Genomic DNA, 57,671 nt, shown 5'->3' with positions numbered 1-57,671 from the left:
CTCTCCAGGTGCGGCACCCGCGGGGCGGGGACCAGCTCGGCCAGCAGTTCGCAGGAGCGGGCCCAGTTCTCCACGGACTCGGCGAGGGGGGTGCGCCCGTAGGGCAGGCAGTAGGAGACCGGGCCGCCCTCGGTGGCGTCCAGTCCGGCGGCGGCCAGGGCCCGGACGATGGCTTCGGGACGTGAGGAGCCGTGCCGGACCTGGACGGGGAACGCCGGGCCGCGTACGCCCTCCAGCAGGGCCCGCGTGAGGCCGCTGGAGTGGGTGGTGATGGGGTAGCCGTTGAGCGGGGTGCCCTCGGCGAGTGCGGCGCGGGCGGCGTCCTGATCGCCGACCCGGGTGTAGCTGTCGATGGTGAGGGTGCCGACGGTGGTGGCGACGGCGTCCTTGGTGCGCTCCAGGCCGTCCCGCATCCGGCGCGGGTCGCCGAAGCCCATGCGGGGCTGGACGACGAGCTGTCCGGAGGCGGCCGCGCGGGCGACGAATCCGCCGAAGGAGGCGTCGGGCGCGGCCGGTTCCCGGGCCGCCGAGGGGGCCAGGAGGGTGGCGCCGCCGCTCATGCCACGGCCTGCCGGGCGGCCCGGCCGCCGCCCGCGAGGAGGTCGAGGAAGTCCCGCAGGGCGCCGGTGTCCCCGTCGTCGAAGACGGCGTCGCAGCCCGCGTCGAGGAGCCGCCGGCGCAGGCGGGGGTCCGGGACCCCGGCGACTCCCAGCTTCCCGCCGATGACGACGGGCAGGGTCACACCCGCCCGGCGCAGCGCCAGGACGGCGCCGAGCCCGTCCCGGTAGCCGTGTCCGTTCACGCTGCTGACGACCACCAGGTCGGGCCGGCCGGGCCCGTCGGCGGCGCAGGCGCCGGCCAGCAGGCCGTCCGGGACGCAGGGGCCCAGGTTGTGGACCCGGTGTCCCAGCTCCTCCAGGAAGAGCTGGAGGTAGACGAGGTTCCAGGTGTGGGAATCCGATGCCGTACCGCTCAGCAGGATGTGCATATTACGTCGTCGCATACGAGCAATATAGGAAGCGGGGGATCCGTCGAGGGGAAGTTGCTGCGGCAGTATCGGGGAATTGCCGGGCGGCTCGGCGGGGAATTGTCGGGCGGTTTCGGCGGGGAATGCGTAAAGCCGTGTCCCACGGTGCGGGACACGGCTTTCCTGCAAGGGGCGCCGGGTGTCAGCCGGCGTACCGGGCGATCAGGGTCCTGGGGCGGATGTCCGTCCAGTTCGCCTCGACGTACGCGAGGGCGTCCGCCCGCGTCCCCTCGCCCCACACCACCTCCCAGCCGCCCGGGACCTCGGCGAACACGGGCCACAGGGCGTGCTGGCCCTCGGCGTTGACCACGACGCGGAAGGTGCCCTCGGTGTCGTCGAAAGGATTAGTCATGACAGGCTCCTCAATTTCTCGGAAAGGATACGGCCGATCAGTGCGAGAGGTTCCGGTTCGCCCATTCTGGTGTGCGGGACGCCGATGACGTGATTTTCCACGCTGCCGTCCACGTAGGGAATCCAGTTCTGGGCGAGGTTGTTTTCCGTTTCCCCGTCCTCGATGGCCGCCAGGAAGAGGAGATCGGTGGCGACCGGGCGCGGGGCGTACAGGTTCATGATTTCGGCGTGGTCGATGGAGGCGCCGATGACCGAGCGGATCTCCGCGTCGGAGAAGGCGCCGAGGACCGGGTCCTTCAGCCGGACCAGACCGATCAGCGCGTCCACGTCGAACGGGGCGTCCTCGGGTTCGTCGGTGGCGTCGCCGACGAGCATGTCCCGCTTCTGCGCCGGGGTCATCCGCCGCCGCTCGGGCTCGGTCGGCAGCAGGTGCACGTCCATCATCGCGAGGAGGTCGGTGCGTTCGCCCAGAGCGGCGAGGCGGACGGCGAGCGCGTGGGCGACCGTACCGCCGAACGACCAGCCCAGGAAGCGGTACGGGCCGTGCGGCTGGACCTCCCGGATCAGCGGGAGGTAGTCCTCCACCATCTCCTCCACGGACGCGGGGGAGTGGCCCAGCTCGCTCAGGGCCCGCGCCTGGATCGCGTACAGCGGCTGGTCCGGCCCCAGGTGCCGGGCCAGGCCCGCGTACGGCCAGCCGACGCCCGTCCCCGGGTGGATGCAGAACAGCGGTGGCCGCGAACCCCCCGGCTGGAGCGGCAGCACCACCCCCATCGGGTCGAAGCCGCTCGGTTCGTCGCCCAGCAGCCCGGCCACCGTCGGCGTGCGGAACAGGTCGCGCACGCCGCGCTCCAGCCCGAGGACCGTCCGCATCCGGCTCACCAGCCGCACCCCGAGCAGCGAATGCCCGCCCAGCGCGAAGAAGTTGTCGTCGATGCCGACCCGCTCCACCCCCAGGATCTCGGCGAACAGCCCGCACAGCACCTCCTCGCGCGGGGTGCGCGCCGCACGCCCGGTGCCGCGCGGTGCGGCGGCGGGCGCCGGCAGGGCCCCCCGGTCGGGCTTGCCGTTGACCGTGAGCGGGATGGCGTCCAGGAGCACCGCCGCCGACGGGACCATGTGCTCGGGCAGTTCGTCCGCCGCCCAGCGCAGCAGCCCGGCGTCCGTCAGGGTGTGCCCGGCGCGCGGGACGGCGTAGGCGACCAGGCGCTTGCCGCCCGGTCCGTCCTCGAACACCACCACGGCGACCTGCCCGACCCCGGGATGGCGGGCCAGGGTCTCCTCGATCTCACCGGGCTCGATGCGGAAGCCGCGCAGCTTGATCTGGCCGTCGGCCCGCCCGATGAACCGCAGCTCGCCCCCGGCCGTCCAGTGCACCAGGTCGCCCGTGCGGTACATCCGGCCGCCGTCCGCGGCGAAGGGGTCCGCGACGAACCGCTCGGCCGTCAGGCCGGGCCGGCCGACGTAGCCGCGTGCCACCTGCGTGCCGGCGATGTACATCTCGCCGGGGACGCCCACCGGGACGGGGCGCAGCCGCTCGTCCAGGACGTGCACCCGGATGTTGTCCAGGGCCGCGCCCAGGTACACCCCGCGCACCTCCCGCTCGTTGAGCGGGAAGCGCTGGTGGTGAGAGGCGAAGGTGGTCTCGGTGGGGCCGTACGAGTGGACGAGCACGGTCTCCGGGCAGTGCTCCAGGACCCGCTGGAGCGCGCTCGGGGACGCGACGTCCCCGCCGGTCCACACCTCGTCGAGGAGCTTGAGGGTGTCCAGGCCCTCGTCCGCCATGACGTGGAAGAGCCCCATGGTGAAGTAGGCCGCCGAGACCTGGTGCGTGCGGATCGTGTGGTCCAGTTCGGCGACGTCGGTGCCGTCGCCCGGGGCGATCACCAGCCGGCCCCCGTTCAGCAGCGGGACCCACAGCTCGTAGGTGGAGGCGTCGAAGCCGATCGCCGAATGGACCAGCATCCTGCGGTGGTGGGCCAGGTCCCAGCAGCGGTCGGTGACCAGCTCCACCACGTTGCGGTGGGTGACGCCGACGCCCTTGGGGCGGCCCGTGGACCCGGAGGTGAACATCACGTACATCAGGGCGTCCTCGCCCACCGCGATCCCCGGATCCGTTGCCGGATAGCCCGCCACCGGGGTGTCCACCGACAACACCCGCACTCCGGAGGCGAGTTGGCGGGCGACCTGGGGAAGCTCCGCGTGCTCCTCCCTGACCAGCAGCACCCGCGCGCCCACGTCCTCCATGATCATGTCCACGCGGGCGTCGGGCAGCCGCGGATCCAGCGGTACGTACGCCGCCCCGCACTTGAGCACCGCCAGCGCCGCCACCAGCAGGTACGGGGTGCGCTCCAGCAGCAGTCCCACCGCCGCGTCCCGGCCCACGCCCGCCTCGACCAGCCGGTGCGCCAGCGCGTTGGCCCGCGCGTCCAGCTCGGCGTACGTCAGGGTCTCGTCCCCGTAGGAGACGGCGGTCCTCCCCGGCGTGCGCCGGGCCTGCTCCGCGAACCGTTCGTGCGCCAGGCCGCACGCGGCGCCCGGGACGGCGGTGTCGTTGTAGGCGGCCAGCCGCAGTCCCTCCTCGTGCGACAGCAGCCCCACGTCCCCGATCCGCTGCTCCGGATCCGCGGCCACCTCGCGCAGGGTGCGCGCCACGTGCCCGGCGAACACCGCCGCCGTGCCCGGGTCGTACAGGTCGGTCGCGTACTCCAGTACGCCCTCCAGCCCGCCCGGGGCCCCGTCGGCGTCCCGGGTCTCGCGCAGCGACAGGGTCAGGTCGAACTTGGTGAACCCGGAGTCCGCCCCCAGCGGGGTCCCGGCCAGCGCGCCGCCCGCCGGGGTCCGCGGCTCCGCCGGCTGCACCTGCACGATCACCTGCACCAGCGGGTGACGGGCCGTGGAACGCTGCGGGTTGAGGTGCTCGACGACCAGGTCGAAGGGGAGTTCCTGGTGGGCGTAGGCGGCCAGCCCCGTCTCCCGGACCCGGCCGACCAGCTCGGAGAAGCGCGGGTTCCCGGAGGTGTCGCAGCGCAGCACGAGCGTGTTGACGAAGAAGCCGACCAGGTCGTTCAGGGCCTCGTCGTCACGGCCCGCGACCACCGTGCCCAGCGGCAGGTCGGTGCCCGCGCCGTGCCGGGTCAGGGTCGCTGCCAGGGCCGCCTGCACCACCGTGAACAGGGTGGTCCCGTGCTCCAGGGCCAGGCGCTCCAGCCGGGCGTGCGTGGCGGCGTCCACGCCCAGGGGCGTCGCCGAGCCCCGGTGCGAGGCCCCGGCCGGCCTGGTCCGGGCGGCGGCCAGCTCAAGGACCGGCGGGGCGTCCGCCAGGGTCCGCTCCCAGAAGGCCAGGTGTTCGGCCGCGGCCCCGCCCTCCAGGGCGGCCCGCTCCCACAGGGTGTAGTCCGTGTACTGCACCGGCAGCGGCTCCCAGCCGGGCGCCGACCCGCCGAGCCGGGCCGCGTAGGCCTCGGCCAGGTCGTCGAACAGCGGCCCCGCGGACCAGCCGTCGGCGGCGATGTGGTGGACCACCACCACCAGGACCTGCTCCTCCCCGCAGCCGATCAGCGTGGCCCGCAGCGGAAGGTCGGTCGCCAGCGCGAACACGTGCCCGGCGGCCGCGTCCACCGCCGCCTCCAGACCCCCCTCCGGCGCGGTGACCAGTTCCAGCGGGGGCCTCGCCCCCTCGCACACCCGCTGGTACGGCTGACCGTCGACCGCCGGGTACACGGTGCGCAGCACCTCGTGCCGCTCGGCGACATCGGCCAGCGCGTCCGCCAGCGCCGCCGGGTCCAGGGGCCGTTCCAGGCGCAGCGCGAAGGGGATGTTGTACGACCGGCCCGGCCCCTGGAGCTGGTCCACGAACCACAGCCGGCGCTGCGCGTACGACAGCGGGACCCGCTCCGGCCGGTCCGCCGCCGGGGCCAGCGCGGGCCTCCCGGCCGGCGCGGCCTCCCGGCCCAGCCGCAGCGCCAGCTCGGCGGGGGTCGGCGCGAGGAACAGGTCCCGGATCCGGGCCTCCAGCCCGAGCGCGGCCCGGATCCGGTTCACCAGGCGCACCCCCATCATGGAATGCCCGCCCTCGGAGAAGAAGTTGGCGTCCGGGGCCACCGGCCCGTCGAGGCCGATCACCTCCCCGAACAGCGCGCACAGCACCTGCTCGACGGAGGCGGCGCCGACCCCGGCCGCCGCACCGCCGACTCCGGCGGCCGCACCGCGGACCCCGGCGGCCCTCCCGGAAGCGCGGGCCGCCCGCTCGGCCGCCCTTGCCGCCAGCTCGTCCGCGCGGGCCGCGGCGAGGCGCTCGCGGCGCTCCGCCACCGCCGCGCCCTCCTCGCCGGTCAGCAGCCCCCACCCGGTCACCGGCCCGGTGGGGTCGGCCGCCGCCCGCGCGAGGGCCCGTAGGAACAGGTCCAGCAGCAGCTGCGCCGTACCCGCGTCGAACAGGTCCACCGCGTACTGCCACCACACCTCCAGGCCGTCGCCGCCCGGCAGCTCCACGCAGGAGGCGCTGAGATCGAACTTGGCCACCTCCAGGCCCGGTTCGACGAACCGGCCCGACAGCGGGCCGTCGGTCCCGGTGTCCTCGCCGCCCCGCTCCTGCGCGGTCAGCATCACCTGGAAGAAGGGGTTCACGGCGCCTTCCCGCCGCGGCCGCAGGTGTTCCACCAGCAGGTCGAACGGCAGCTCCTGGTGGGCGTACGCGGCCAGGTCCGCGTCCCGCGCCCGGTCGACGAGCTCCGCGTACGAGGCCTCGCCCGACACGTCGGTGCGCAGCACCAGGGTGTTGACGAAGAAGCCGACCAGCTCCTCCAGGGCCTCGTCGCCGCGCCCCGCGACCGGGGTGCCGATCGCGATGTCCGTCCCGGCGCCGACGGCGGCCAGCGCCAGCGCCAGCGCGGGCTGGAGCACCATGAGCAGGCTCGCGCCCCGCTCCTCGGCCAGCGCGGCCAGCCGCCGGTGCGCCTCCGCGTCGAGGCGGGCGGTGAGGGTGGCGCCCGCCCCGCCGGGCTCGGCGGGCCGGGGCCGGTCGGCGGGCAGGTCCAGCAGGGTCGGCACGCCGTCGAGGGCACCGCGCCAGTGCGCCAGCAACGCGGCCGGGTCCTCCAGGAGTTCGCGCTGCCACAGGGTGTAGTCGGCGTACTGCACGGGCAGCGGCTCCCAGCCGGGCGGCCCCCCGGCCAGCCGGGCGGCGTAGGCCGCGCCGAGGTCGCGCAGCAGGGGGCCCACGGACCAGCCGTCGGTGGCGATGTGGTGGGTCAGCAGCGCGAGGGTGGCGGAGCCGTCGCCGGGCACGAACAGGGCGGCCCGCAGCGGAAGGTGGGCGGCGAGGTCGAAGGCGGCGCCGGTGAAGCCGGCCACCAGCTCCGCGACCTCCCCGGGCGCGCAGGCGCGCACCGCGAGCGGTACCTCGGGGGCCGGGAGCACGTGCTGGTAGGGCTCGGAGTCCACCGCCGGGTACACGGTGCGCAGCACCTCGTGCCGCTCCACGACGTCGGCGAGGGCCGCCCGGAGCGCCGCCCGGTCGGGGACGGCGTCCAGGCGCAGCACGAGAGGCAGGTTGTAGGTGGCGGAGGGGCCTTCCAGGCCGGCCAGGAACCACAGGCGCCGCTGGGCGAAGGACAGCGGCACCCGGTCCTCGGCGGGCAGCACCTCCCCGGCGAAGACCGCGTACGGGTCGGGGTCCGGCTCGGGGTCCGCGGCCGGGGCCGGGGACCGCAGCGCCTTGCGGTCGATCTTCCCGGAGGGCGTCCGGGGCAGCGCGGGCAGGAGGGTCACGGTGCCGGGTACGGCCGCCGCCGGGAGCGCCGCCCGTACCCGCTCCCGCAGCTCCGCGGCGCCCACCCCCTCGTCGGCGACGACGAAGGCGGCCAGCCGCAGGACCCCGTCCGCGCTCCGCGGCGCCACCACGGCCGCCTCCCGGACCCCCGGGTGCGCGGTCAGCACCGACTCCACGGAGGCCGGGTCCACCCGGTGGCCGTTGATCTTCACCTCGTCGTCGGCCCGCCCCCGGAAGCCCAGTTGGCCGTCGGGCCGTACGTGGACCAGGTCGCCGGTCCGGTACGCGCGCTCCCCGTCCAGCGTGGTGAACCGGGTCCCGGTCAGCTCCGGCCGGCCGAGGTAGCCCTCTGCGAGGGCGCCGCCCAGCAGCCACAGTTCGCCGTCGACGACGGCGGCCCGCACCCCGGGGAGGGGGGTGCCGATCGGCACCGGCCCGCCGCGGTGCCGGGAGAGGTCGGCGACGGTGGCCACGACGGTGGCCTCGGTCGGCCCGTAGGTGTTCAGCAGCCGCACCCGGTCCGGGTCCACGGCCGCGCACCACTGCGCGACCCGCTCGGGCAGGGCCGCCTCGCCGCCGATGACCACGGTCCGCAGGGCGGGCGGCAGCCGGTCGACGCCGGAGGAGAGGGCGTGCGTCAGCTCGTGCCAGTACGCCGTCGGCACGTCGAGCACCGTCACCCCGTGCGCGGCGCAGCCCGCCAGCAGCCCGGGGACGTCGAGCATCTCCTCGTCCCGCAGGACCAGGGCGGCGCCCGCGCCGAGGGTCAGGAAGACCTCCTCCACGCTCGCGTCGAAGTGCAGCGGCGCGAACTGCAGCACCCGGTCCTCGGCGGTGATCCCGTAGCGGGCGGTGGCCCCGGCCGTGAAGTGGGCCAGGGCGCGGTGGCCGACGACGACGCCGTTGGGGGTGCCGGTGGAGCCGGAGGTGTAGATCACGTAGGCGGATCCGGGGGTGACCCCGGGGCCCGGAAGGGGGAACTCCCCGGCGCCCAGGGCGATGTCGTCCCGTCCGGTGCAGTCGGCGAGGATCGCCGTGTTGCGGGCGGCGGGCGCGGCCGGGTCGAGCGGCAGGTAGGCCGCACCGGTCCGCAGCGCCGCGAGCAGCCCGACGACGGCGTCGATGCCGCGCGGGCGGTGCACGGCCACCAGCCGGCCGGGACCGGCCCCTTCGGCGGCCAGCGCGTCGGCCCGCAGTGCCACCGCCAGGGCCAGCTGCCCGTACGTCATCCGGCGCGTGCCGTGCACCAGCGCGAGCCGCCCGGGGCCGGCGGCCACCCGGGCGTCGAGCCGGTCGAGCACACCGGGAGCCGGGGTGATCGCCGGGCCGCCGTCCAGGACGGCGCGGGCGGTGGGGGCGGTCGAGGGCATCGCGGGGCCTCCAGGCGAGGGGGTGGGTGCGGACCGCAGTCCGTGCCCCCACGCTAGGCACCGCCCCCGCCCCCGGCGGGCAGTCCCTCCGGCAGCTCCCCGGCCCCGCGCTGCCGCCCGGGACTGCCGCTCCACGGTGCCGCCGTGACGGGCGTCCGGGCCGGTGCCGGCCGGGTCCGTGGGCCGGGCTGCGGTCGGCCGGGGCTGCCGGTCGGGAGTGGCGGGCGGGGCCGGCGCCCGGGACCGGTGTCGGCAGGGGCTGGTGCCGGCCGGGGCCGCCGCCCCGGGTTGCCGTCGGCCGGGAGGGCCGTCCGTGAGCCGGCCCCGCTGCTCGCGGTCACGTGCGCGGCCGGCCCCCGCCCGGAGGGGACGGGGGCCGTGAGCCGTGCGGCCGACCGCCGGGAGCGGCCCCCGACCCCGGAGGGGCCGCCGGGGGGACGCTACGGCTGCCGGACGCGGGCGCCCGCGTGGGTGCGGCGGCGCAGCGCCGGGGCGGGGGCCGGGGCCGGGCCGGTGGCGGGGGCCGTCGACAGCAGGGCCGCCAGCCGGGCCGGGGTGGGGTGCCGGAACACCTCGCGCAGGGTCAGTTCGCGTCCGAGTTCCGCCCGCACCCGGTTGACCAGCCGTACCGCGAGCAGCGAATGCCCGCCGGACTTGAAGAAGTTGTCGTCCGGACCGATCCGACCCCGTTCCAGCACCTCCGCGAAGAGCCGCAGCAGCGCGTCGGTCAGAGCGCCGCCCGGGTCCGGGGCGCCGGCGGGGCAGGAGGGCGGCGCGGGGGAGGGCGTCGGCGCGGGGGCCTGGGCCGGCGGGACCGGGGCCTCGGGCAGCAGGACGGCCGCCGGGACCTCGTAGTCCGGCAGCCGGTCCGCCGCCCAGGCCTGGAGGTCGGCCTCCGTCACCGCCCCGGCGGGGGTCACGGCCCGGGCGAGCAGCCGGTCCCCCTCCACCCGGGCCCGCGCCGACACCACCGCCGGATGCGCCGTCAGGACCGCCTCCACCCGGGCCGGATCGACCCGGTAGCCCCCGGCGAGCGGCCGTGCGGGACGCCGGTCGGGCGGAGCCGGCAGGGCGGACACGTGCCGCGACGGATCGGCGGCGAACAGCTCCAGCGCCGACACCAGCAGCGCCGCCAGCCGGGCCGCGCCCGAGGGCCCGTAGAGGTCGGTGGCGTACTCCAGGACCCCCGACAGACCGCCGGTCGGCCGCTCGGTCAGGGCGAAGGTCAGGTCGGACTTCGCCGTCCGCGCGGCGAAGGAGCCTTCCGTCCCCGCCAGCGGCCCGCCGGGCGCCCCGGCCGGAGCCGGGTTCACCTGGAGCATCACCTGCACCAGCGCGTCGTGTGCCGAGGACCGGTGCGGGTTGAGGGCCTCCACCAGCAGGTCGAACGGCAGGTCCTGGTGCGCGTACGCCGCCAGGTCCGCCTCCCGGACCCGGTCCACGAGTTCCTCGAAGGCGGGGTCCCCGCCCGTGCCGGTGCGCAGCACCAGCGTGTTGACGAAGAAGCCCACCAGCCCCGACAGGGCGTCGTCGGCGCGCCCCGCGACCGTCGTGCCGATGGCCAGGTCCGTCCCGGCCCCGGCCCGGGTCAGGGCCGCCGCCAGCGCCGCCTGCACCACCATGAACAGGGTGGCGCCCCGCGCGTGCGCGATCCGCAGCAGGGCGCGGTGCGTGGCGGCGTCCACCTCGAAGCCGGTGACGGCCCCGCGTCCCGACGGCACGGCCGGCCGGGGCAGTTCCGTCGGCAGGTCGATCAGCGGCGGGAGCCCGGACAGGGCCCCGCGCCAGTACGCGAGGGGGGCGCCCGGGTCGGCGAGCAGCTCCCGCTGCCACAGCGTGTAGTCCGCGTACTGCACGGGCAGCGGGGACCAGCCCGGCTCCCGGCCCGTCGCCGCCCGTGCCCCGTACGCCGCCGCCAGGTCGGTCAGGAGCGGGCCCGTGGACCAGCCGTCCGCGGCGATGTGGTGCAGGAGCAGCACCAGCGTCTGCGGGCCCCCGCCCTCCGGCAGGACCAGCCAGGCCCGCAGCGGCAGGTCCCGCGTCAGGTCGAAGACGTGCCCGGCCGCCGCGTCGACGGCCGCGGCCACGTCCGTCGCGTGCACCAGTTCCAGTTGCGGGCGGGCTCCCTCCAGCACCCGCTGGTACGGCTCCCCGCCCTCGGTCCCGTACACGGTGCGCAGCACCTCGTGCCGGGCGGCGAGGTCCGCCAGCGCCCCGGCGAGCGCCACCGGTTCCACCGGCCGTTCCAGGCGCCGCACCAGAGCGACGTTGTAGGTGGCGGACGGCCCCTGGAGCTGGTCGAGGAACCACAGCCGGCGCTGCGCGTACGACAGCGGTATCCGCTCCGGACGGTCCGGTACGGGGAGCAGCGCGGGCCGAGCCGCCCCCGCCCCGGTGCCCGTCCCGAGGCGGCGGTGCAGGGCCGCCGCGGTGGGGGCCAGGAACAGGTCCCGGATGCCCGCCTCCACGCCGAGCACGGCCCGGATCCGGTTGACGAGCCGGCTGGCCAGCAGCGAGTGCCCGCCCGACTTGAAGAAGTTGGCGTCGGCTGCGATCCGCTCCGCGCCCAGCACCTCGGCGAACAGTCCGCACAGGATCTCCTCGCGCGGGGAGGACGGCGCCGCCGTCGCGGCCGCCGGGGCCGCCGCCGTCGCGGCGAGGGCCTCCCGCAGCCGGTCCCGGCGCCGCTCCAGGCCCCGCCGCTCCGGCTCCCGGACCAGGTCCAGTGAGCCGAGGCGGGCCGCCGGATCGGCGGCGAACGCTTCGAGGGCCCGTACGCAGACCTCCAGCAGCAGCCGGGCCGTGTCCTCGTCGAAGAGGTCGGTGGCGTACTGCACGTGCACGTCGAGGCCGTCCGGGGCGCCGTCCGCGGTGTGCCGCCCGGCGCAGTGGAAGCTCAGGTCGAACTTGGCGGCGCCCAGGTCGGTGCTCCCGGCCCGGCCCGTGACCGGGCCGAGCGACACCCGCTCGTCGGCGGCCTCCCGCACGGTCAGCATCACCTGGAAGAAGGGGTGTTCGCCCAGGGCCCGGCCCGGCTCCGCCAGGTGCTCGACCAGGACGTCGAAGGGCAGGTCCTGGTGGTCGAAGGCGGACAGGTCCGCGTCCCGGACCCGGTCGACGAGCTCCCCGGGGGACGGGTCGCCGGACAGGTCGGTGCGCAGCACCAGCGAGTTGACGAAGCAGCCGACCAGCTCGTGCAGGTCCTGGTCGGGGCGGCCCGCGACCGGGGTGCCGATCGCCAGGTCCTCGCCCGCGCCGGTGGCCGAGAGCGCCGCCGCCAGCGCCGCTCGGACCACCATGAACAGGCTCGCCCTCCGCTCCCGCGCCAGCCCGGCCAGCGTCCGGTGCGCGTCCGCGCCGACCGCGGCCGACACGGTGGCGCCCCGGCCCGAGGGCTCGGCCGGGCGCGGCCGGTCGGCGGGCAGCACGGTCCGCGCGGGCATCCCGGAGAGGGCCCCGCGCCAGAAGCCGAGCAGGGCGTCCGGGTCGGCCAGCAGCTCGCGCTGCCACAGGGCGTAGTCGGCGTACTGCACCGGCAGCGGCGGCAGTTCGGGGGCGCGTCCCGCGCACCGCGCCCCGTACGCCTCGCCCAGGTCCCGCAGCAGCGGGGCCAGGGACCAGCCGTCGGTGGCGATGTGGTGGACCAGCAGCACCAGCACCGCACCGCCGTCGCCCGGGACGAACAGCCGGGCCCGCAGCGGCGGCCGGAGCGCCAGGTCGAAGGCCTCCCGGCCGAAGGCGTCGACCAGCGCGTCCAGCTCGCCGGGCGCGCACGTCTCCACCTCCAGCGGCACCCCGGCCCGCGCGAGCACCCGCTGGTACGGCTCGCCGCCCTCGGCCCCGTACACCGTGCGCAGCACCTCGTGCCGGGCGACGAGGTCACCGAGCGCGGCCTCCAGCGCGGCGGGTTCCGGGACCGCGTCCAGCCGCAGCACCAGCGGGGCGTTGTAGGCCGCCGAGGGGCCCTCGATGCGGTCCAGCAGCCACAGCGCCCGCTGCGCGGCCGACAGCGGGATCCGCCCGTGCCGGTCCGGTACGGGGACCAGCGCGGGCCGGGCCGCCCCGGCGGCCCCCGCTCCGGCCAGGCGCCCGTGCAGGGCGGCCGGGGTCGGGGCGAGGAACAGGTCCCGGATGCCCAGTTCCAGGCCGAGCGCGCCCCGGATCCGGTTCACCAGCTTGCTCGCGAGCAGCGAATGGCCGCCCGACTTGAAGAAGTTCGCGTCGGCGGCGAACGCCTCGCCCTCCCCGCGCCCGAGGACCTCCGCGAACAGGCCGCACAGGATCTCCTCCCGGGGCGAGAGCACGTCGCGGCGTGCCGGGACGGCGCCGCGCGGGGCGGGCGCGGGGGCCGGGAGGGTGCTGCGCCCCCGCGCGGCCAGGGCCCGTGCCTGCGGGCCGGACACCGGGCCGAGGGCGCCGAGACGGGCCGTGGGACGGTCGGCGAACGCTTCGAGGGTCCGTACGTAGAGCTCCAGCAGCAGCCGGGCCGTGTCCTCGTCGAAGAGGTCGGTGGCGTACTGGAGGGCGATCTCGATCCCGTCCGGCCGGCCCTCGGCCGTGTGCAGCTCGCGGCAGTACCAGGTCAGATCGAACTTGGCGGTGTCCAGGGCGACCTCTGCGAGCTCACCGCCGATCCCGCCGCCCAGCTCCACCCGGCCGCCGCCCGCGCCGCCGGCGGCGCCCGCGTCCACGGTCAGCATCACCTGGAAGAAGGGGTGGTGGCCCAGGGCCCGTTCCGGGGCGAGCCGCTCCACCAGCAGGTCGAAGGGCAGCTCCTGGTGCTCGTACGCCGCCAGGTCGGCTTCGCGCACCCGCTCCAGCAGCTCCCCGACGGCCGGGTCGCCCGACAGATCGGTGCGCAGCGCGAGGGAGTTGACGAAGAAGCCGACCAGGTCGTACAGGTCCTCGTCGGGGCGGCCCGCGACCGGGGTGCCGATCACGACATCCTCGCCCGCTCCGGCCGCCGACAGGGCCGCCGCGAGGGCGGCGCGGGCCGCCATGGCCGGGCTCGCCCGGTGGGTGCGCGCCAGGGCGAGCAGCCCGCCGTGGGCCGCCGCGTCCAGCCGGGCCGTCAGCGTCCCGCCCCGGCCCGAGGGCTCGGCCGGGCGGGGCCGGTCGGCCGGCAGGTCGACCACCGCCGGGGCCCCCTCCAGCGCGGTCCGCCAGTAGGCCAGTTGTTCGGCGGCCAGGCTGTCCGGGTCGGCGGGGTCACCGAGCAGCTCGTGCTGCCACTGGCTGTAGTCCGTGTACTGCACGGGCAGCGGCTCCGCGTCGGGGGTCCGGCCGGCCAGCCGGGCGGCGTAGGCCCCGGCCAGGTCGCGCAGCAGGGGGCGCAGCGACCAGCCGTCCGTCGCCACGTGGTGGATCAGCAGCACCAGGGTGGAGGTGCCGTCGCCCGGCAGGAACAGGCGGGCGCGCAGCGGGGGTTCGACGGTGATGTCCAGGGGCTGCCGGATGAAGGCGGCCACCCGTGCGTCCCGTTGGCCCGGCGCGCACTCCTCGGCGGTGAGCCGCGCGGCGGGCGCCTCGTCCAGCACGCGCTGGTACGGCTCCGCGTCGGGCCCGGCCGGCAGTACGGTGCGCAGCACCTCGTGCCGCCGCACGACGTCGGCCAGCGCGAGGGCCAGGGTCCCGGCGTCGGGTTCGCCGTCGAGGTGCAGGACGACCGGGGCGTTGTAGGTGGCGGAAGGGCCGTGCAGCCGGCCCAGGAACCACAGCCGGCGCTGGGCGTACGACAACGGGATCACGGTCATGTCCTTCAGGAGTTCGGGCTCGCGGCGGCCGCGACCAGGGTGTCGAGGTGGGCGGCCAGGTCCCGCAGGCGCGGGTTGGCGTAGACGGCCTTCACCGGGAGGGAGACGCCCAGTTCGGCGCGGACCCGCGAGACCAGCTTGATCGCGAGCAGCGAATGGCCGCCCAGCTTGAAGAAGTTGTCGTCGGGGCCGACGTGCGGGGCGCCGAGCACCGCGGCCCAGACCCCCGCGATCAGCGTCTGCGAGGCGGTCAGGCCCCCGGCGGTGCCGTCCCCGGCGGTGCCGTCCCCGGCGGCGGCGGGCGCGGCGGCGGGCGCCGGGGCGGGCAGCGCGGCCCGGTCCACCTTGCCGTTGACGGTGACCGGGAACCGCTCCAGGGCCACGAAGGCCGCCGGGACCATGTACGCGGGCAGCACGGCGGTGAGGCGTTCGCGCAGCGCGTCGCCGGTGACGGGACCGGCCGCCCGGTAGTAGGCCACCAGGCCCGGCGCCCCGTGGACGTCCTCGCGGAGCACGACGGCCGCCTCGGCGATCCCGGGGACCGCGGCCACCGCGGCCTCGACCTCCGGGAGTTCGAGGCGGTGGCCGCGCAGCTTGACCTGGCCGTCGGCCCGCCCCAGGTAGGCCAGCCGGCCGCCGGGCAGGAGCCGTACGAGGTCGCCCGTCCGGTACATGCGGCCGCCGTGCTCCTCCCCGGCGGCGTCGGCCACGAACCGCTCCGCGGTCAGGGCGGGCCGGCCCCGGTAGCCGCGGCCCACGCGGGGGCCCGCCAGGTACAGCTCGCCGCTGCCGCCCTCGGCGACCGGGTTCAGCCCCTCGTCCAGGACCCGCGTGCGCAGGCCCGGCAGGACGCTGCCGATGTGCGGCTCGTCGGCGCCGTCCACCCAGCCCGCCGTGGCGTCGACCGTGCACTCGGTGGGCCCGTACAGGTTGACCGTGCGCAGCACCCCCCGTTCGCCGAGCCGGGCCAGGCGCCGCCACAGTGCGGGGCTGACGGCCTCGCCGCCGATCAGCAGGGTCAGCGGCCGCGGGCCGCCGTCCGGCGTGAGCAGGTCCAGCAGGGGATCGGCGTGCGCGGGGGTGATGTCCAGGTCGGTCAGGGCCTGTTCGTCGACCAGCCGGGCCAGCAGCGCCGGGTCCGCGCGGGTCTCGTCGTCGATCATCACCAGGGTGTCGCCGCGGCAGAGACGGACCCACTGCTGCACGGAGGCGTCGAAGGACGGAGAGGCGTTCCAGCCGACCCGCCCGCCCTCGGTGACGGCGATGCCCGCGCCCTCCAGCTCGCCCAGCAGCGCGGACGCGGCGGCCCGGCCGATCTCCACGCCCTTGGGGCGGCCGGTGGAACCGGAGGTGTAGATGACGTAGGCCAGGGCGTCGCCGGAGACGGCCACCGGGGCGTACGGGAGCTCCGGGCCGGGCGCGGCCAGCGCGGCCACGCTCACGTGCGGTACGCCCCCGGCGAGGGGCGCGGTGTCCGCGTCGGCGGTGACGACCAGGTCGGCGCCCGCGTCCTCGACGAGGTAGCACCGCCGTTCGGCCGGCAGCCTCGGGTCCACCGGCAGGTAGGCGGCCCCCGCGGTCAGGGTCCCGACCAGCGCGGCGACGAGCTCGGCGCCGCGCGGCAGGCACAGCGCGACCACGCTCTCCGGCCCGATGCCGCGGGCGGCCAGCCGGCCCGCGATCCGCATGGCCTCGGCGCGCAGTTCGCCGAAGTTCCTCGCCCGCCCGTCCGCGACGACGGCGGTCCGGTCCGCGGGGGCCAGCGCGAGGCGGTCCAGCAGGTCGGGAACGGCGGCGGCGCCCGTGCGGACGCGGGGACGCTCGGGAAGTACGGCGGTCATGACGGTCACTCCCCGGTGAAGACGGTGGTGGACGGCTGGGTGACGGGCGCGCAGTCGGCCAGTGCGACGGGCTCGCCCATGGCCACGAGGATCTTCCGGTCGCCCTTGTAGGCCTCGCGGCCGTGCGCGCACAGGATGTTGTCGACGAGCATCAGGTCGCCCCGCTGCCAGGTCTCCCGGACCGTGACCCGGTCGTAGACGGCGTTGACCGCGTCGACCTCGGCGTCGGTGAGCCGGGAGCCGTCGCCCAGGTAGGTGTTGAAGGGCAGCCCGTCCTCCCCGTACGTCTCGACGAGGACCTCGCGGACGTCCGGGTCCAGGGTGCGGCTGTTCCAGAAGGCGAAGTGGTTGAACCAGGTCCGCTCGCCCGTCACGGGGTGGGTGACGACCGCGGACCGCCGCTGGCGGGTGATCATCGAGTCGTCCTCCCCGACCCACTGGTAGCCGACGGTGTTCTCCTCGCAGTAGGCCTCGGCCACCGCCTTGTCCTCGGTGGCGAAGGTCTTGTACCAGGGCAGCCCGGCCAGTTCGGAGTAGTTGCGCACGAGCAGCCAGCCGGCCCGCTCGAACCGCTCGACCAGCTCCGGCGGCAGCAGCCGCAGCGCCTCGCGCATGTCGCCGACGGTGGTCGCCCCGCCCTCCTCGGGGGCGGTCACGCAGCCGAACAGCAGCACCCCGGGGAAGTCGAGGGTGTAGCTGTTCTCGTTGTGCAGCCTGATCGGCTGGACCGCCGGCAGATCGGTGGAGGAGAACACGCCCTCGCCGAAATCGGTGCGCGGGGTGGCCTTCTCCTTGTACCCGGCGCGCCGCTCGATCAGGGCGTCCCGGGCGGCGGCGAACGAGGCCGCGTCCTCGACGGGCAGCCCCCGCAGCAGTACGGCACCGCTGCGCAGCAACTCGGCCTGGATGGCCTCGCGGTGGGCGGTCAGCCAGGCGGCGGAGGAAGCCGCGTCGAGACCGGCGGGGGCGTGCACGACGACAGGCTTGCCGGGCTCGCGCACCGGGGTGATGGCGCCCGTCCGGGCGGGGGACTCTGCGTACGTGGTCATCGAACGTCCTTAAGGGGGTGCGGAGACGAGGGGGAGCGGTGGCCGCGCGGCGCGGTCAGACGGCGGCCGGGGCGGCGGCGTGTCCGCCGACGACCGGACCCAGCACGGAGAAGAACTCCGGCAGTCGTTCCTGGAAGTAGAAGTGGCCGCCCGGCAGCACGTACGAGGCGAACGCGCGGTCGGTGATCTGCGCCCAGCGGATCAGCGAGGCCGCCGGGGCGACCGGGTCGGCGTCCCCGCCGACCACCGTCACCGGGCAGGCCACCCGGGCCTCGGACTCCGCGCAGCGGTAGACGTCGTCGATGGCGAAGTCGGCCCGGATGGACGGCAGGATGATCTCCCGCAGCTCCGGTTCGTCGAGGATGCCGTCGTCGGTGCCGCCGCGCTCCTTGATGGCGGCCACCAGCTCGTCGTCGTCCAGCCGCTCCGGGTACACGGCGCACGGGTTGGCCAGGAACGGGGCCCGGCACGCCGAGGCGATCAGGGCGCGGGGTGCCCGTCCGGCCGCCTCCAGGGTGCGGACGACCTCGAAGGCCACGAGCGAGCCCATGCTGTGCCCGAGCACCACCAGGTCCTCGGTGACCCCTGCGGGCAGCGCCGCCACGACCGGACCGGCCAGGTCGGCGATGTCCCGGGGGAGGTCCTCGGCGAAACGGGCGCCCCGGCCCGGGTACTGGCCGATCAGCAGGCGGACGTCGGCCGGCAGATGGGCGCGCCACTCCGCGTAGGCGTGGGCGTTGCCGCCGGCGTGCGGCAGGACCAGCAGCGCGGTGCGCTGCGGACCCTCGCCCGGCAGGTCCCAGACCACGTCGTCGGGTGCGGGGGTGAAGGCGGCCTGGTCCTGGTCGGTGGTGCTCATGAGGAACTCCGTTCCTGTTCGGGGGTACGGCGGCGCAGCGCGGGCCGGGCGCGCCGGGGAGCGGGCGCCCCCGCGGACAGCAGCCGGGTCTCGATGTGCTGGGCGAGGGTGACGGGGGTGGGGTGCTGGAAGACGTCGCGCAGGGTGAGGGTGACGCCCAGGGCGGTGCCGATGCGGTTCGTCAGGCGGGCGGCGAGGAGGGAGTGGCCGCCCTGGTCGAAGAAGTTGTCGTCGATCGACAGCGGGGACGGGGTGGCCAGCGCCTCCCCGAACCAGGTGCGCACCTTCTCCTCCAGTGGGGTGCGCGGTGCGCGTCCGCCCGCCGTGGTGACCGCCTGCGGTGCGGGCAGGGCGCTCTTGTCGATCTTCCCGTTGGGGGTGAGGGGCAGCCGGTCCAGCAGGACGACGAAGGCCGGGACCATGTGGTCGGGCAGGAGCGTGCGCAACCAGAGGCGTACGTCCTGGGGGGAGAGGCCCTCGTCGGTGGTGACCAGGTAGGCGGTCAGCTGGGGCGTGCGGTGGTGGTCCGGGTGCGTGGCGAGGGTGGCTTGGGTGATGTGGGGGTGGGTGGTGAGGGTGGTTTCGATTTCGGTGGGTTCGATGCGGAAGCCGCGGATCTTGATCTGGGTGTCGGTGCGGCCGGTGTAGTGGAGGTTGCCGAGGGTGTCCCAGTGGGCTTGGTCGCCGGTGCGGTAGAGGCGGCTGCCGGGGGGTCCGTAGGGGTTGGGGATGAAGTGGGTGGCGGTGGTGGTGGGCTGGGCGAGGTAGCCGTGGGCGAGTCCGTCGCCTGAGAGGTACAGCTCGCCCGTCGTGCCGGGCGGTGTGGGGCGGAGGTGGGCGTCGAGGACGTAGGCGTGCTTGTTGGCGAGGGGGCGGCCGATGGGGAGCGGGCCGGTGGCGGGGGCGTCGGGATCGGTGGTGTGGGTGGTGGTGAAGCCCATGGACTCGGCCGGCCCGTACCCGTTGGTGATCGTGACCCGGGGGTGCAGCCGGTGCAGCCGTTCCACGTGCGTCGGTGATGCGGGTTCGCCGCCGGTGTAGACGATGCGGGTGGTGGTGAAGGTCTCGGGGTGTTCGTCGGTGAGGTAGTTGAAGAGGCTGGAGGACAGCTGCAGCATCGTCACCCGGTGCTGCTGGGCCAGTGCGGAGATCAGGGCCGGTTCGGGGCGTTGTCCGGGCTGGAGGACGGTGGTGCCGCCGTGGAGGAGGGCGCCCCAGAATTCGAGGCTGAAGGCGTCCCAGGAGACGGGGGAGCACTGGAGGAAGGTCTCGCCGGGGCCGAAGGTGGCGTAGGTCTGGGCGGTGAGGGTGGAGACCAGGTTTCGGTGGGAGGACAGGATGCCCTTGGGCCGTCCGGTGGACCCGGAGGTGAACATCACGCAGGCGACGTCGTCCCAGGTCAGAGGTGTTCCGAGAGGGTCCTCGGAGCAGCCCGCGATCTCCTCGCGCCCGGCGTCGACCAGGGTGCTGCGCCACGGTCCTTCCGGCAGCCGGGCGTGGTGGCGGGTGTCGGTGACCAGGGTGGCGAGGGAGGCGTCCCGGGCGGTGCCGATGAGGCGTTCGTCGGGGAACTCGGGGTCCAGGAGGGCGTATCCGGCGCCGGTCTTGAGGACGGCGAGGAGGGCGACGGCGAAGTCGGGGCCGCGGTCGAGGAGGATGCCGGCGAGGTCGCCGCGGCCCAGGCCCCGGGCGGCGAGGTGGTGCGCGAGACGGTTGGCGCGGGAGTCCAGCTCCCGGTAGGTGAGCTCCTGGCCGCCGAAGACCACCGCCCGGCCCCCGGGCCGCAGCCGGACCTGCTCCTCGAACCGTTCGACGAGGGTGGCCGGGGCGGTGTCGGTACGGCCCCCCGTCCACTCCTCCAGCACCTGCCGGCGGCCGGCCCCGTCCAGCAGCTCCAGCTCCGAGAGCCGGACCCCCGGTTCGCGCGCCACCTGCTCCAGCGTCCGCCGCAGCATGCCGGTCATCCGCTCCACGGTGGCCCGCTCGTACAGGTCGGAGCTGTAGAGCACCGCCCCCGTCAGGCCGGACGCCCCGTCGGCGCGCAGCAGGAACTCCAGATCGAACTTGACGGCTCCGGTGGCCAGCGGCTGCGCCTCCCCGGCCCGCACCCCGGGCAGCACGGGCGAGATGCCGGGACCCGACTCCAGTGCCAGGCACACCTGGAACAGCGGATGCCGGGCCAGGGAGCGGGCCGGGTTCAAGGCCTCCAGTACCAGGTCGAACGGGGCCTCCTGATGGGCGAAGGCGTCCAGATCGGCGGTGCGCACCCGGGCCAGCAGCTCCCGGAAGGCCGGGTTTCCCGAGGTGTCGGTACGCAGCACCAGGGTGTTCACGAAGAAGCCCACGAGCCCCGACAGGGCCTCGTCGGGCCGACCGGCGACCGGTGAGCCGAGCGGGACGTCGGTGCCCGCGCCCAGCCGGGTCAGTGTCGCCGCGAGCGCGGCCTGCACCACCATGAAAGGGGTGCACCGCTCGGCCCGCGCCAGCTCCACCACACGTTCGTACAGGTCCGTCCCGAAGTCCACCCGGACCGCCCCGCCGCGCTGCCCGGCGACCGGCGGACGCGGCCGGTCGGGGAGCAGCCCCAGCTCCTCGGGGAGCGCGGCCAGCGCCGTCCTCCAGTGGGCCAGCCGGGCCTCCAGCGGGCCGCCGGCGAGGACGGTGCGCTGCCAGAGCGCGAAGTCGGCGTAGTCGGCCGGCAGGGGGGCCCAGTCGGGTGCCGATCCCGCCAGCCGGGCAGCGTAGGCGTGGGACAGGTCCTCGAACAGCGGGCGCAGCGACTGCCCGTCGGTGGCGATGTGGTGCAGCAGGACCAGGAGCGTGTACGCACCCTCCCCGGAGCGCAACAGGGTGACCCGCAAGGGGTGTTCGGCGGTCAGGTCGAAGGAGTGGCGGGCGGCGGCGAGCAGTTCGCCGTCCAGATCGACGGGGGTGACGCGGCGCAGCTCGAACGCGTGCGCCGGGACCGGGTCGACGATCTGGTACGGGTCCCCGTCCGCGGTGGCGAACCGGGTCCGCAGCGGCTCGTGGCGGGCGGCCAGGTCCTCGAAGGCGGCGCGCAGCGCGGGCACGTCCGGCTCGCCCTCCAGCCGGACCGCCATCGGCACGTTGTACGCGGTCGCCCCCGGGCCGCCGAGTCCCGCGACCAGCCACAGCCGCTGCTGGGCGAAGGACAGCGGCAGCCGCTCGGGACGTTCCGCGGCACGCCGCAGGGGCGGCAGGGCGGGCCGGTCGCCGACCTCGTCGATCCGGCGGGTCAGGGCGGCGGGGGTGGGGTGCTGGAAGACGTCGCGCAGGGTGAGGGTGACGCCGAGGGTGGAGGCGATGCGGTTCGTCAGGCGGGCGGCGAGGAGGGAGTGGCCGCCGTGGTCGAAGAACCCGTCGTCCATGGACAGGGGCACCGGGCTGCCGAGCACCTCGCTCACGAGGGTCCGTACGAGCTCCTCCGTCTCGGTGAGCGGCTGGCGGCCACCGGTGGCGGGCGTCGGCTCGACCGCCGGGAGCGCGGCCTTGTCGATCTTCCCGTTGGGGGTGAGCGGCAGCCGGTCCAGGACCGCGAACCGGGCGGGGACCATGTGCTCCGGCAGCCGCTCGCGCAGCCAGGCGCGCAGCGCTTCCGGGGCCGGGGCCGGGGCCCCGGGGGCCGTGGTCACGTAGGCCGTCAGCTGCCGGTCGGAGTGGAGCAGGGTGGCTTGGGTGATGTGGGGGTGGGTGGTGAGGGTGGTTTCGATTTCGGTGGGTTCGATGCGGAAGCCGCGGATCTTGATCTGGGTGTCGGTGCGGCCGGTGTAGTGGAGGTTGCCGTGGGTGTCCCAGTGGGCTTGGTCGCCGGTGCGGTAGAGGCGGCTGCCGGGGGGGCCGTAGGGGTTGGGGATGAAGTGGGTGGCGGTGGTGGTGGGCTGGGCGAGGTAGCCGTGGGCGAGTCCGTCGCCGGAGAGGTACAGCTCGCCCGTCGTGCCGGGAGGGGAGGGCCGCAGCCGCGCGTCCAGGACGTAGGCGTGCTTGTTGGTCAGGGGCCGGCCGATGGAGAGGGGACCCCGGACCTCGGATGTCGGCGCGATGGTGTGGGTGGTGGTGAAGCCCATGGACTCGGCCGGCCCGTACCCGTTGGTGATGGTGAGGTGCGGCCGGAGCCCGTGGAGACGGTGGACGTGGGTGGGCGACGCGGGTTCGCCGCCGGTGTAGACGATGCGGGTGGTGGTGAAGGTCTCGGGGTGTTCGTCGGTGAGGTAGTTGAACAGGCTGGAGGACAGCTGCAGCATGCTCACGCCGTGCCGCCGCGACAGCTCCGCGATCAGGGCCGGTTCGGGGCGTTGTCCGGGCTGGAGGACGGTGGTGCCGCCGTGGAGGAGGGCGCCCCAGAATTCGAGGCTGAAGGCGTCCCAGGAGACGGGGGAGCACTGGAGGAAGGTCTCGCCGGGGCCGAAGGTGGCGTAGGTCTGGGCGGTGAGGGTGGAGACCAGGTTGCGGTGGGAGGACAGGATGCCCTTGGGCCGTCCGGTGGACCCGGAGGTGAACATCACGCAGGCGACGTCGTCCCAGGCCAGCGGTGTTCCGAGAGGGGTGGCCGGTCGTGCGGCGATGGAGTCGGCCTCCGTGTCCACGCGGACCGTCGCCCAGGGGGCTCCGCCGGTGGGGGTCAGCCGGGCGTGGTGGCGGGTGTCGGTGACCAGGGTGGTGAGGGAGGCGTCCCGGGCGGTGCCGATGAGGCGTTCGTCGGGGAACTCGGGGTCCAGGAGGGCGTATCCGGCGCCGGTCTTGAGGACGGCGAGGAGGGCGACGGCGAAGTCGGGGCCGCGGTCGAGGAGGATGCCGGCGAGGTCGCCGCGGCCCAGGCCCCGGGCGGCGAGGTGGTGCGCGAGCCGGTTGGCGCGGGAGTCGAGTTCGGCGTACGAGAGCTCCCGGTCGCCGAAGACGAGGGCGCGGGCCGTGGGGCGCAGCCGGACCTGCTCCTCGAACCGTTCGACGAGGGTGGCCTCCCCGGTGTCGGCGCGGATGCCCGTCCACTCCTCCAGCACCTGACGCCGCTCCACTGCGCCCAGCAACTCGATCCGTGACAAGGACTGTTCGTCCTCCGACAGGACCGACTCCACGAACCGCACGAAGCGGTCCTGGTGCGCCGCCACCGCGGCGATGTCGCACACCTCCGGCGATGCGTCGAAGTCGATCCGCAGCCCGTCCTCGGGCCCCAGGTCGTACACGCCGACCGCCAGGTCCTCCACGGGTCCGTTGCCCAGGTTGTGCTGGAGGGTCGGCAGCCCGCAGAAGCGCATGCCCGGGGTGAACGCCATGATGTTGACCAGGGGGGCGGTGATCCGCCGTTCCGCCTCGCCCAGCCCCAGATCGCGGCACATGTCCTCGTAGCGGGTGCGCTGGTGCTTCAGCCCCCGGCGCGCCTCCGCGACCACCGCCGCCAGCAGCTCGCCCGTCGTCCCGTCCGCCGGCACCGCCACCCGCAGCGGCACCACGTTCGACATCATCCCCGGCGTACGGCGGGCCAGGTCGGTGCGCCGGCCCGTCACCGGCAGCCCGAGCACCAGCTCCGGACTTCCGCTCACCCGGTGCACGTACGCCGCGACCAGCGCGATCACCAGCATCGTCCAGGGCGTCCGGTGCGCCCGCGCCACCTCCCGGAGCCGCTCCGCCCGCCCCGCCGGCAGCACCACGGTCCGCCGTACGAAGGGCAGCGCGCCCGGCGCCGCGGGGCCGGTCCGGCCCTCGCCCAGACGCGGGGTCTGCGGCAGCCCCGCCAGGTGCCCCGCCCAGTGGGCGCGGTCCGCGGCCCCCTCGGCCGAGGCCCGGTAGGCGCCGTCCTCGGCCAGCAGTTCCTCCAGCGGACCGAAGGGGCTCGGCCCCCAGGGCTCCCCGGCGGACCCCCGCTCGTACAGCTCGACCAGGCGCTGGTCGAGGAGGGCGACGCCCATGCCGTCGACGACCAGGTGGTGGAAGGCGTGGAAGTAGAACCAGCGCTGTTCGCCGCCGTCCGTCCGGCCCGCCCTCAGGAGCACGTGCCGGGTCAGCCAGCCGTCCGCCAGGTCGAACGGCCGCGCCAGCTCCGCCGCCATCCACGCCCGGCCGGCCTCCACCGGATCCGGCTCCGCGTCCAGGTCCACGACGCGCAGCCGCCGCTCGCCCGGGTCGGGGTGGAGCAGCTGCCACAGGCCGCCGTCCTCGTCGGAGCCGGTGCCCCGGACGCGCAGCACGTCGGCCTCGCGGGCCAGCTGGTACCAGGCACGGGCCAGCAGGTCCGCGTCCAGCGGGCCCACGAGTTCGCGGTACTCGCCGATGTTGTAGCGGCTGCCGGTGGCGTCCAGGGCGTGGGCCGTCCAGATGTCGCGCTGCGCCGCCGAGAGGGGCAGCCGCACAGCGGCGGGCCCGTGCGCGCTGCTCCGTTCGGACGCGGTCGAAGACATGCGGAGGCTCCTCGAAGGGTGCGGTGGGGTGGGGCGGGGGTGCGGATCGGGATCCGGGCGTACGACTGCGCCGGTGGCCGCGGTCGCTCCGGGGCGCCGTCCGGCCGTACGTCATACAACCCGCGGGCCGAGGGCGGCGGCGGCAGTTGCTCCGGCACTCCGGGAGCAGTTGCCGTCCGGGCGGGTGCCCCTTGCCCCTGGTCAGGGGAGGGCCGGGGGCGGCGTACTCGGGCTCGGCGCCGCCGGGCACCCACCGGGCCGGACGACGGGCGGCCCCGGAGACACGGCGGGCCCCCGTCTGCGCGTACCCCGGCCGGACCCCCCGTCAGGCCCGCTGCGGGGTCCGGAGGGCGGCGGCCCGCACCAGGCCCAGCACGCGGAAGCGGGAGCCGCCGCTCTCGTACGCGGGCCGCACGGTCCCGCTGAGCAGCAGTTCTCGCAGCATCCGGCCGGACTCCGGCAGGCCGCGCCCCGTCAGGGCCGCCACGTCCGTCAGCCCGAACTCCCCTTCCGCGTCCTGCGCCTCCCCGGCGCAGAGGGCGTCCAGCAGCTCGCGGGCCCCGGCGGAGAGCCCGTCCGTACGGCGGTGCAGGGCGGCCCGGAACCGGTCGGCTCCGGCGCCCCCGCCGAGGTGGTCCAGCAGGGCGACCGGGTCGGCGTCGAGGCTGTGGCACAGGGTGTCGAGATCGCAGACCACCAGCCAGGACGCGGCGGCGGCGAGCGCTCCCGGATGCCCGTCGAGGCGGCGGCACAGCCGGGCCGCGCGGGCCAGATCGGCCGGAGCGGCGGTGAACTCGGGCCGTACGCGCCGGACATGGTCGAGGAACACGCGTACGGCGGGGGCGACGGCAGCGGCGTCCGTCGCCGCGCCCTCGGCCGGGACCTCCAGGGGGGACAGCAGGAAGATCCGTTCCCCCGGCACCTCCCACGGCTGCTCCGAGGTGACCAGCACGCGCAGACCGGGGCAGGCCCGCAGCAGTGCGGTGAGCCGGTCGAACCGGGGAGCGACCGCCGGGGCCCCGTCGAGCACGAGCAACACCCGCTGCTCTCCCAGCAGTTCGAACAGGCCGCCCCCCGGTGCCTCGCCGAGGGCCCAGGCGCCGGTGGCGGTGGTTCCGGCCGGGCCCGCCCCGTCGTAGGCCGGATCCGCCGGAGGCGATCCGTAGAGGTCGGCCACCGTCGCCGCCACCCGGGCCGCCGGCTCGGGCTCCCCGCACCCCAGATAGTCCGCCGACGCCCCCGGGAAGGCGTGCCACAGCACCGGAACGCCGGACGCGTGCAACCGCTCGGCGACCTCCAGTGCGACCCGCGTCTTGCCCACCCCGCCGAGCCCCACCACGTTCACCAGCCGCTCGCCGCCCACGGAAAGCTCCCGCTCCAGGACGGCCGTCTCCGCGTCCCGCCCCGACATCGCGTGCAGCGCGGTCGGCGGAGCCGGGGGCCGCCCCCAGCCCTGCCCGCCGGCCCGGCCCTGCTGGGCGGCGGCCTCCAGCGCCGCCCTGGCCCGCGGGCCCAGCCGCAGCGCGTCCGCCATCAGCCGCACCGTGTCGGGGCGGGGCCGTCTCGCCTTGCCCTGCTCCAGATCGCGGATGGCCCGCACGCTGATCGTCGAAAGGTCCGCCAGCTCCCGCTGGGTGAGCCCGATGCGCAGCCGGTGGGCCCGTATCAAGGCTCCCACCCGGGAGGTCGAGTCCGTGTTCACATGGGCGTTCATAGTGGCGCTCCCGGTGACGGTGTGGGGGAACGACGGGGCCTGGGGTGACGGCCCGGTTCCTGGTCCCCATCGTCGGCAGCGCGCTATCCCGGGGGCATCACCGGCTGATCCGTGCCCGTCGCGGACGCCGCTATCACCGCGAGCGGGAATATAGGTCCGCCATGGCGGCCCGTGATAGCGCGGGGATAGGGGCGGGGCCGGTGCCGGGATTCCGGCCGTTCCTAAGTTGGGGTCCAGAAAGCAGGAAGCGCCCCGGAAACCCGGAGCGCACCGACGAAAGGACCCGAGATGAACCTCTCCCACGCCCTGCGCGCCGCCCTCGTCACCGCCGCCATCGCCGGCGCCGCCGCACTCGGTACCCAGGTCGCCCAGGCCGACGGTCCGGCCGCCACCGGTACCACCGCCGGCGTCCCCGCCCCGCAGGCCACCCCCACCCCGAGCGGCTCCTCCGACACCAACCCGTGGGACTGACCCGGACCCCGCGGGGCCGGGGCGGCGGCTTCGGCTCACCAGCCTTCTCAGGCCCGCCGGCTCCCTCAGGCCCGTCGGCTCCCCTCAGGCCCGCCGGCCCCTCACGGAGCGGCCAGCAGCCTTTCGGCCTCGGCCAGCTCCCGCTCCATCCCCCGGTCGCGGAACGCCCGTACCGCGCTCTCCAGCAACTCCCGGGACCGCGACCGCTCTCCGGCGCCGCCGTTCGCGGTCAGCAGCCGCGCCAGGTCCAGGCGCACCAGCGCCGCTCCGCCGTGGTCCATGATCTGCTCCCGGACCGACAGGGCCTGCGCGTAGAATCCGCGGGCCGCCTCGCACCGTCCCATCTCGGCGTGCGCGTGTCCCAGGTCCCGCAGCAGGTGCCCCTCGCCGATCACGTCACCGCTCTCCCGGCACAGCTCCAGGACCTCCGTGTACGTGGTCACCGCCCGCTCGTGCTCCCCCTGACCCTGGAGCAGCTGCCCCGCCCGGCGCAGCGTCCGGGCCTGCCCGCCCGTGTACCCCACCGACCGGTAGATCCCGAGCGCCTCGTCCAGCCGGGTCTGGGCCGCCGAGCTCTGCCCCCGCCGCATCCAGATGTGCGCGCTCTGCGTCAGCACGATGGCCCGGCCCACCACGTCGCCGGCCTGGTCGAAATCCCGCAGTGCCCGGTCGTACAGCGAGAGGGCGTGGTCCTCGTTGCCCCGCATCCGCTCCAGCAGCGCCAGGTCCCGGTGGCACAGCGCCTGCCCCTGCCGGTCCTCCAGCTCCTGGAACAGCCCGAGCGCCGTCGTCAGCGCCGACCGGGACTCCTCGCTCTGGCTGCGGCCCAGGTGGAGCACCCCGAGCGAGCTCAACAGGGCCGCCGTGCCCCGGGTGTTGCCCGCCGCCCGTACCGAGTCCAGCGCGAGCCGGTGCGTACGTTCCCAGTCGTCGAGGTAGCCGCGTCCCTCGAACAGGGTGGCCAGGGTCGTCGCCAGGTCCCAGCAGAGCTCGTCCATCTGCTCCCGGGCCGCGTGCTCCACCGCCTGCACCAGGTTCGCGTGCTCGCTGTCCAGCCAGCCCAGCGGATCCACCAGCAGCTCGTCCACGCATTCCGCCGGGGGTTCCCAGCGCGGCGCGGAGCCGTGCAGCACCGTGAAGTCCCCTCCGTAGATGCGCCGGTGGGCCTGCTCCGCCAGAGACATCCAGCCGCCCAGCATCCGCGCCGTCGCCGCGTGCTGGTCGGCCGCCTCGTGGTGCGCCGCCAGCTGCTCCCGCGCGAACACCCGGATGATCTCGTGGAAGCGGTAGCGGAACCCGCCCGTGGACTCCATCCCGACCACGTCCAGCATCTGTACGTCGACCAGCGGTTCCAGCAGGTCCGAGGCGAAGGGCCGCGGATCGTCCAGCAGCGCGCCGGCCAGCCAGCCCGGCAGCGTCTGCCCCTGGGCCAGGCTCAGCAGGCGCAGCAGCCGGCGGTCCTCGGCGGCCAGCCCGTCGTGGGTGAGGGAGAGGCTGGCCCGCATCGTCATCTCGCCGTGCGTCAGCTCGTCGAGGCGGTGCCGTTCGTTCGCGAGCCGGTGCACCATCGACGCCAGCGTCCAGTGCGGACGGGCGGCCAGCCGGGCCGCGACGATCCGCAGCGCCAGCGGCAGCCCGCCCACGGTCCGGATCAGCGCCTCGACCGCCACCGGCTCGCGTGCGACGCGGTCCGGGCCGATCACCCGGACCAGCAGTTCCACGGCGTGGTCGGTACCCATCACGTCCAGCTCGACGCGGTGCGCCCCGGGCAGGCCGGTGAGCCGGACCCGGCTGGTGACCAGCACCGCGCAGGTGTTGCTGCCGGGCAGCAGCGGCCGGATCTGGCTCTCCGACGCGGCGTCGTCCAGCACCACCAGCACGCGGCGGGAGGCGAGGAGCGTGCGGTACATCTCGGCCCGTTCGTCCTGGGACTCGGGGAGCACCGGGCCCGGAATGCCGAGTGCGCGCAGGAACCGGCCCAGCACCTCGCCGGAGGTGGCGGGGGTGCCGGTGCCGCGCAGGTCGCAGTACAACTGGCCGTCGGGGAAGGCGGTTTCGCTGAGCCGGTGCGCGATGTGAGTGGCCAGCGTGGACTTTCCGGTGCCGGGCTTGCCGACGATCACGGCCACGCCGACGGCGCGCCGGCCGCCGCCGCATTCCCCGTCGCCGAGGAGGGCCTGCTCGACCCGGCGGATCCGCTCCTCGTCACCCACGAAGTCCGATGTGTCCGCGGGGAGTTGGCGGGGCGTCTCCTCGCGGTACGGGGCCACGGTCGCGGCCGTGGACGTGACGGGGTGCCCCGCGCGGCCGCCGCCCGCGGAGCCCGCGCCGGGAGTCCCGGCGCCGCCGCCGTACCCGCCCGAGGGCCCGGCGTTCCGCGAAGGGGCCCCCTCGACGGCCGGGTACCCGCTCGCGGGGGCCGCGCCCCACGTGGGGGAGGCGTCGGCGGGGCCGCCCGCGGGGGAGGTCCCCCGTCCCGGGGACCGGTCCGGCGCGCCGGGGCTCCAAACCGGGAACCCGTCGAACGGGCCGCCCGGAGCCTCACCGGCGGTACCTCCGCCGAACGGTGTGGCCAGGAGGGATCCGTGACCCGGCGGGGCGATGCCGGCGGGTCCCTGGGGGGAGGGTGCCCCTCGGTCGTGCGGGGCCCGCGCGCCGGCGGAGCCGAGCGGGGCGCCGTGGTCCTGCGGGGGGCGCGGGGCGGGGATGCCCAGCGGGGTGCCGGGGGTGCCGGGGGTGCCGTGGCCGTACGGGGCCTGGTGGCGCGGGGAGCCGCCAGGGTCGGCCGGGCTGGCCGCGCCTTGCGAGGCGGGAGGGCCCGAGGAGGCGAACGGGGCCCCTGGGGCGCCATGAGTGGCCTGAGGCGTGCCCGGTCTCGTACCGTCGGCGGCGCCCGTGCCGGCGGCTCCGGCACCGTACGCTCCGCCGGGCCCGGCGGCAGCGGCCCCGAACCCGCCGCCCGATCCGGAGGCGGCGCCCCCGAACGCCGCGCTCCGCCCCGTGCCGGTGCCGCCGTATCCCGCGCCCGCGCCCGTGCCGGTGGTGCCGTATCCCGTGCCCGGTCCTGCGTCGGCGCTGCCGTATCCCGTCCCCGGTCCCGCGTCGGTGGGCCCGAATCCCGGGCCCGCCCCCGTGCCGGCGCCGCCGAAGCCCGCCCCCGCCCCCGCGGAGCCGAACCCGCCGCCCGGTCTCGCCGGGCGGACCGGTGGGACGTCCCCCGAGAGGATGGCCCGTTCCAGCCCGCGCAGCTCGCCCCCCGGCTCCAGCCCGAGCTCCTCCACCAGCAGCTCGCGGCCCACCCGGTAGCTCTCCAGCGCCTCCGCCTGTCGCCCCGAGCGGTACAGCGCCAGCATCAGCTGCCCGCGCAGCCGTTCCCGCAGCGGGTGGACCCGTACCAGCAACTGGATCTCGCCGACCAGCTGGTGGTGGCGGCCGAGGTCGAGCTCCAGCTCGATCCGCGTCTCGGCGGCCGTCAGCCGCTCCTCGTCCAACTGCAGCGCCTTGCTGCGCAGCGTCTCGCTCGACACCCCGCTCAGGCAGTCGCCCTGCCACAACTCACCCGCAGCACGCAGCAGTTCCACCGCCTCCGGCGCGTCCCCGCGCTTCGCCAGGGTGCGCGCGTCCGCGAGCCGGCGGGCGAAGACGGCGGCGTCGACGAGGTCGCCCTCCGTCCTGAGGACGTACCCCGGCGGCCGCGTGGTGATCGCGGCGGCGATTCCGGCCGTCGTGAAGAGCTTGCGCAGTCGCGACACGCAGATCTGCACCTGGGTGCGTGCGGTGTCCGGCGGCTCGTCGTCCCAGATGAGGTCGACCAGGTAGTCCGTGCTGACGACCCGGTTCGCCTCAAGGAGCAGGGCGGCGAGAATGACCTCCTGCCGCCCCGGGGGAATCCGCACCGGCCCGCTCAGGCCGGTCACCTGTAAGGGGCCGAGGATGCGGAACACCACCGTGTCCGGGGTGTGCGGAACCCCGCCGGGCGAAACGGTCATGAGTCTCCCAGCTGGAGGCACACCAGAGATCGGGTGGAGCGCGGGGTCAGTCTCCCCGAACACCTCTCCGGTTGTCCATGGTGTGGAGATTGCGTGGTGGTGAACGCGATAGGCCCGGGATAGCCGGGAGTTGCGGGTCCGCAGGACCGTGGGGACGTCGGCACCCGAAGGGGGTGCGGCCGTTCGAAGGGACCCTCCATGAACAGTCGGTACGCCGGGCGGCTGACGCCCAGCCGGGTCGTCACCGACTCCGGGGTCGACCACGTGCGCCTCGCCTACCACTACCTCGACACCGGAGACCTCGACGGGTACGGCTCGCTCCTGCACGCCGGCCTGTCCCTCGGTGCCGACCTGGAGCGTCCGGGGGGTGCGGGCGCCCGGCGCCACCACATCACCCGGATCGTCGCCGAGGGCGACTGCGTGATCGCGATGGGACGACTGGCCCCGCAGCAGTGCGAGTTCGTCGACGTGTTCACGCTGTCCGCCGAGGGCATGCTGCGCGGCTGCCGCCGCTACTACCCGGCCGCCGCCTCGCCCGCCGTCGAGGCCGTCCGCTGAGGCCGTCCGCTGAGGCAGCCGCGCCGAACTCGGCGTTCCCCGGGCCCTCTTGCCCGCTCGGCGCTATCGTGCGGGCGGGGGAGAGCGGACGAGGGGGCGGGCGTGGCGATGCGATTTCTGTTCGTGCACGGGACGGGGGTGCGGCGCGAGCGGCACGACGCGCTGTTCGCGCTGGTCCGGGAGGGGCTGACGGCCCGCTTCCCCGGCGCGGCCGTCGAATCCTGCTTCTGGGGCGAACGCTTCGGCGCGTCCCTCGGTGCGGGCGGCCGCTCCGTGCCGGGATTGCGCACGGGGCGCGACGGGGCCGAGGACGCCGACGCCGCCGAGGTGGCCGAGTGGGGCCTGCTGCTGGCCGACCCGCTGTGCGAGCTGCGGGTCCTGGCGGAGGCGGGCTGGGACACCGCCCGCGCGGCGGGCGGATCCGGCGGCCCGGAGGGCGAAGACGACCCCTTCGCGATGCCCGGGATCCGGGCCTCCGGGGCCCGCGTCCTGGACCGGCTGGACCGGTTGGACCGGTTGGACCGGTTGGACCGGCTGGACCTGCCGTACCGCCCGGACGTACCGGGCCGGCGCACGGCGAGTCCCGGGGGTCCGGGGGCGGGGGCTTGCGCCGAACCGGACGGGACGGCCGGCGCCGACGAGCTGGCGTCCCTCCTGCACGGCACCGGCCTCGCCCCCGGATTCCGTACGGCGCTGGACACGGTCGCGCGGTCCGAGGAGGCCGCCCGTGCCGGGGAACGGGCCACGGCCGAGCCGCAGGCGCGGGAGCTGGCCACCGCCCTCGCGCGGGCCGTCACCGCCGCCGCCCTCGCCCTGGCAGCGGCCGGAGCCGACGCCGACTGCACCGCCGCCGAGCGGGACCGTCTCGTGGAACTGCTCACCGCCCGCCTCGGAGGCGACGCCCGCGTGCCCGGCGCCCGCGCCGCCGCCGTGCTCGGGCGCCTCGCGATGCGGGTCACCACGCAGCCCCTGCTCAACGCCCGGCGCGGAGCGCTCACCGTCGGCGCCACCCCCGCCCTCGGCGACATCCTGCGCTACCAGGCCCGGGGCGCGGGCCTGCGCTCCTTCCTGCACCAGCGGATCACCGCCGCGCCGGGACCGGCCGTGCTGATCGGGCACAGCCTCGGCGGGATCGCCCTGGTGGACCTGCTCGCCCTGGAGGCGGCCACGGGCGGGCCCGTGCCGGGCGCCGAACTGCTGGTCACCGTCGGCTCGCAAGCCCCGTACCTGCACGAACTCGGTGCGCTCACCGCCCTCGCCCCCGGCAGCGCGCTCCCGTACGGCTTCCCGCGCTGGCTCAACGTCTACGACCGCCAGGACGTGCTCTCCTACCTCGCCGCGCCCGTCTTCCCCGGAGATCCGCGGGTCACCGACCACGAGGTCAGCAGCCGCCAGCCCTTCCCGGCCAGCCACAGCGCCTACTGGAAACAGCGGTCCCTCTACGAGCGCATCGAACAGGCGGTGACCGAGGCGGGGATCGGGTGACGCACCCCGATCCCCGGGACCCCGATCCCCGGGACCCCGCCCCCCGGGACCCCGCCCCCCGGGACCCCGCCCCCCGGCGCCCCCTCCCCGCCCACGACGGGCTCCTGCCGTCCACCCTCGGCCCCCGCCGCACCTTCGCGCTCGTCGCCGGGGTGGAGACGTACGAGGTCAGCCACCGCTGGAACCTCCGCGGCCCCGCCCGCGACGCCCTGCGATTCGCCCGCTGGCTGACCGGGCCCGGCGAGGTGCCCGCCGCCAACGTCCGGCTGCTGCTGTCCCCGCTCGACGACCCCGACCGCCTCGACTGGTCCGGCCCGCCCGGCCTGGCCGCGCTCAGGGACACGTACCGGCCCGCGACCGAGGAGAACGCGAAGACCGTGCTGCTCGATGAGCTCCCGCAGTGCGACGGCGACCTGCTGTGGATCTTCTGGGCCGGGCACGGCTACCTCGACGGCCACCGGCAGCTGATGCTGCCCTGCGCCGACGCCCGCCCCGGCCGCATCCGCCACCTCAACCTCGACTCCGCGCTGCGCTGGTGGCAGACCGACCTCGTCAAACACCGCCGGTTCCCCCTCCAGGCCGCACTGGTGGACGCCTGCCGGGTCGACGCGCCCCGCGACACCCGCTGGAACTTCGGCAGCGCCGACTACGGCGGCGGCGCCACCGTCCCGGGGCGCCGCCAGTTCCGCCTCTACGCCTCCCGGGAGGGCGAGGCCGCGCAGAACGACGCCGAGCGCGGGGCGGGCCGCTTCACCGAGGCGCTGCTCGCCGAACTCGGCGACCGGTCCGTACGCGAAGGCGTCACCGGCCTCCCGCACGCCGCCCGCGCCGTCCACCGCGGCTTCGGGGAACTGCGCGGACGCGGCGAGGGCTGGCAGCTGCCGCAGTTCATCGTCGACCGGGACTGGGACGCGAGCTCGTTCCTCGACGACGACCCGCCCGGGCCCGCCCTGCCCCGCGCCACCCGCCTCGACCAGACCGGCTGGGACGGGCTCGGCGAACTCTTCGAGGGCCGGGAGCTGCCGCGCTGCGCCTACGAGGCCTACGCGTGGGCCTTCCGGGCCGCGGGCTGCACCACCCCGGTGCACGGCGGGCTCCCCGCCGACACCCTCCTCGACGTGGTCTGGGACCTCGACCAGCGCCAGGGCGGCCCGGCGGGCCTGCCCCTCGCGGTGCCCTTCGTGCACTACCTCGCCGACCGGGCCCGCCGCGCCGGCGGAGACGGCCGCCCCGGCGCGGGTGCCGGGGACGCGGTCTGGGCGGCCCGGCTCGCCGCCTGGGTACGGGCCGCCCGGGAGCGCCTCGCCCTGCCCGCCCTGCGCCCGCCGCCCGCCCCCGCCACCCGGGGGACGGCCCTGCACGTCAGGCTGGAGCCCCCGGACGACGGCGAGGACGGCCTGCGGGCCCGCATGTGGCTGCGCGGTGAACAGGACCGGCTCGTCTGGGAGTCGGAGGACGCACCGGTCGGGCTCGACACCGTACGCGCCGCCCTCGTGCGCCAACTCGCCCTGCTCGGAGCGGACTCGGGGGCGGACGGTAGTGCCCGGTGCGGGCAGCCGTACCGGCGCGTCGAGCGGATCGAGTTCCAGGTGCCGTTCGAGCTGCTGGAGACGGAGTTCGACCGGTGGCCCGTCCCGCGCGGACCCGCCGCACGCACCCGCCCCCTCGGCACCCTCTACGAGGTGTCCGTGCGCTGCCCCCAGGAGCGCGAGGACACCACCCTGACCGAATGGCGCACCGCGTGGCGCTGGCTGTGCGCCCAGGGCGGCCGGCACCCCGACACGGTACGGGTGGTGGAGGACGCCGAGATCACCGACACCCTCGGCCTGCGGCTGGGCGCCCACCCGGCGCCCGCCTGCGTCCTCGGGCACACCTCGGCTGGGCGTACGCCGGCCCTGCTGGACGCCCTGCTCGAAGGCGGGGTGCCCGTCGCGGTCTGGCGGCGCGGCGGGGGAGCACCCGCCGGAGGGCCGCCCGCCGTGGGACCGCCTGCCCCGCCCGGACCGCCCGCCGTGCCGGGACTGCCCGACCTGCTCTCCCCGGAGGCCGGGCCGGGCGCCCCCGCCGTGTTCGCCCTGCCCGCCCGGGTACGGGAGGCGCGCCGGGCGGCCGCCGACGGCCAACAGGCGGAGGGGGCAGACCGGTTGGTGCTGTTGTGGGACGATCCCGAGGACGTGATCGACCTCCGCCCGCTGTCCTGACGAGACCCGACCCCGACCCCGACCCGACCCCGAAGCGCTCGACACCGACGATGGAGGCACAGGCAGTGGCGAAGGACTGGTGGCTGTACCAGGGCGCGGGCGACGCCGAGGACCGCCGCGCCCGGCTGGAGGCCGGAAAGCCGCCGCCCTGGCGGGACTTCCCCGGCGTCCCCGACGAGGACTACCGGCCGCCCGGGTGCGCGGGCGGGGCCTGGGAGCGCACCCGGCGCCGCGGCGAGGGCTACGTTCCCGACGAGCCGGAGAAGGACGTGGTCAACACCGCCCTCCACCTGCGCCGGCCCCTGCTCATCACCGGGAAGCCCGGCGTCGGCAAGTCCACCCTCGCCTACAGCATCGCCGCAGACCTGGCCCTGGGCCCCGTACTGCACTGGCCGATCACCAGCCGCACCGTGCTGCGCGACGGCCTCTACCTCTACGACGCCATCGGCCGCCTCCAGGAGGCCGGACTGGAACAGGTGCGCGTCCCCGGCGCGCCGGCCGCACCCCGGACCCCCGCCGCCCCCTCCATCGCCCGCTACCTGCGCCTCGGCCCGCTGGGCACCGCCCTCCTGCCCCAGCGCACGCCCCGCGTGCTGCTCGTCGACGAGATCGACAAGAGCGACATCGACCTGCCCGGAGACCTCCTCACCGTCTTCGAGGACGGTGGGTTCGCCATCCCCGAACTGGCCCGCCTCGCCAAGGAGGAACCCACCGTCGCCATCGGCACGGACGACGACCCGGACGCCACCGTGGCCGTCACCCAGGGCCGCGTCCAGTGCGGCTACTTCCCCGTCGTGGTCCTCACCAGCAACGGGGAACGGGACTTCCCGCCCGCGTTCCTGCGCCGCTGCGTCCGCCTCCACCTCGACGCGCCCGGACCGCGCAAGCTCGCCCGCATCGTGCGCGGCCGGCTCGGCATCGACCTCGACTCCGAGGAATCGGCCCCGTACCAGGACCTGGTCCGGAGCTTCCTGGAGCGCGCCGAGGACGGCGACCTCGCCACCGACCAGCTCCTCAACGCCATCCAGCTGCGCCTGGCCGGAGCCTGGTCGGCGCCCGGCGACCAGGACCGCTTCCTGGCCACCGTGATGCAGCACCTGTCCGGGCCCACCGCGTGATCGAGAGGCTCCTCGCCGCCTTCGACGAAGGCGCCGGGGACGGCGCGGCGCCGCGCACCACCGTCGGGGCGGAGGAGATCGCCGACATCCTGTGGCTGGCGGCCAGGGTCGACGCCGCCGCCCCACCGACCCGCCCGCAGGACGGCCCGTCCGCCGGGGCCCGTGCGGAACCCGACCCGCCGCCGCCCCCGCGGGCCCCGGCCCCCGTACCCGACCCCGCCGCAGCGGAGGGCGCCGGGGCCGTCCGGCTCTACCCCGCGACCGTGCCCGCGCCCCCGGCCGACACCGCACCCCCGCCCGCCGGAGCGGGGCCCGGGACGGGCGGACGGCGCGGCGTACCCCTGCGGCTGCCGCGCACCGCCTCCCTCGACGACCCGCTCGCGCTGATGCGTTCCCTGCGGCCCGTCGGACGGCGCTCCATCGGCGGCCCCGGCGAGGAACTCGACGAACAGCTCACCGTCGAACGCAGCATCGAGTGCATGGTCCCCACCCCCGTGCTGCGCCCCGCCGAGAGCCGCTGGCTGGACCTGGCCCTCGTCGTCGACACCCACCACTCGATGCTGCTGTGGTCCGACCTCGTGGCCGAACTGCGCGCGATCCTCACCCGCAGCGGAGTGTTCCGCGACGTCCGCACCTGGCGGCTCGACGGCACCGGACCCGGCGGCACCCCGGTGCTCGGCCGGAGCCCCGGCGGACCGTCCCGCAACCCCCTCGAACTCGTCGACCCGGCCGGCCGACGGCTCATCCTCGTCGTTTCCGACACCGTCGCGGACGGCTGGCGGGAGGCTCCGCTGCGCGCTGTCCTGCGGCACTGGAGCACCCACAACGCCGTGGCCGTGCTCAACGTGCTGCCCGAACGGCTGTGGAACCGCGGCGCCGTGCGGCCCGTCCCCTTCGCCGTCCGCTGCGACCGCCCCGCCGCCGCCACCCGCTCCTGGCAGCGGGTCCCGGCCGCCCGGCGGGCCCGGGGCGGCGGCCCCGTCGTCCCCGTCGTCGGGATCGCCTCCGGGAGCCTGGCCCGGCTCGTGCGGGTGGTGTCCGGGGACGGGCGCTGGCGCCGCCTGGCCTGCCTGCGCCTCGACTCCGCGCCGCCGCCCGCCGCCGCCCCGGCCGCCGGCCTCACGGCCCTGGAGGCCGTGGAACGCTTCCGGGCCACCGCGTCCCCGACCGCCCAGCAGCTCGCCGCGCACCTCGCCGCCGTACCGCTCACCCTCCCCGTGATGACCCTCGTCCGGCGCTCCCTGGCAGTCGGCTCCGAACACGGACACCTGGCAGAGGTGGCCCTGGGCGGGCTCTTCGCCCCCTGGGACGGGCAAGACGGGCCGGAGGACGCCGAGTTCGAGTTCCTGCCGGGCGTACGGGACGTCCTCCTCGGGTCCCAGCTGCGCGGGGACGTGGCCGCCGTACGCGAACTCGTGCGCCGCCGGGTCTGGGAGTACCTCTCCCGCCACCGCGGCACCGGCCCCGACTTCTCCGCGACCCGCGTCACGGACGGCACCGAGGGCCGCCGCCGCGTCCCCGACACGGCCCTGCCCTTCGCGGAACGCCCGGAGGCGGAGCGCCCCGGGCCGCGGCTCGCCGAACCGCGACGGCGCGAAACGGAACACGGGTTGGCGCACCGCGTGGTCCGGGTCCGGTTCGATCCTTCCCCGGAGTACCGCGAGGTCGGTACCCTCCTCGGTCCCCGACTGGTGCTCACCGCCGCGGAGGTGCCGAGGCCGGGGGAGACCCTGGCCCGGGTCCGCGCGGGGGGCCGCGAGGTCGCCTGCCGGCCCGTGTGGTGGGACGAGGCGACACCCCGGGTGCTCCTGCTGGAGGGCGAGGAGGACCTCGCGGACCCGGAGACCCTGCCGCCGCCGGGCTGGTCCGGCGGCCCGGGCGGGGCGGTCGTCGACGGAGTCACCGAGCAGGGCGTCGCCGTGGCGCTGAGGGGAGAGGTGGCCGCCGACGGGGGCGCCCGCAACGGCGAGATCGTCCGGCTGTCGGCCGAACCGGGTGACTGGACGCACTTCCGGGGCGGCCCCGTGTCCTGCGACGGGCAGCTCGTGGGCGTCGTCCACACGGTCCTGCCCGACCGCATGGTGTTCCTGGCGGCCACCACCCTGCTGGAAGAGGAGGGGTTCCGGGCGGCGCTGGGCTCCGGCCGGCTGCCGACCGGTAACCGCGACCCGGGATTCCGGGTCGCCCTGACCGTGCGGGCGGGCGACGGGATCCACCCGCACGGCCCCTCCGCCCGCCGGCAGCTGACCAGCCTCCTCACCCGGATGATGACGCGGGCCGCGGTGACCGGGCGCTTCGGCCGCCAGGACAAGGAACAGACCGTCAGCGTTCTCCTCGAAGCGCCCGGCGCCCTCGCCCAGGCCGGACGGCTGCTGGCCGAACTGCCCGGGGTCGTGGCCCCGGGCGGAGAGTCCTGGCCCGAGGGCGCCGTCCCGCACCTCACGGTGGCCCTGGACATCGGGGGCGCCTACCGTCCCGTGAAGGACGTCGACGGGCTGCTCGGGCACGAGGCCGTCCTCACGCACCTGCGGGGGGCACCCGCCGATCACGTCCTCCTCACCCTTTCCCCGTACCTGCACGAACACCTCGCCGAGCTGCTCGGCACGAGAGCGCTGCGCGACCTGGAACCGCTCGCGAGCGGTGCCGTCGGGTGGCTGTACCACGGAGCCCCCGCGGAGCTGGCGGAACTGGTGACGGAGGCAGAGGACGCCCGGAGCGAGACGGACAACTGGCCCCGCTGCGGCCTCGGTGCCTCGCCCGGGCGGCCGTCCGGCTGCGCGGGCGTCCTGATCCCCGGCCACGCCTGCTGCCTGGCCCACCTCCCGCCCGCGGCCCTGAACGCCTACCTGGGCACCCTGGGTCCCGGTTCGTCGGTCGACTTCCGCGGCACCCTGTTCGCGGGCGGTCTCCTCGACCGGCTGCTGGAGGTGGTGCGCGACCGTGACACGGGGCGGGTGCGGCTGGGCCCGGCCGCGTTCACCGGCGCGGTCTTCGAGGACGGCTGGGAGGCGGAGCGAGCCGGCTTCGAAGGGTACGCGGACTTCGCCCGGGCCGTGTTCGCGGGCGAGGCCCGCTTCGACGGAACCGATTTCCACGGCCGAACCTCCTTCCGCGGCGCCGCGTTCGAGGAACGGGCGGCCTTCGGCACGAGCCGCTTCTCGGACACGGCCGACTTCGGGCGTGTGGTCTTCCTCCGCGAGGCGGACTTCACGTCCGCCGAATGGGCGCGGGGGGTCTCCTTCCGGGACGCCGTCGCGGAAGGGCCCGCACGGTTGGGCGGCATGCTGGCGCAGGAGGACGCGGACTTCACCGGGATGGTGTTCCAGGGCCCCGCCGACCTGGGGACGTCGGTCTTCGCCCGCCCGGTGTCCTTCGCGCGCACGGTGTGGGAAGGCGAACTGTCGGCCATCGGGACGCGGTTCCGCGCACTGGTCTTCGAGCACGTCACGTGCCGCGGCGCCGTGGTCTTCGCGAACGCCCGGTTCGAGGGTCCGGCGTCCTTCACGCACGGCGCCTTCGAGGGCGAAGCGACCTTCTCCTCCTGTGACTTCCACGACCCGGCGATCTTCGCTCATGCGGTCTTCCTGGGTTCGGCCACCTTCAAGGACCTCGGCCTGCGCCAGGGGGTCTCCTGCGACCACGTCACGTTCTGCGGCGAATTCCGCTGGCGGCTGACGCGGGTCGAGGGCGGAGGCGCGAGCTTCGGCGACACGGTCTTCCAGGGGTCGGCGCTCTTCGAGGACGTCCTCTTCGCATCGGGCACCACGTTCGAAGGCGCCGCCTTCCACGGCCCGCTGACCCTCGAAGCCGGGGTCTTCGCGGAGGCCCTCGATCTCAGGCCCGCCGCCTTCGGCGGGCCGGTCTCCCTCATCGGGGTCGACCTCGCCCATCCTCCGGAGCTGCCGCCCGGGTGGTCAGCGACCCAGTCGGACGGGGTCTGGGAGATCGCCGCGCCGCGTCCCGCCGATCAGGGCGGTGGCTGAGGCATCCTGAGTGCACAACTGCCCCACGCCACACAGGAGTCACTCTTGCCGCCCGCCACCCCCACCCGCCGCCACGTCCCCTTCGACCGCCTGCACAACTTCCGCGACCTCGGCGGCTACCGCGCCGCCGACGGCCGCGCCCTCGCCTGGGGCGTCCTCTACCGGGCCGACTCCCTCGGCAAGCTCCAGGGCCCCGACTGGGACCGGTTCCTCGACCTCGGCATCCGCACCGTCATCGACCTGCGCTACCCGTGGGAGATCGAGGCCAAGGGCCGGATACCGCAGCCCGAGCGGTTCACGTACGCCAACCTCAGCATCGAGCACCGGCCCTACGACCAGGCCGAGATCGACCCCGCCCTCGACCCCTGGCGCTACCTCGCCGACCGGTTCGCGGAGGTGGCCGAGGACGGGGTCGAGGAGATCCGGCGGACCATCGAGCTGATCGCCGCCGGCCCCGGGCCCACCGTCTTCCACTGCACCTCCGGCAAGGACCGCACCGGCCTGATCGCCGCGCTCGTCCTGACCCTCCTGGACGTCCCCGAGGAGGAGGTCCTGGCCGACTTCGCCCTCACCGAGCTGGCCACCGAACGCCTCACCGCGGACTGGCACGCCGCCAACCCGGGCCGCACCATGCGCTGGCCCGCGTACGGGCGCGCCCCGGCGACGGTCATGTCCCTGGTCCTGGCCGACCTCACCGCCCGCTACGGCTCCCCGCTCGCCTACCTCACCGGCCCCGTCGGCATCACCCCGGACACCGTCTCCCGCCTGCGGGAACGCCTCCTGACGTGACGTCGGCCCACCCCGGGCGGGGCCGTGCGGCGGGGTCCCGCGCGGAAATTCGCGTGCCCCGCGCCCGGCGCCGTCCGTAGACTCGCCCCACGCGCCGCCGACAGGGCGCCGCGTCAGCCTTGCCGAGTGAAGAGAAGGGGAACCGGGCCATGCGCACGCACCGCACCGCCGTCTGTGTTCCCCCGTCCCGGTACGACGTGATCCTGGTGTCCCGCAGCGCGCGGTAACGGCTGCGCGGCCGTCACCGTACGCCCCCGACGCGTCTTCGGTCCCCGTTCCCCCCGCCCCGCCCTGCTCCGTCCCGCTCCGCCCCGCGCCCTTCCGGGCCGCCGGCGGCGCCCGGACCGGTGCGCGGGGCCGCGGGCCGGTGGACCCCGCGCCGGGCAATCGCGCCGCCCCCGCACGACCTCTTCACGCATCCGAAAGGCCACGGGCCATGCGCACCGTCCGTCCCCACACCCCCACCCCCAGCGTCCTCGACACCGTCCGCAACCTGGGGATCCTCGCCCACGTCGACGCGGGCAAGACCACCCTCACCGAGCGGATCCTGTTCGCGACCGGCGCCATCCACAAGCGGGGCGAGGTCCACGACGGCACGACCGTCACCGACTTCGACGCCCAGGAACGGGACCGGGGCATCACCATCTTCGCCGCGGCCGTCAGCTGCGCCTGGGGCGGACACCGCGTCAACCTGATCGACACCCCCGGCCACGTCGACTTCGCCGACGAGGTCGAGCGTTCCCTGCGGGTGCTGGACGGGGCGGTCGCGGTGTTCGACGCCGTCGCGGGCGTCGAGCCGCAGAGCGAGTCCGTGTGGCGGCAGGCCGACCGGCACGGCGTCCCGCGGATCGCGTTCGTCAACAAGCTGGACCGGGCGGGCGCCGACCTCGACGCGGCCGTCGCCTCGATCCGCGACCGGCTGGGGGCCGTGCCCCTGGTCGTCCAGCTGCCCGTCGGGCGCGAGGACGCCTTCACCGGTGTCGTCGACCTGCTGCGCATGCGTGCGCTGCTCTGGCGTCCGGGCGACGGCGGCTACGCGGTCGAGCCGGTCCCGGAGCCGCTGCGCGAGGAGGCCGTACGGCGCCGCCGGATCCTGGAGGAGACGGTCGCGGAACTCCATCCGGAGGCCCTGGAGGAGTTCTGTGCGGCTTCGGCGCTGACCGAGGGGACCCTGGCGCGGGCCCTGCGCGAGCTGACCCTCGCGCGGGAGGCCGTGGTGGTGCTGTGCGGTTCGGCGTACCGCAACCGCGGGATCGAGCCGCTGCTGGACGCCGTACGGGACTACCTGCCGGCGCCGTCCGACATGCCACCGGTGCGCGGCACGGCACCGGACGGCACCGAGCTGGAGCGCGCCTGCGACCCGGCGGCGCCGTTCGCCGCCCTCGCCTTCAAGGTGACGGCGACCGCGACCGGACGCCTCACCTACCTGCGGGTCTACGCGGGCACCCTCCGCAAGGGCGACCCGGTGCGCGATCCGGCGTCGGGCCGCACGGAACGTGTCGGCCGGATCCTGCGGGTACAGGCCGACCGGCACGAGGAACGGGAGGAGGCGACCGCCGGTGACATCGTCGCCGTGATCGGGCTCAAGACCGCCGGCGCGGGCACGACCCTGTGCGCGCCCGCGGCGCCGCTGCTGCTGGAACCGCCCTCGGTGGCGGAACCGGTGGTGTCGGTGGCGGTCGAGGCGCGCCGCGGCACCGACACCGGCCGGCTCGCGTCCGCGCTGGCACGTCTCGTCGAGGAGGACCCCTCGCTGGTCGTGCGCACGGACGCGGAGACCGGTCAGACGGTGCTGTCGGGGATGGGCGAACTCCACCTGGAGGTCGCGGTGGAGAAGATCCGCCGGGACCGGGGGGTGGAGGTGGACGTCGGCCGTCCGCAGGTCTCGTACCGGGAGACGGTGGTGGGCGGGGTGACCGGTTTCGTCCACCGGCACGTCAAACAGGACGGTGGCGCGGGCCAGTTCGCGCACGTCGTCATCGACGTCGAGCCGTGGGAGGAGGCGGGCTTCGAGTTCCGTTCGACGGTGGTCGGCGGCCGGGTACCCCAGGAGTACGCGCGCGCCGTGGAGGCGGGCTGCCGTGACGCCCTGGCCGAGGGGCCGCTCGGCGGGCACCCGGTGACGGGGCTGCGGGTGGTCCTCACGGACGGGGCGACCCACTCCAAGGACTCCTCGGAGATGGCGTTCCGGGCGGCGGGCCGCTTCGCCCTGCGCGAGGCCCTGCGCGCGAGCACGCTCGAACTGCTGGAGCCCGTCGTGGAGGTCACGGTGACCCTGCCGGACGACGCCGTCGGGGGGGTGCTGGGCGACCTCGCGGCCCGCCGCGGCCGGGTCTCGGGCTCCACGACCGGGGCGGGCACCGCGGTGATCACGGCGACGGTGCCGCTGGCCGAGCTCTTCGGCTACGCGTCGCGCCTGCGCGGCCGCACCCAGGGCCGCGGCACGTTCACCACCCGCCCGGCGGGCCTGGCCCCGGCCCCCCGCTGACCCCCGCTCCCAGGACCCCCGCCGGCCGCGGTCGGCGGGGGTCCGCGGGCTGTCCGGGCCGCCCGGAACTCTCTCTTACATACCCCCCATGGGTATGCTACGTTGCTACGCGAAGGTACCCCCCAGGGGTATATGGCAGAGGAGGGTCAGGGCAATGTCAACCGTCAATCCCCGGCGCTGGTGGGCACTTGGCGTGCTTGCCACCGCGCAGTTCATGGTGATCATGGACACGTCCATCATCGGAGTCGCGCTCCCCGAGATGCAGAAGGACCTCGGCTTCTCGCAGGGCGAGCTCCAGTGGGTCTTCAACGCCTATGTGATCGTCTTCGGCGGGTTACTCCTGCTCGGCGGCCGGCTCTCCGACCTGTTCGGCGCCCGCAGGGTCTTCGCCGCCGGATGGGTCACCATGGTCGTCGGATCGGTGCTGGCCGCCGCCGCGCAGAGCGCGGCCGTCGAGATCGCCGGCCGGGCCGTGCAGGGCGTCGGCGGTGCGCTGATCGCGCCGTCCGCCATGACCCTGCTGATGATGCTCTTCGGGCACAACCCGAAGGAACTCGGCAAGGCGATGGCCCTCTACGGCGCCGCCGCGCCCGCCGGCGGTACCGCCGGCGTGTTCCTCGGCGGTGTGTTCACCGAGTGGATGAGCTGGCCCTGGGTCTTCATCATCTACGTGCCGATCGGCCTCGCGACCCTCGCCGCCGCCAGGCTGCTGCCCGCCGTCCAGGCCCGCCGCGGTTCCGTGGACGTCCTCGGCGCCGTCGCCGTCACCGCCGGGCTCGCGCTCGCCGTCTTCGCCGTCGTCCGGGCGCCCGAGGTGGGCTGGGGCGCGACCGCGACCGTGCTCGAACTGATCGGCGCCGTCGTCCTGCTCGCCCTGTTCTTCGTGATCCAGAAGACCGTCCGCGAGCCCCTCATGCCGCTCGGCGTCTGGCGGATCCCGCGGCTCGGCTCCGCCAACCTGGCGATGACGCTGCTGGGGGCCGCCTGGATCCCGATGTGGTACTTCCTCAACCTCTACCTCCAGCAGGTCCTGGACTACGGCGCCTTCGCCTCCGGCGCGGCGCTGCTCCCCATGACCATCCTGCTGATGATCTTCATGACGGCGATCACCGCGCGCCTCATGGGCCGCTTCGGCGCCAAGCCGCTGATCGCGGGCGGCCTGCTGGTCCTCGCCGCCGGCCTGGTCTGGCTCTCCGCGGTCGAGCCGACCGGCACCTTCCTCGTCGACGTCCTGCCGGCCTCGCTGGTCGCCGCGCTCGGCATGGCGCTCGCCTACATCCCGGCGATGATGGCCGCGATGTCCGGCGCTCCGCAGGAGCAGGCCGGCCTGGCCTCCGGCATCGTCAACACCACCTACAACGTGGGCTCCGCCCTCGGCCTCGCCGCCCTGACCGCCCTCGCCACCACCCAGGGCGCCGGTGAGCTGGGCGACCTGCCCGCCCTCACCGACGGCTTCAGTGCCGCGTTCCTCGGCGCCGCCGTGATCGCGGCCGCCGGTGCGGTGATCACGTTCCTCGTGATGAAGAGCGACAAGTCCGCCGCTGCCGCCGCCCCGGCCGCCGACGCCCCGGCGCCGCGCGGCGAGACGGCAGGGGTGTGACGTACGGGGTCGCCCCGCGCGCGCCCAGGGGTCGCCCGACGTCCTTCCGGACGTCGGGCGACCCCTTTTCCGCATCCGGATCCGCAGGACGAACGACAGGGAGAACCCGATGAAGGACATCCGCACCCGGGCCGTGCACGTGGTCCACGAGCCGCCCGCCACCACGAGCCGCCCGCTGTCCGTGCCGCTCGTGCAGTCGTCCGCCTTCGCCTTCGACTCCGCCGACGAACTGGCGGGGGCCATGGCCGGCCCCGACGGCCCGTACGTCTACGGCCGTCGCGGCAATCCGACCGTACGCGCCCTGGAGCGGACCCTCGCCGACCTGGAGGGCGGGGCCTCCGCCATCGCCTTCGCCTCCGGCATGGGCGCGATCAGCGGCGTACTGCTCGCACTGCTGCGCCCCGGCGACCGGGTGATCGCGCAGCGGTGCCTCTACGGGGGGACGTACGCGGCGCTGACCGACCTCGCCGAGCGCTACGGGATCGAGGTCGCGTACATCGGCGGCGACGACGTGGGGGAGTTCGAGGCGCTCGCCGGGCCGCGCACCCGGCTGCTCCTGCTGGAGACCATCGCCAACCCCACCGGCCAGGTGCCGGACCTGCCCGGACTGCTGGCGGCGGCCCGCCGCCGCGGCGTGATCGGCGCCGTGGACAACTCCCTGGCCTCGCCCGTCCTGTGCCGCCCCGTCGAGCTCGGCGCCGACATCGTGCTGCACTCCACGACCAAGTACCTCGCCGGGCACTCCGACGTACTGGGCGGCGCGGCCGTCTTCGCCGACGACGCCCTGCGCCGCGCGGTGTGGCCGCGCACGGTCGAACTCGGCGCGAGCGCGGACCCGTTCGCCGCCTGGCTGACCCTGCGCGGGATCGCCACGCTGCCCCTGCGGATGCGCGAGCACTGCGCCAACGCGGGCCTGCTCGCCGAGCGGCTGGCCGGCCATCCGGCCGTGGCGGCCGTCCACTGGCCGTGGCTGGGAACGCACCCCTCCCACGCCCTCGCCCGCACGGTGCTCTCCGGTGGCGGCGGGATGCTCTCGTTCGAGCTGGACGGCGGCCGGGAGGCCGGCCGGGCCTTCGTCGAGGGCGTGCGGGTGGCGCGGCTCGCCCTTTCCCTGGGCGGTGTGGAGACGCTCGTGACGCATCCGGCCTCCACCTCCCACCGGGAGCTGGACGAGGGGGCGTTGGCGCGTGCGGGCATCGGCGCGGGGCTGGTGCGGATGTCGGTGGGCATCGAGGACCCCGAGGACCTGTGGCGGGACATAGAACAGGCACTGCGGTCTTCTTTTGGGTTGACAAAATAATCGGCAGATTCGTAGATTGGTTCACGCCAGAGAAACACTCCTCTACGTCAAGGGGGGCGCGTGATGCGCTACTTCGAGGACTTCCGGACCGGTGACGTGCACGAGCTGGGCACCATCACCGTCACGGCGGAGGAGGTGCTGGACTTCGGCAGGCGCTTCGACCCGCAGCCCTTCCACACGGACCCGGACCTCGCCGCGCAGTCACCGTTCGGCGGCCTGATCGCCAGCGGCTGGCACAGCGCCTCCATGTTCATGCGGCGCTACGTCGACGGACTGCTCGCCTACAGCGCCTGTACCGGCTCCCCGGGCGTCGACGAGATCCGCTACCTGCGGCCGGTGCGCCCCGGGGACGTCCTCACGGCACGCGTCGAGGTCCTCGGCTCCCGCCCCTCGCCGTTCAACCCGTCCACCGGCGTCGTCCAGCCCAAGTGCACGCTGGTGGACGGCGACGGGAACGTCGTCTTCAGCATGGTCCTGCACAGCATCTTCAAGAGACGGCCCGCCGAGTCCGACGCCGCGCACCCCGCGTCGACGTGCGCCGCCCAGGACCCCGTCGTCCGCGTCCGCAGCCTGGCCTGAACCACCCCCCCCGTCCACCGAAGTGAAGGGAGACCTCCCGTGGAGGCCGTATCCCGCACCGCCCAGTGGACCGCCGCAGCGCGGGCCCTGGAGACCGACCGCGAGGACCGGCTGTTCGCCGATCCGTACGCGCGCACCGTCGCCGACACCATCGGCTTCGAACTGCTGGAGCGCTACGCGGGCGCCGGAACCGTACCGTTCCTCGCCATCCGCACCACCTACCTCGACCGGGCGGTCGTCCGCGCAGTCGAGGACCACGGCATCCGCCAGGTCGTGTTCCTCGCCGCCGGCATGGACACCCGCTTCTACCGGCTCCCCTGGCCCGACGGCGTCACCGTCTACGAACTCGACCGCCCCGCCCTCCTGGAGGCCAAGGCGGAGATGCTCGCCGGGGAACCGGCCCCGGCCGGACGCACCCGCGTCACCGTCCCCGTCGACCTCACCGAGGACTGGACGGGCCCGCTGCAGGACGCCGGCTGGCGCCGGGACGAGCCGGTCCTGTGGGTCGTCGAGGGCCTCCTGTTCTTCCTTCCCGAGCAGGCCGTACGCCACCTGATCACGACCCTCGCCGGACACTCCGCGCCCGGGTCCGTCCTGCTCGGCGACGTCATCAGCAGGTCCGCGCTGGAGAACCCTCTGTCCCGGCCCTTCCTGAACTGCCTCAAGGAGGACGGGAACCCGTGGCTGTTCGGCACGGAGACCCCCGAGGAGCTCCTCGCCGAATGCGGCTGGGACGTACGGGAGGTCCGCCAGCCGGGGGAGGCGGGCGCCGACTTCGGCCGCTGGCCGTACCCCGTCCCCGCGCGCGCCGTCCCGCGCGTGCCCCGTTCCTTCCTGTTCACCTGTGACCTCCCTACCGCAGAGGTGAGAGCGGCATGACCGGCACCCACGACTTCCACCAGCGCGTCATCGCCGACGCCGGCGCCGCCGTCCGCGGCCTCACCGTCGCCCTCGGCGAGCGCCTCGGCCTCTACCGGGCCCTCGCCGAGACCGGCCCGCTCACCCCGGCCGCCCTCGCCGCGCGCGCCGGGATCCACCCCCGCTACGCCGAGGAGTGGCTGCACGCCCAGCTGAGCGCCGGGTACGTCGAGCGCGACCCGGAGACGGACGCGTACGCGCTGCCCGCCGACCACGCCCCCGTGCTCGCCGACCCGAACGCCGTCACCTACGCCGCCGGGTTCTTCACCGCCCTCAAGGCGCTCTACGGCACCGAGGACCTGCTCGTCGACGCGTACCGCAGCGGCGACGGCGTGGGCTGGGCCGAGCACGACCCGGCCCTGGACACCGGCATGGGCAGCTTCTTCCAGCCCACCTACGAGCACCGGCTCGTCCCCGACTGGCTGCCCGCCCTCACCGGGGTCACCGGCAAGCTCGCCGCCGGCGGCACCGTCGCCGACGTGGGCTGCGGCGTCGGCCACACCACCCTGCTGATCGCGAAGGCCTTCCCGCAGGCCACCGTCCACGGCTTCGACTACTCCGAAGAGGCCATCTCCCTCGCCCGCCGGCTCGCCGAGGAGGCCGGGCTCTCCGACCGCGTCGTCTTCGACGTCGCCGCCGCCGACGACTACCCCGGCTCCGGCTACGACCTGGTGACCTTCTTCAACGCCCTGCACGACATGGGCGATCCGGTCGCCGCCGCCCGCCACGTCCACAAGTCCCTGGACGCGGACGGCACCTGGATGCTCGTCGAGTCGAACGTGTCGCCCGCCGACATCGACACCCAGACCCCGGCCGCCCGCATGTTCATGGCGCTGTCCGCGGTGATGTGCCTGCCCGTGGCCGTCGCCCAGCGCGGCCCCCACGCCCTCGGCAACCACTCCGGCGAGCAGGCCTTCCGGGGCATCGCCGAAGAGGCCGGATTCACCCGCTGGCGCCGGGCGACCGAGACCCCCGTCAACGCGGTCTACGAGGTCCGGCCGTAAGGGACCGCGGCCCCCACGCGCCCGCCGCCCCACCACACACCGAGGAGAGCCACCATGGGCGTCAGCGCCCCCCTGCCGGTCACCGACCGGTTCCTGGAGGTCCTGGAGCGGCTGAGCTCCCGCTCCATCGAGGAGTACTACAACCCCTACCAGCAGTTCCAGTGGCCCGAGAAGCTCGAAGAGGGCCGGATGTGGATGACCCCCGAGCTGCTCACCGTCTACGGAACCCCGTTCTACGACGAACTCGGCGAGGAGACCATCCAGCGCCTCTCCAAGTGGGAGAGCATCAACTTCTACAGCCTCAACGTGCACGGCATCCGCGAACTGCTCATCGAGGTGGTCGGCCGGATCCACATGCCCGGCTTCGAGGTGCCCTCCGACTTCTTCCACCACTTCATCGGTGAGGAGAACGAGCACATGTGGTTCTTCGCCGAGTTCTGCCGCCGCTACGGAGACAAGATCTACGGCTCCACGGCCCTGCGCGCCGACTCCGCCTGGGAGCCGGAGGTGGAGAACTTCCTCGTCTTCGCCCGCATCCTGTTCTTCGAGGAACTCGTCGACCACTACAACACCCGGATGGCGCGCGACGAATCGCTGTGCCACACCATCCGCGAGGTCAACCGCATCCACCACCAGGACGAGTCCCGGCACATCGCCTTCGGCCGCGAACTGGTGTCCCTGCTCTTCACCCGGATGCGCGAGGCCGTCCCCGCCGCCCGGCTCGCCGAGGTCGAGGCCTACCTCAAGCGGTACGTGGTCTACAGCGTCAACTCCCTCTACAACCCGCACGTCTACCGCGACGCCGGCATCGCCGACCCGATCGCCCTGCGCAACGCGCTGGTCGCCGACGAACGCCGCCGCCCCTTCGAGCGCAAGACCATCCGCAAGCCCCTCGGCTTCTTCCTGAAGACCGGGATCTTCACGGACGACACCCTGCCCGTCGTCTGAGAGGGCCGACCGCCGTCCGAGAGGTGACCCCCCATGACCATCACGACCACCGCGAGCCCCGGTGACACCAAGGGCCTGCCGTCCCTCGGCCCCGAAGGAACCGCCCTGCTGAGACTGCTCGACGACACCTTCGAGCACTGGGGCGTGAGCGCGGGCGCCCGGCCGATGACCATGCCCCCGCTGCTGCCCGCCGCGGACCTGGCCCGGCTCGACTACTACGACAACTTTCCCCACCAGGCCGTCGTCGCCGCCCCGCTGAACCTGGACGTCCGCGGGAGCAGCGAGTTCTGTACCGACACCGGCTGCTTCCCCTGCGAAGCGCTGGAGCCCGCGGCCCTCGGACTCCCCTCGGCGTCCTGCTACGCCGTCTACATCGACCACCAGGGGCGCCCGGCCGACGACGACGAACTCGTCACCGTGGTCGGCTGGTGCTTCCGCAAGGAGGAGCGCTACGAAGGCCTGCGCCGCCAGCTCGGCTTCCGGATGCGGGAGATCGTCGCCATCGGCACCCGGGAACACGCCGAGGCACACCTGGCCTCCTTCACCACCCGGATCAACTCCTTCGCCGAGGCCCTCGACCTGCCGCTGCGCCGCGAGGCCGCCTGCGACCCGTTCTTCGACAAGGGCAGCTCCAAGGCCGTCCTGCAACGCCTGACCCCGGTCAAGCACGAGTTCCTGTACGAGGACCTCGCGATCGCCTCCGTCAACACCCACCGCAACTTCTTCGGCGACCGGTGCGACATCCCCCTCGCCTCCGGCGCGGGACCGGCTTTCACCAGCTGCGTCGCCTTCGGCCTGGAGCGCTGGCTGTCCGCGCTCACCCGACGCCACGGCAGCTGGGGCGCGGCGACCGCCGCGGTCCTGAAGGCGAACGCGGCCGGGCCGGCGATCTGACGTGCAGACCCGACCCGTCGCCCCGCCGGCGGGCGGCCCGGGCTGGGCGAACCTCGGCATGGACATCGTGTCCGTCACCCGTGTCCGCCGGCTCCTCACCCTCTACGGCGAGGACTTCTTCCGGCGCATGCTCACCCCCGGCGAACTCGCCGACTGCCGCACCTCCGCCAGGCTCGACGTCCTGGGCCTGTGCGGGCGGATCGCCGCCAAGGAGGCGGCGTTCAAGACCCTCCGTGTCCGGGCCGCGTTCCTGCCCTGGCTGGACATCGTCGTGCACCGCTCCGAGGGCGGCTGGCCGCTCGTGGAACTCGGCGGCCCGGCGGCGGCGATGGCCGCCGAGTCCGGCATCGCCGCGGTCACCGTGACCATCAGCCACGACGTGGACTACGCGGTCGCGGTCGCCACCCCGGTGCTGGAGCCCGGCCCGCCGCAAGCACCTGCTCCACCCGTTCCACCCGCTCCGCCCGTTCCGGCCGTCGCCCACGACTCCGGAACCGCGGCCGGCACCCCCACCACACACGGCACCCCAAGGAGAGACACCATGTCCGACGGTCTGCAGTTCATGAAGAACTGGCTCCTCGCCCGCCACGAGGAGCTCGACGACATCGCTCCCGACCTGGACCTCATCGAGAACCGGCTCATCGACTCGCTGTCCTTCGTCGAGTTCGTCTTCCTGCTGGAACAGCACAGCGGACGGTCCATCCAGATGGAGACCCTGGAGGTCGACGAGATCCGCACCTTCGCCGCCATCGAGACCCACTTCTTCACGGCCAAGGTGGGGCAGGCATGAGCAAGCGGCTGTTCACCTCCGAGTCCGTCACCGAAGGACATCCCGACAAGATCGCCGACCGGATCAGCGACACCGTCCTCGACGCGCTGCTGCGCGAGGACCCGGCCTCCCGCGTGGCCGTCGAGACGCTCATCACCACCGGCCAGGTCCACATCGCCGGCGAGGTCACCACGACGGCGTACGCGCCGATCGCCGAACTCGTCCGCGGAGCCATCCTCGACATCGGCTACGACTCCTCCAAGAAGGGCTTCGACGGCGCCTCCTGCGGGGTGTCGGTGTCCATCGGCGGGCAGTCGTCCGACATCGCGCAGGGCGTCGACACGGCGTACGAGAGCCGGGTCGAGGGTGCCGCCACCGGTGAGGCGGGTGACGAGCTCGACCGGCAGGGCGCCGGCGACCAGGGCCTGATGTTCGGCTACGCCTGCGACGAGACGCCCGAGCTGATGCCGCTGCCCATCCACCTCGCGCACCGCCTCTCGCGCCGCCTGACCCAGGTCCGCAAGGAGGGCACCGTCCCCTACCTGCGGCCCGACGGCAAGACCCAGGTCACCATCGAGTACGACGGCGACCAGCCCGTCCGCCTCGACACCGTCGTCGTCTCCTCGCAGCACGCCGCGGACATCGACCTGGACTCGCTGCTCGCCCCGGACATCCGCGAGTTCGTCGTGGAGCACGTGCTGGCGCAGCTCGTCGAGGACGGCATCAAGCTGGACACCGAGGGCTACCGGCTGCTGGTGAACCCGACCGGGCGTTTCGAGATCGGCGGCCCGATGGGCGACGCCGGCCTCACCGGCCGCAAGATCATCATCGATACGTACGGGGGCTACGCCCGCCACGGCGGCGGCGCCTTCTCCGGCAAGGACCCGTCGAAGGTCGACCGCTCCGCCGCGTACGCCATGCGCTGGGTCGCGAAGAACGTGGTCGCCGCCGGTCTGGCCGCGCGCTGCGAGGTCCAGGTCGCCTACGCGATCGGCAAGGCCGAGCCCGTCGGCCTCTTCGTCGAGACCTTCGGCACCGGCACCCTGCCCGACGAGCGCATCCAGGAGGCCATCGGCGAGGTCTTCGACCTGCGCCCGGCCGCGATCATCCGCGACCTCGACCTGCTGCGCCCGATCTACGCCCAGACCGCCGCCTACGGCCACTTCGGCCGCGAGCTGCCGGACTTCACCTGGGAGCGCACCGACCGCGTCCACGCGCTGCGCAAGGCCGCCGGGGTCTGACATGCGCATCGCTGTCACGGGATCCATCGCGACCGATCACCTGCTGACCTTCCCCGGCCGGTTCGCCGAACAGCTGCTGGCGGACCGGCTGGACCGGGTCTCCCTGTCGTTCCTCGCCGACGGACTGGAAGTGCGGCGGGGCGGAGTGGCGGCGAACATCGCGTTCGGCCTGGGCGTGCTGGGACTGCACCCCCTGCTGGTGGGCGCCGTGGGCGCGGACTTCGAACCGTACCGGGTGTGGCTGAAGGACCACGGCGTGGACACCGGCTCCGTCCGCGTGAGCGACACCCGCCACACCGCCCGGTTCGTCTGCACCACGGACGCCGACCAGAACCAGATCGCCACCTTCTACGCGGGCGCCATGGCCGAGGCCCGTGAGATCGACCTCCGCGAGGTCGTCGCCCGCGGCGGCCGCCCCGACCTGGTGCTGATCTCACCGGACGACCCCGAGGCCATGCTCCGCCACACCCACGCCTGCCGTGCCCTGGGCGTCCCCTTCGCCTCCGACCCCTCGCAGCAGCTGGCCCGGCTGACCCGGGAGGAGGTGCGGGATCTCATCGACGGCGCGCACCGGCTGTTCACCAACGAGTACGAGTCCGCCCTGCTGTGCGAGCGCTCCGGCTTCACCGAGGACGAGGTCCTGAGCCGGGTCGGCTCCTGGATCACCACCCACGGCGAAGCCGGCGTACGGATCCGGGCCGCCGACCGCGAGCCGCTGACCGTACCCGCCGTGCCGGTACCGGAGGTCGTCGACCCCACCGGCGTCGGCGACGCGTTCCGGGCCGGCTTCCTCGCCGGTACGGCGTGGGGCGTCCCCGAGCGGTACGCGGCCCAGCTGGGCTGCGCCGTCGCCGCGACCGTACTCGGCCACACCGGTACCCAGGAGTACCACCTGTCCCGGGAATCCCTGCTCGCCGGACTGCGATCCGCCTACGGCCCGGCGAGCGCGACGGAACTGGCCGCGCACCTGAGGAGGCTGCGATGAGACGTTCACTGCGCGCGGAGCTCGCGACCCGCGTGGTCGTCGCGGACGGCGCCATGGGCACCATGCTGCAGGCCGCCGACCCCACGTTGGACGACTTCCTGGGGCTGGAGGGCTGCAACGAGATCCTCAACCTCACGCGCCCGGACATCGTCCGGTCCGTGCACGACGCGTACTTCGCGGTGGGCGTGGACTGCGTCGAGACCAACACCTTCGGCACGAACCTGGCGGCCCTCGCCGAATACGGCGTCGAGGAGCAGGTCTACGAACTCTCCGAGGCCGGCGCCCGGATCGCCCGCGAGTCGGCGGACGCCTTCACGGCGCGGGACGGCCGGCCCCGATGGGTACTGGGTTCCATGGGCCCCGGCACCAAGCTGCCCACCCTCGGACACGTGGGGTACGAGCCCCTGCGCGAGGCCTACCAGCAGAACGCGGAGGGCCTGATCCGCGGCGGCGCGGACGCCCTCCTGGTGGAGACCACCCAGGACCTGCTCCAGACCAAGGCGGCCGTCATCGGCGCCCGCCGGGCCCTGGACTGGTGCGGCGCGGGGGACCTGCCCCTGATCGTGCAGGTGACGGTGGAAGCGACCGGCACGATGCTGCTGGGTTCGGAGATCGGTGCGGCGCTGACGGCTCTGGAGCCGCTGGGCATCGACATGATCGGCCTGAACTGCGCCACCGGCCCCTCCGAGATGAGCGAGCACCTGCGCTATCTGGCGCGCCACGCCCGTATCCCGCTGTCGTGCATGCCGAACGCGGGTCTGCCCGTCCTGACGAAGGAGGGGGCGCACTATCCACTGTCGGCATCGGAGCTGGCGGATGCGCAGGAGACCTTCGTCCGTGAGTACGGGCTCTCGCTGGTCGGCGGCTGCTGCGGTACGACGCCGGAGCACCTGCGGCAGGTGGTGGAGCGGGTCCGTGACCTGAGCCCGGCCGTCCGTGAACCCCGGCCGGAGCCCGGCGCGGCGTCGCTGTACCAGACGGTGCCGTTCCGGCAGGACACGGCGTACATGGCGATCGGTGAGCGGACGAACGCGAACGGGTCGAAGAAGTTCCGTGAGGCGATGCTGGAGGCCCGCTGGGACGACTGTGTGGAGATGGCCCGGGACCAGATCCGTGAGGGCGCGCACATGCTGGACCTGTGCGTGGACTACGTGGGCCGTGACGGTGTCGCGGACATGGAGGAGCTGGCCGGCCGCTTCGCGACGGCTTCCACGCTGCCGATCGTGCTGGACTCGACCGAGGTTCCGGTGATCCGGGCGGGTCTGGAGAAGCTGGGCGGGCGTGCGGTCATCAACTCGGTGAACTATGAGGACGGTGACGGTCCCGATTCCCGCTTCGCGAAGGTGACCCGGCTGGCCCAAGAGCACGGTGCGGCACTGATCGCTTTGACGATCGACGAGGAGGGCCAGGCCCGTACGGTCGGGCACAAGGTGGCGATCGCGGAGCGTCTGATCGCGGATCTGACGTCGAACTGGGGGATCCGTGAGTCGGACATCCTCATCGACACCCTCACGTTCACGATCTGCACGGGTCAGGAGGAGTCCCGCAAGGACGGGATCGCGACGATCGAGTCGATCCGTGAGCTCAAGCGCCGTCATCCGGACGTGCAGACCACCCTCGGTCTGTCGAACATCTCCTTCGGTCTGAATCCGGCGGCCCGTGTGCTGCTGAACTCGGTGTTCCTGGACGAGTGTGTGAAGGCCGGTCTGGACTCGGCGATCGTGCACGCGTCGAAGATCCTGCCGATCGCCCGTTTCGACGAGGAGCAGGTCACCACCGCCCTCGACCTGATCCACGACCGCCGCACCGAGGACTACGACCCCCTCCAGAAGCTGATGGCCCTCTTCGAGGGCGTCAACACCAAGTCCCTCAAGGCCGGCCGCGCCGAGGAGCTCCTCGCGCTCCCGCTCGACGAGCGGCTCCAGCGCCGCATTATCGACGGGGAGAAGAACGGCCTGGAGCGGGACCTGGACGAGGCGCTGGAGAGCAGGCCGGCGCTGGACATCGTCAACGACACCCTTCTGGAGGGTATGAAGGTCGTCGGTGAGCTGTTCGGTTCCGGTCAGATGCAGCTGCCGTTCGTCCTGCAGTCGGCCGAGGTGATGAAGACGGCGGTGGCCTATCTGGAGCCGCACATGGAGAAGACCGATGACGAGGGCAAGGGCACGATCGTGCTCGCCACCGTGCGCGGAGACGTCCACGACATCGGCAAGAACCTCGTCGACATCATCCTGACCAACAACGGCTACAACGTCGTCAACATCGGGATCAAGCAGCCGGTCTCCGCGATCCTGGAAGCCGCCCAGGAACACAAGGCCGACGTCATCGGCATGTCGGGTCTCCTGGTCAAGTCGACCGTGATCATGAAGGAGAACCTGGAAGAGCTCAACCAGCGCAAGCTGGCCGCCGACTACCCCGTCATCCTCGGCGGCGCCGCCCTCACCCGCGCCTACGTCGAACAGGACCTCCACGAAATCTACGAAGGCGAAGTCCGCTACGCCCGCGACGCCTTCGAAGGCCTGCGCCTCATGGACGCCCTCATGGGCGTGAAGCGCGGCGTCCCCGGCGCCAGCCTCCCGCCCCTCAAGCAGCGCCGGGTGGCCCGGCGCAGCGCCGTACTCGACGTACGGGAACCCGAACCGGCCGGCCGCTCCGACGTGTCCGTCGACCACCCGGTGCCCGAGCCGCCCTTCCTCGGCACCAGGGTCGTCAGGGGGATCCAGCTCAAGGAGTACGCGGACTGGCTCGACGAGCAGGCGCTCTTCAAGGGGCAGTGGGGCCTCAAGTCGCCCGAGTCGATCGCGGCCGAGGGCCGTCCCCGACTGCGCGGCTGGCTGGACCGCCTGCACACGGACCGGCTCCTGGAAGCGGCCGTGGTCTACGGCTACTTCCCCTGCGTCTCCAAGGGCGACGACCTGATCGTCCTCGACGAGGACGGCGGCGAGCGGAGCCGGTTCACCTTCCCGCGCCAGCGCCGCGGCCGCCGCCTGTGCCTCGCGGACTTCTTCCGCCCCGAGGACTCCGGAGAGGTCGACGTGGTCGCCCTCCAGGTGGTGACCGTGGGCAGCCGCATCGGCCGGGAGACGGCCCGCCTGTTCGCCGCCGACGCCTATCGCGACTACATGGAGCTGCACGGCCTCTCCGTCCAGCTCGCGGAGGCCCTGGCCGAGTACTGGCACGCCCGCGTCCGCGCCGAAATGGGCATCGACGGCGGCGATCCCGCCTCCGTCGAGGGGATGTTCCGCACGGAATACCAGGGCTGCCGCTACTCGCTGGGCTACCCGGCCTGCCCCGAACTCGCCGACCGGGCGAAGATCGCCGAGCTGCTCCGGCCGGAGCGGATCGGTGTCCACCTCTCGGAGGAGTTCCAGCTCGACCCCGAGCAGTCCACGGATGCTCTGGTCGTCCACCACCCCGAAGCCAACTACTTCAACGCGGGAGGCCGCAGATGACCTCCGATGCCGGACACCTTCAAGGAGCACACCGCATGACCGCCGCATTCACGGATTTCAAGGTCGCCGACCTTTCCCTCGCGGCCTTCGGCCGCAAGGAGATCACCCTGGCCGAGCACGAGATGCCGGGTCTGATGTCGATCCGCCGGGAGTACGCCGGGGCGCAGCCGCTGGCCGGCGCCCGGATCACCGGCTCGCTGCACATGACCGTGCAGACCGCGGTCCTGATCGAGACCCTCGTCGCCCTGGGCGCCGACGTCCGCTGGGTGTCCTGCAACATCTACTCGACGCAGGACCACGCGGCCGCCGCGATCGCGGCCGCGGGGATCCCGGTGTTCGCCTGGAAGGGCGAAACGCTGGAGGAGTACTGGTGGTGCACGGAGCAGGCGCTGACCTGGCCCGGCCACGCCGGTCCGAACATGATCCTCGACGACGGCGGTGACGCGACGCTCCTGGTCCACAAGGGCGTCGAGTACCAGAAGGCCGGGGCGGTCCCGGACCCGGCCACCGCCGAGAACGAGGAGATGGCCCTGGTCCTGGACCTGCTGGCGAAGACCGGCATCGACTGGACGGCCCTGGCCGCCGGGATCCGCGGCGTGACGGAGGAGACCACCACCGGCGTCCACCGCCTCTACGAAATGCACCAGGCCGGCGCCCTGCTGTTCCCGGCGATCAACGTGAACGACGCCGTGACGAAGTCGAAGTTCGACAACAAGTACGGCTGCCGCCACTCCCTGATCGACGGCATC

31 protein-coding genes (1 of these 31 running past the window's edge) are annotated in these 57,671 nt (G+C 74.6%); 20 read left to right on the top strand and 11 right to left on the bottom strand.

What is annotated here, in order from left to right; all coding sequences use genetic code 11:
• From ACZ5D2_RS33365 to ACZ5D2_RS33320, 10 genes are all read right to left on the bottom strand, one after another.
• Positions 1-560: the beginning of a methylaspartate mutase gene (locus tag ACZ5D2_RS33365; protein WP_371676023.1), read on the bottom strand. Its footprint begins 754 nt before the window's first position; the window shows 560 of its 1,314 coding nt (coding positions 1-560); the start codon lies at positions 558-560; its stop codon lies beyond the left edge, outside the window.
• Positions 557-1,003, bottom strand: a complete 447-nt coding sequence (locus ACZ5D2_RS33360) for a cobalamin B12-binding domain-containing protein (RefSeq protein WP_371676022.1) — start codon at positions 1,001-1,003, stop codon at positions 557-559. The genes ACZ5D2_RS33365 and ACZ5D2_RS33360 overlap by 4 nt, the downstream gene beginning before the upstream one ends.
• A gap of 166 nt (positions 1,004-1,169) precedes the next feature.
• Positions 1,170-1,379, bottom strand: a complete 210-nt coding sequence (locus ACZ5D2_RS33355) for an MbtH family protein (RefSeq protein ID WP_371676021.1) — start codon at positions 1,377-1,379, stop codon at positions 1,170-1,172.
• On the bottom strand, positions 1,376-8,521 hold the full coding sequence (locus ACZ5D2_RS33350) for a non-ribosomal peptide synthetase (RefSeq protein ID WP_468934620.1): 7,146 nt from the start codon (positions 8,519-8,521) through the stop codon (positions 1,376-1,378). The genes ACZ5D2_RS33355 and ACZ5D2_RS33350 overlap by 4 nt, the downstream gene beginning before the upstream one ends.
• Before the next feature lie 440 nt (positions 8,522-8,961).
• On the bottom strand, positions 8,962-14,268 hold the full coding sequence (locus ACZ5D2_RS33345) for a condensation domain-containing protein (RefSeq protein ID WP_468934617.1): 5,307 nt from the start codon (positions 14,266-14,268) through the stop codon (positions 8,962-8,964).
• An 11-nt stretch (positions 14,269-14,279) separates the two neighbouring features.
• Positions 14,280-16,115, bottom strand: coding sequence for a non-ribosomal peptide synthetase (locus ACZ5D2_RS33340; protein ID WP_468934614.1), 1,836 nt, complete (start codon positions 16,113-16,115; stop codon positions 14,280-14,282).
• Between the two features lie 5 nt (positions 16,116-16,120).
• A complete protein-coding gene (locus ACZ5D2_RS33335) occupies positions 16,121-17,164 on the bottom strand; it encodes a TauD/TfdA family dioxygenase (protein WP_468934611.1) in 1,044 nt (347 codons plus the stop codon).
• 55 nt (positions 17,165-17,219) lie between these two features.
• Positions 17,220-18,023: a thioesterase II family protein gene (locus tag ACZ5D2_RS33330; RefSeq protein WP_371676016.1), complete on the bottom strand. Its 804-nt coding sequence runs from the start codon at positions 18,021-18,023 to the stop codon at positions 17,220-17,222.
• The gene (locus ACZ5D2_RS33325; protein WP_468934607.1) at positions 18,020-24,436 is read right to left on the bottom strand and encodes an amino acid adenylation domain-containing protein; all 6,417 of its coding nucleotides are present in this window, start codon (positions 24,434-24,436) and stop codon (positions 18,020-18,022) included. Before ACZ5D2_RS33325 ends, ACZ5D2_RS33330 begins: the two co-directional genes overlap by 4 nt.
• 325 nt (positions 24,437-24,761) lie before the next feature.
• Positions 24,762-26,150 (bottom strand): helix-turn-helix domain-containing protein, encoded by a 1,389-nt coding sequence (locus tag ACZ5D2_RS33320; RefSeq protein ID WP_468934604.1) that lies wholly within the window; start codon positions 26,148-26,150, stop codon positions 24,762-24,764.
• A 288-nt stretch (positions 26,151-26,438) separates the two neighbouring features.
• Here ACZ5D2_RS33320 and ACZ5D2_RS33315 point away from each other — a divergent pair, with 288 nt between their 5' ends.
• Complete coding sequence (locus ACZ5D2_RS33315; RefSeq protein ID WP_371676013.1) at positions 26,439-26,621, top strand: hypothetical protein; 183 nt, start codon at positions 26,439-26,441, stop codon at positions 26,619-26,621.
• Positions 26,622-26,722: 101 nt separating this feature from the next.
• Here the strand turns inward: ACZ5D2_RS33315 and ACZ5D2_RS33310 are convergent, their stop codons facing one another.
• Positions 26,723-30,610 carry an AfsR/SARP family transcriptional regulator gene (locus tag ACZ5D2_RS33310; protein ID WP_371676012.1) on the bottom strand — a complete coding sequence of 1,296 codons (3,888 nt, stop codon included), beginning with the start codon at positions 30,608-30,610 and terminating at the stop codon, positions 26,723-26,725.
• A 198-nt stretch (positions 30,611-30,808) separates the two neighbouring features.
• Between ACZ5D2_RS33310 and ACZ5D2_RS33305 the strand changes: the two genes are divergently transcribed.
• From ACZ5D2_RS33305 to ACZ5D2_RS33215, 19 genes are all read left to right on the top strand, one after another.
• Positions 30,809-31,168: a nuclear transport factor 2 family protein gene (locus ACZ5D2_RS33305; protein ID WP_371676011.1), complete on the top strand. Its 360-nt coding sequence runs from the start codon at positions 30,809-30,811 to the stop codon at positions 31,166-31,168.
• A gap of 102 nt (positions 31,169-31,270) precedes the next feature.
• Positions 31,271-32,653, top strand: a complete 1,383-nt coding sequence (locus ACZ5D2_RS33300; RefSeq protein ID WP_371676010.1) for an alpha/beta hydrolase family protein — start codon at positions 31,271-31,273, stop codon at positions 32,651-32,653.
• A complete protein-coding gene (locus ACZ5D2_RS33295; protein WP_468934599.1) occupies positions 32,650-34,854 on the top strand; it encodes a VMAP-C domain-containing protein in 2,205 nt (734 codons plus the stop codon). Before ACZ5D2_RS33300 ends, ACZ5D2_RS33295 begins: the two co-directional genes overlap by 4 nt.
• A gap of 50 nt (positions 34,855-34,904) precedes the next feature.
• The gene (locus tag ACZ5D2_RS33290) at positions 34,905-35,972 is read left to right on the top strand and encodes an AAA family ATPase (protein ID WP_371676008.1); all 1,068 of its coding nucleotides are present in this window, start codon (positions 34,905-34,907) and stop codon (positions 35,970-35,972) included.
• Positions 35,969-39,955, top strand: coding sequence for an SAV_2336 N-terminal domain-related protein (locus tag ACZ5D2_RS33285; RefSeq protein ID WP_468934595.1), 3,987 nt, complete (start codon positions 35,969-35,971; stop codon positions 39,953-39,955). The genes ACZ5D2_RS33290 and ACZ5D2_RS33285 overlap by 4 nt, the downstream gene beginning before the upstream one ends.
• Before the next feature lie 45 nt (positions 39,956-40,000).
• Positions 40,001-40,744: a tyrosine-protein phosphatase gene (locus ACZ5D2_RS33280; protein ID WP_371676006.1), complete on the top strand. Its 744-nt coding sequence runs from the start codon at positions 40,001-40,003 to the stop codon at positions 40,742-40,744.
• A gap of 436 nt (positions 40,745-41,180) precedes the next feature.
• Positions 41,181-43,232: an elongation factor G gene (gene fusA / locus ACZ5D2_RS33275; protein ID WP_371676005.1), complete on the top strand. Its 2,052-nt coding sequence runs from the start codon at positions 41,181-41,183 to the stop codon at positions 43,230-43,232.
• Between the two features lie 154 nt (positions 43,233-43,386).
• On the top strand, positions 43,387-44,832 hold the full coding sequence (locus tag ACZ5D2_RS33270) for an MFS transporter (protein WP_468934591.1): 1,446 nt from the start codon (positions 43,387-43,389) through the stop codon (positions 44,830-44,832).
• A gap of 109 nt (positions 44,833-44,941) precedes the next feature.
• Positions 44,942-46,132 (top strand): trans-sulfuration enzyme family protein, encoded by a 1,191-nt coding sequence (locus ACZ5D2_RS33265; protein WP_371676003.1) that lies wholly within the window; start codon positions 44,942-44,944, stop codon positions 46,130-46,132.
• 63 nt (positions 46,133-46,195) lie between these two features.
• Positions 46,196-46,711 (top strand): MaoC family dehydratase, encoded by a 516-nt coding sequence (locus ACZ5D2_RS33260; protein WP_356225042.1) that lies wholly within the window; start codon positions 46,196-46,198, stop codon positions 46,709-46,711.
• Between the two features lie 39 nt (positions 46,712-46,750).
• The gene (locus tag ACZ5D2_RS33255; protein WP_371676002.1) at positions 46,751-47,590 is read left to right on the top strand and encodes a class I SAM-dependent methyltransferase; all 840 of its coding nucleotides are present in this window, start codon (positions 46,751-46,753) and stop codon (positions 47,588-47,590) included.
• A complete protein-coding gene (locus tag ACZ5D2_RS33250; RefSeq protein ID WP_371676001.1) occupies positions 47,587-48,633 on the top strand; it encodes a class I SAM-dependent methyltransferase in 1,047 nt (348 codons plus the stop codon). Before ACZ5D2_RS33255 ends, ACZ5D2_RS33250 begins: the two co-directional genes overlap by 4 nt.
• 54 nt (positions 48,634-48,687) lie before the next feature.
• On the top strand, positions 48,688-49,581 hold the full coding sequence (locus ACZ5D2_RS33245; RefSeq protein ID WP_266843426.1) for a diiron oxygenase: 894 nt from the start codon (positions 48,688-48,690) through the stop codon (positions 49,579-49,581).
• 33 nt (positions 49,582-49,614) lie between these two features.
• Entirely contained in the window at positions 49,615-50,475 is an 861-nt protein-coding gene (locus ACZ5D2_RS33240) for a class-II aminoacyl-tRNA synthetase family protein (RefSeq protein ID WP_371676000.1), read from the top strand.
• 1 nt (position 50,476) lies between these two features.
• The gene (locus ACZ5D2_RS33235; RefSeq protein WP_371675999.1) at positions 50,477-51,265 is read left to right on the top strand and encodes a 4'-phosphopantetheinyl transferase superfamily protein; all 789 of its coding nucleotides are present in this window, start codon (positions 50,477-50,479) and stop codon (positions 51,263-51,265) included.
• On the top strand, positions 51,262-52,485 hold the full coding sequence (gene metK / locus ACZ5D2_RS33230; RefSeq protein WP_371675998.1) for a methionine adenosyltransferase: 1,224 nt from the start codon (positions 51,262-51,264) through the stop codon (positions 52,483-52,485). Before ACZ5D2_RS33235 ends, metK begins: the two co-directional genes overlap by 4 nt.
• Before the next feature lies 1 nt (position 52,486).
• Positions 52,487-53,470, top strand: coding sequence for a carbohydrate kinase family protein (locus ACZ5D2_RS33225; RefSeq protein WP_468934583.1), 984 nt, complete (start codon positions 52,487-52,489; stop codon positions 53,468-53,470).
• Positions 53,467-56,922 carry a methionine synthase gene (gene metH, locus ACZ5D2_RS33220; protein ID WP_468934580.1) on the top strand — a complete coding sequence of 1,152 codons (3,456 nt, stop codon included), beginning with the start codon at positions 53,467-53,469 and terminating at the stop codon, positions 56,920-56,922. The genes ACZ5D2_RS33225 and metH overlap by 4 nt, the downstream gene beginning before the upstream one ends.
• Before the next feature lie 35 nt (positions 56,923-56,957).
• A partial coding sequence (locus ACZ5D2_RS33215; RefSeq protein WP_468934578.1) for an adenosylhomocysteinase occupies positions 56,958-57,671 on the top strand: 714 nt, incomplete at its 3' end.

This window comes from Streptomyces sp. NPDC031479 (assembly GCF_055581065.1).
This window is presented reverse-complemented; position numbering and strand designations above follow the sequence as displayed.

Excerpts from the sequence above, each read along its gene's own strand:
- ACZ5D2_RS33290 (WP_371676008.1), top strand. The coding sequence starts at position 34,905 with ATGGAGGCACAGGCAGTGGCGAAGGACTGGTGGCTGTACCAGGGCGCG.
- ACZ5D2_RS33360 (WP_371676022.1), bottom strand. The coding sequence starts at position 1,003 with ATGCGACGACGTAATATGCACATCCTGCTGAGCGGTACGGCATCGGAT.
- ACZ5D2_RS33310 (WP_371676012.1), bottom strand. The coding sequence starts at position 30,610 with ATGACCGTTTCGCCCGGCGGGGTTCCGCACACCCCGGACACGGTGGTG.
- ACZ5D2_RS33265 (WP_371676003.1), top strand. The coding sequence starts at position 44,942 with ATGAAGGACATCCGCACCCGGGCCGTGCACGTGGTCCACGAGCCGCCC.
- ACZ5D2_RS33240 (WP_371676000.1), top strand. The coding sequence starts at position 49,615 with ATGACCATCACGACCACCGCGAGCCCCGGTGACACCAAGGGCCTGCCG.
- metK (WP_371675998.1), top strand. The coding sequence starts at position 51,262 with ATGAGCAAGCGGCTGTTCACCTCCGAGTCCGTCACCGAAGGACATCCC.
- ACZ5D2_RS33305 (WP_371676011.1), top strand. The coding sequence starts at position 30,809 with ATGAACAGTCGGTACGCCGGGCGGCTGACGCCCAGCCGGGTCGTCACC.
- ACZ5D2_RS33320 (WP_468934604.1), bottom strand. The coding sequence starts at position 26,150 with ATGAACGCCCATGTGAACACGGACTCGACCTCCCGGGTGGGAGCCTTG.
- ACZ5D2_RS33250 (WP_371676001.1), top strand. The coding sequence starts at position 47,587 with ATGACCGGCACCCACGACTTCCACCAGCGCGTCATCGCCGACGCCGGC.
- ACZ5D2_RS33350 (WP_468934620.1), bottom strand. The coding sequence starts at position 8,521 with ATGCCCTCGACCGCCCCCACCGCCCGCGCCGTCCTGGACGGCGGCCCG.
- ACZ5D2_RS33270 (WP_468934591.1), top strand. The coding sequence starts at position 43,387 with ATGTCAACCGTCAATCCCCGGCGCTGGTGGGCACTTGGCGTGCTTGCC.
- ACZ5D2_RS33330 (WP_371676016.1), bottom strand. The coding sequence starts at position 18,023 with ATGAGCACCACCGACCAGGACCAGGCCGCCTTCACCCCCGCACCCGAC.
- ACZ5D2_RS33335 (WP_468934611.1), bottom strand. The coding sequence starts at position 17,164 with ATGACCACGTACGCAGAGTCCCCCGCCCGGACGGGCGCCATCACCCCG.
- ACZ5D2_RS33245 (WP_266843426.1), top strand. The coding sequence starts at position 48,688 with ATGGGCGTCAGCGCCCCCCTGCCGGTCACCGACCGGTTCCTGGAGGTC.
- ACZ5D2_RS33260 (WP_356225042.1), top strand. The coding sequence starts at position 46,196 with ATGCGCTACTTCGAGGACTTCCGGACCGGTGACGTGCACGAGCTGGGC.
- ACZ5D2_RS33355 (WP_371676021.1), bottom strand. The coding sequence starts at position 1,379 with ATGACTAATCCTTTCGACGACACCGAGGGCACCTTCCGCGTCGTGGTC.
- ACZ5D2_RS33225 (WP_468934583.1), top strand. The coding sequence starts at position 52,487 with ATGCGCATCGCTGTCACGGGATCCATCGCGACCGATCACCTGCTGACC.
- fusA (WP_371676005.1), top strand. The coding sequence starts at position 41,181 with ATGCGCACCGTCCGTCCCCACACCCCCACCCCCAGCGTCCTCGACACC.
- metH (WP_468934580.1), top strand. The coding sequence starts at position 53,467 with ATGAGACGTTCACTGCGCGCGGAGCTCGCGACCCGCGTGGTCGTCGCG.
- ACZ5D2_RS33325 (WP_468934607.1), bottom strand. The coding sequence starts at position 24,436 with ATGTCTTCGACCGCGTCCGAACGGAGCAGCGCGCACGGGCCCGCCGCT.
- ACZ5D2_RS33340 (WP_468934614.1), bottom strand. The coding sequence starts at position 16,115 with ATGACCGCCGTACTTCCCGAGCGTCCCCGCGTCCGCACGGGCGCCGCC.
- ACZ5D2_RS33315 (WP_371676013.1), top strand. The coding sequence starts at position 26,439 with ATGAACCTCTCCCACGCCCTGCGCGCCGCCCTCGTCACCGCCGCCATC.